At 41.8% G+C, this 57,671-nt stretch carries 46 protein-coding genes (1 of these 46 running past the window's edge); 22 read left to right on the plus strand and 24 right to left on the minus strand.

Translation table 11 applies throughout. The annotated features are described in order from the left end of the window. The first annotated feature begins 510 nt into the window (after positions 1–510). From AAHJ11_RS18630 to AAHJ11_RS18670, 9 genes are all read left to right on the plus strand, one after another. Positions 511–1,101 (plus strand): V-type ATP synthase subunit E family protein, encoded by a 591-nt coding sequence (locus AAHJ11_RS18630; RefSeq protein WP_008999644.1) that lies wholly within the window; start codon positions 511–513, stop codon positions 1,099–1,101. A gap of 11 nt (positions 1,102–1,112) precedes the next feature. Further along, positions 1,113–1,955, plus strand: a complete 843-nt coding sequence (locus AAHJ11_RS18635; protein WP_148367583.1) for a DUF2764 domain-containing protein — start codon at positions 1,113–1,115, stop codon at positions 1,953–1,955. A 17-nt stretch (positions 1,956–1,972) separates the two neighbouring features. Beyond that, positions 1,973–3,733: a V-type ATP synthase subunit A gene (locus tag AAHJ11_RS18640; protein ID WP_074559273.1), complete on the plus strand. Its 1,761-nt coding sequence runs from the start codon at positions 1,973–1,975 to the stop codon at positions 3,731–3,733. A gap of 31 nt (positions 3,734–3,764) precedes the next feature. Continuing rightward, a complete protein-coding gene (locus AAHJ11_RS18645; protein WP_004297639.1) occupies positions 3,765–5,093 on the plus strand; it encodes a V-type ATP synthase subunit B in 1,329 nt (442 codons plus the stop codon). A 106-nt stretch (positions 5,094–5,199) separates the two neighbouring features. Further along, complete coding sequence (locus AAHJ11_RS18650) at positions 5,200–5,805, plus strand: V-type ATP synthase subunit D (RefSeq protein WP_004297640.1); 606 nt, start codon at positions 5,200–5,202, stop codon at positions 5,803–5,805. Beyond that, positions 5,802–7,619: a V-type ATP synthase subunit I gene (locus tag AAHJ11_RS18655; RefSeq protein WP_320974776.1), complete on the plus strand. Its 1,818-nt coding sequence runs from the start codon at positions 5,802–5,804 to the stop codon at positions 7,617–7,619. The genes AAHJ11_RS18650 and AAHJ11_RS18655 overlap by 4 nt, the downstream gene beginning before the upstream one ends. Before the next feature lie 74 nt (positions 7,620–7,693). Further along, positions 7,694–8,158 carry a V-type ATP synthase subunit K gene (locus tag AAHJ11_RS18660; protein WP_004316776.1) on the plus strand — a complete coding sequence of 155 codons (465 nt, stop codon included), beginning with the start codon at positions 7,694–7,696 and terminating at the stop codon, positions 8,156–8,158. Between the two features lie 202 nt (positions 8,159–8,360). Beyond that, positions 8,361–10,022 (plus strand): glycogen/starch synthase, encoded by a 1,662-nt coding sequence (locus AAHJ11_RS18665; RefSeq protein WP_148367587.1) that lies wholly within the window; start codon positions 8,361–8,363, stop codon positions 10,020–10,022. A 37-nt stretch (positions 10,023–10,059) separates the two neighbouring features. After that, the gene (locus AAHJ11_RS18670) at positions 10,060–12,624 is read left to right on the plus strand and encodes a glycosyltransferase family 1 protein (RefSeq protein ID WP_217722460.1); all 2,565 of its coding nucleotides are present in this window, start codon (positions 10,060–10,062) and stop codon (positions 12,622–12,624) included. Positions 12,625–12,955: 331 nt separating this feature from the next. Here AAHJ11_RS18670 and AAHJ11_RS18675 read toward each other — a convergent pair whose 3' ends face one another. Next, positions 12,956–14,059, minus strand: a complete 1,104-nt coding sequence (locus tag AAHJ11_RS18675; protein ID WP_148367590.1) for a redoxin domain-containing protein — start codon at positions 14,057–14,059, stop codon at positions 12,956–12,958. Between the two features lie 138 nt (positions 14,060–14,197). On the opposite strand from AAHJ11_RS18675, the gene potA reads away from it, so the two are divergent. Genes potA through AAHJ11_RS18695 form a run of 4 tightly spaced genes read left to right on the plus strand, consistent with a single transcriptional unit; the run spans position 14,198 to position 18,553 of the window. Next, on the plus strand, positions 14,198–15,589 hold the full coding sequence (potA, locus tag AAHJ11_RS18680) for a polyamine ABC transporter ATP-binding protein (protein ID WP_099147245.1): 1,392 nt from the start codon (positions 14,198–14,200) through the stop codon (positions 15,587–15,589). A gap of 11 nt (positions 15,590–15,600) precedes the next feature. Next, positions 15,601–16,401, plus strand: coding sequence for an ABC transporter permease (locus AAHJ11_RS18685; protein ID WP_004308090.1), 801 nt, complete (start codon positions 15,601–15,603; stop codon positions 16,399–16,401). Then, positions 16,395–17,189 (plus strand): ABC transporter permease, encoded by a 795-nt coding sequence (locus tag AAHJ11_RS18690; RefSeq protein ID WP_148367591.1) that lies wholly within the window; start codon positions 16,395–16,397, stop codon positions 17,187–17,189. Before AAHJ11_RS18685 ends, AAHJ11_RS18690 begins: the two co-directional genes overlap by 7 nt. 32 nt (positions 17,190–17,221) lie before the next feature. Continuing rightward, a complete protein-coding gene (locus AAHJ11_RS18695) occupies positions 17,222–18,553 on the plus strand; it encodes an ABC transporter substrate-binding protein (protein ID WP_148367592.1) in 1,332 nt (443 codons plus the stop codon). 119 nt (positions 18,554–18,672) lie between these two features. On the opposite strand, the gene AAHJ11_RS18700 is transcribed toward AAHJ11_RS18695, so the two are convergent. The 14 genes from AAHJ11_RS18700 to AAHJ11_RS18765 all read right to left on the minus strand — a co-directional run bounded on the left by AAHJ11_RS18700 (position 18,673) and on the right by AAHJ11_RS18765 (position 37,768). Further along, a complete protein-coding gene (locus AAHJ11_RS18700) occupies positions 18,673–19,365 on the minus strand; it encodes a DNA alkylation repair protein (RefSeq protein WP_148367593.1) in 693 nt (230 codons plus the stop codon). A gap of 124 nt (positions 19,366–19,489) precedes the next feature. After that, the gene (locus AAHJ11_RS18705) at positions 19,490–20,149 is read right to left on the minus strand and encodes a DUF4840 domain-containing protein (protein WP_148367594.1); all 660 of its coding nucleotides are present in this window, start codon (positions 20,147–20,149) and stop codon (positions 19,490–19,492) included. A 175-nt stretch (positions 20,150–20,324) separates the two neighbouring features. After that, complete coding sequence (locus AAHJ11_RS18710) at positions 20,325–22,013, minus strand: response regulator transcription factor (protein WP_320974777.1); 1,689 nt, start codon at positions 22,011–22,013, stop codon at positions 20,325–20,327. 703 nt (positions 22,014–22,716) lie between these two features. After that, positions 22,717–24,027 carry an L-fucose:H+ symporter permease gene (fucP, locus tag AAHJ11_RS18715; protein ID WP_004303849.1) on the minus strand — a complete coding sequence of 437 codons (1,311 nt, stop codon included), beginning with the start codon at positions 24,025–24,027 and terminating at the stop codon, positions 22,717–22,719. Positions 24,028–24,046: 19 nt separating this feature from the next. Beyond that, entirely contained in the window at positions 24,047–24,439 is a 393-nt protein-coding gene (locus tag AAHJ11_RS18720) for an L-rhamnose mutarotase (protein ID WP_004303848.1), read from the minus strand. A gap of 6 nt (positions 24,440–24,445) precedes the next feature. Beyond that, complete coding sequence (locus tag AAHJ11_RS18725) at positions 24,446–25,876, minus strand: rhamnulokinase (protein ID WP_413579992.1); 1,431 nt, start codon at positions 25,874–25,876, stop codon at positions 24,446–24,448. A gap of 17 nt (positions 25,877–25,893) precedes the next feature. After that, a complete protein-coding gene (locus AAHJ11_RS18730) occupies positions 25,894–26,532 on the minus strand; it encodes a class II aldolase/adducin family protein (protein ID WP_148367598.1) in 639 nt (212 codons plus the stop codon). A 131-nt stretch (positions 26,533–26,663) separates the two neighbouring features. Further along, entirely contained in the window at positions 26,664–28,439 is a 1,776-nt protein-coding gene (fucI, locus tag AAHJ11_RS18735) for an L-fucose isomerase (protein ID WP_148367599.1), read from the minus strand. Positions 28,440–28,506: 67 nt separating this feature from the next. After that, complete coding sequence (locus tag AAHJ11_RS18740; RefSeq protein WP_195650483.1) at positions 28,507–29,502, minus strand: GntR family transcriptional regulator; 996 nt, start codon at positions 29,500–29,502, stop codon at positions 28,507–28,509. Positions 29,503–29,678: 176 nt separating this feature from the next. Continuing rightward, positions 29,679–30,230, minus strand: coding sequence for a 30S ribosomal protein S16 (locus tag AAHJ11_RS18745; protein ID WP_004325681.1), 552 nt, complete (start codon positions 30,228–30,230; stop codon positions 29,679–29,681). A gap of 106 nt (positions 30,231–30,336) precedes the next feature. Continuing rightward, on the minus strand, positions 30,337–31,638 hold the full coding sequence (locus tag AAHJ11_RS18750) for a Na+/H+ antiporter NhaC family protein (protein WP_148367602.1): 1,302 nt from the start codon (positions 31,636–31,638) through the stop codon (positions 30,337–30,339). 216 nt (positions 31,639–31,854) lie between these two features. Continuing rightward, entirely contained in the window at positions 31,855–35,010 is a 3,156-nt protein-coding gene (locus AAHJ11_RS18755) for an ATP-binding protein (RefSeq protein ID WP_413579995.1), read from the minus strand. A gap of 135 nt (positions 35,011–35,145) precedes the next feature. After that, positions 35,146–36,744, minus strand: coding sequence for a HAMP domain-containing sensor histidine kinase (locus AAHJ11_RS18760; RefSeq protein ID WP_320974779.1), 1,599 nt, complete (start codon positions 36,742–36,744; stop codon positions 35,146–35,148). A 496-nt stretch (positions 36,745–37,240) separates the two neighbouring features. After that, on the minus strand, positions 37,241–37,768 hold the full coding sequence (locus tag AAHJ11_RS18765) for a DJ-1/PfpI family protein (RefSeq protein ID WP_320974780.1): 528 nt from the start codon (positions 37,766–37,768) through the stop codon (positions 37,241–37,243). Positions 37,769–37,934: 166 nt separating this feature from the next. Between AAHJ11_RS18765 and AAHJ11_RS18770 the strand changes: the two genes are divergently transcribed. Together AAHJ11_RS18770 and AAHJ11_RS18775 are read left to right on the plus strand one after the other, a co-directional pair. Continuing rightward, complete coding sequence (locus tag AAHJ11_RS18770) at positions 37,935–38,291, plus strand: winged helix-turn-helix transcriptional regulator (RefSeq protein ID WP_148367606.1); 357 nt, start codon at positions 37,935–37,937, stop codon at positions 38,289–38,291. Positions 38,292–38,340: 49 nt separating this feature from the next. Further along, the gene (locus AAHJ11_RS18775; protein ID WP_148367607.1) at positions 38,341–38,784 is read left to right on the plus strand and encodes a GNAT family N-acetyltransferase; all 444 of its coding nucleotides are present in this window, start codon (positions 38,341–38,343) and stop codon (positions 38,782–38,784) included. Between the two features lie 453 nt (positions 38,785–39,237). On the opposite strand, the gene creD is transcribed toward AAHJ11_RS18775, so the two are convergent. From creD to AAHJ11_RS18790, 3 genes are read right to left on the minus strand one after another with little or no spacing between them, the layout of a single operon-like run. Next, positions 39,238–40,590 carry a cell envelope integrity protein CreD gene (creD, locus tag AAHJ11_RS18780; protein WP_148367608.1) on the minus strand — a complete coding sequence of 451 codons (1,353 nt, stop codon included), beginning with the start codon at positions 40,588–40,590 and terminating at the stop codon, positions 39,238–39,240. A 26-nt stretch (positions 40,591–40,616) separates the two neighbouring features. Continuing rightward, entirely contained in the window at positions 40,617–40,913 is a 297-nt protein-coding gene (locus tag AAHJ11_RS18785) for a winged helix-turn-helix domain-containing protein (protein WP_258981086.1), read from the minus strand. Next, entirely contained in the window at positions 40,914–41,513 is a 600-nt protein-coding gene (locus AAHJ11_RS18790) for a hypothetical protein (RefSeq protein WP_167511907.1), read from the minus strand. It lies immediately after the preceding gene. 253 nt (positions 41,514–41,766) lie between these two features. Between AAHJ11_RS18790 and AAHJ11_RS18795 the strand changes: the two genes are divergently transcribed. Genes AAHJ11_RS18795 through AAHJ11_RS18810 form a run of 4 tightly spaced genes read left to right on the plus strand, consistent with a single transcriptional unit; the run spans position 41,767 to position 46,193 of the window. Then, the gene (locus AAHJ11_RS18795; protein ID WP_148367610.1) at positions 41,767–42,207 is read left to right on the plus strand and encodes a MarR family winged helix-turn-helix transcriptional regulator; all 441 of its coding nucleotides are present in this window, start codon (positions 41,767–41,769) and stop codon (positions 42,205–42,207) included. Continuing rightward, positions 42,188–43,507, plus strand: a complete 1,320-nt coding sequence (locus AAHJ11_RS18800) for a TolC family protein (protein ID WP_259011527.1) — start codon at positions 42,188–42,190, stop codon at positions 43,505–43,507. Before AAHJ11_RS18795 ends, AAHJ11_RS18800 begins: the two co-directional genes overlap by 20 nt. Positions 43,508–43,521: 14 nt before the next feature. Continuing rightward, positions 43,522–44,592: an HlyD family secretion protein gene (locus AAHJ11_RS18805; protein WP_413579996.1), complete on the plus strand. Its 1,071-nt coding sequence runs from the start codon at positions 43,522–43,524 to the stop codon at positions 44,590–44,592. Further along, positions 44,589–46,193, plus strand: a complete 1,605-nt coding sequence (locus AAHJ11_RS18810; RefSeq protein WP_413579998.1) for an MFS transporter — start codon at positions 44,589–44,591, stop codon at positions 46,191–46,193. The genes AAHJ11_RS18805 and AAHJ11_RS18810 overlap by 4 nt, the downstream gene beginning before the upstream one ends. 117 nt (positions 46,194–46,310) lie before the next feature. Here the strand turns inward: AAHJ11_RS18810 and AAHJ11_RS18815 are convergent, their stop codons facing one another. Both AAHJ11_RS18815 and AAHJ11_RS18820 read right to left on the minus strand, forming a co-directional pair. After that, a complete protein-coding gene (locus AAHJ11_RS18815) occupies positions 46,311–47,801 on the minus strand; it encodes a UxaA family hydrolase (protein ID WP_148367613.1) in 1,491 nt (496 codons plus the stop codon). Positions 47,802–47,831: 30 nt separating this feature from the next. After that, positions 47,832–48,896: a LacI family DNA-binding transcriptional regulator gene (locus tag AAHJ11_RS18820; protein ID WP_004308063.1), complete on the minus strand. Its 1,065-nt coding sequence runs from the start codon at positions 48,894–48,896 to the stop codon at positions 47,832–47,834. 253 nt (positions 48,897–49,149) lie between these two features. Here AAHJ11_RS18820 and AAHJ11_RS18825 point away from each other — a divergent pair, with 253 nt between their 5' ends. From AAHJ11_RS18825 to AAHJ11_RS18835, 3 genes are read left to right on the plus strand one after another with little or no spacing between them, the layout of a single operon-like run. Then, positions 49,150–50,175 carry a sugar kinase gene (locus tag AAHJ11_RS18825; protein ID WP_007752090.1) on the plus strand — a complete coding sequence of 342 codons (1,026 nt, stop codon included), beginning with the start codon at positions 49,150–49,152 and terminating at the stop codon, positions 50,173–50,175. A 51-nt stretch (positions 50,176–50,226) separates the two neighbouring features. Beyond that, a complete protein-coding gene (locus AAHJ11_RS18830; RefSeq protein ID WP_148367614.1) occupies positions 50,227–50,589 on the plus strand; it encodes a four helix bundle protein in 363 nt (120 codons plus the stop codon). 49 nt (positions 50,590–50,638) lie between these two features. Then, positions 50,639–51,307 (plus strand): bifunctional 4-hydroxy-2-oxoglutarate aldolase/2-dehydro-3-deoxy-phosphogluconate aldolase, encoded by a 669-nt coding sequence (locus tag AAHJ11_RS18835; RefSeq protein WP_004300153.1) that lies wholly within the window; start codon positions 50,639–50,641, stop codon positions 51,305–51,307. A 578-nt stretch (positions 51,308–51,885) separates the two neighbouring features. On the opposite strand, the gene AAHJ11_RS18840 is transcribed toward AAHJ11_RS18835, so the two are convergent. The 4 genes in view from AAHJ11_RS18840 to AAHJ11_RS18855 are tightly spaced (at most 9 nt apart) and all read right to left on the minus strand, a layout consistent with a single transcriptional unit that may run on beyond the window. Further along, positions 51,886–52,224 carry a DUF2149 domain-containing protein gene (locus AAHJ11_RS18840; protein WP_004300151.1) on the minus strand — a complete coding sequence of 113 codons (339 nt, stop codon included), beginning with the start codon at positions 52,222–52,224 and terminating at the stop codon, positions 51,886–51,888. Then, entirely contained in the window at positions 52,211–52,819 is a 609-nt protein-coding gene (locus tag AAHJ11_RS18845) for a MotA/TolQ/ExbB proton channel family protein (RefSeq protein ID WP_148367616.1), read from the minus strand. Before AAHJ11_RS18845 ends, AAHJ11_RS18840 begins: the two co-directional genes overlap by 14 nt. Positions 52,820–52,828: 9 nt before the next feature. Beyond that, complete coding sequence (locus AAHJ11_RS18850; protein WP_195649948.1) at positions 52,829–53,542, minus strand: hypothetical protein; 714 nt, start codon at positions 53,540–53,542, stop codon at positions 52,829–52,831. Positions 53,543–53,548: 6 nt separating this feature from the next. Further along, positions 53,549–57,671: the 3' portion of a cobaltochelatase subunit CobN gene (locus AAHJ11_RS18855; protein WP_413580002.1), read on the minus strand. Its footprint extends 224 nt past the window's final position; only the last 4,123 of its 4,347 coding nucleotides appear in the window; its start codon lies beyond the right edge, outside the window — the gene reads right to left on this strand; it ends in the stop codon at positions 53,549–53,551.

Raw genomic sequence — 57,671 nt, forward strand, 5'->3', positions numbered from 1 at the left:
CATTCCGAACAGAGAAGTTAAGCCTCGTCACGCCGATGGTACTGCGTAACAGTGGGAGAGTAGGTAGCCGCCGTTTTAAAGAAGCCCCTTGATTCATTTTGAGTCAAGGGGCTTTCTGTGTTTTATTACTTCTGTTTTTATCAATATTCAACTTCCGTCAGCTTGGTTTTCTGTTTTTTAAGAATTTGGTGAAATACCGATAGCTTTTGTTATTTAATCTTGTATTAATATCCCATTTGCCGTTTTAAGTATCTACATGTTTCCAAATGTCTTTTGGATTTCTTATATTTGTTTTCCGGCTTGAAAAATCCGGTAAATGTGTCATTTAGTAATAAGAAAAGGGCTAAATCGGAACAAAATAGGTGTAGGACTGTAATTTTTTCGCAAATGGTTCTTTTTCTTTTCTTCTTTCTCTTTTTTATCAAATTGATTTTTGTAAATTTGGCGAGAATCTGATAAAGGACACACAGTTAAGTTAATATAGTAATAATACTAAATTCTCCTGTTAATATGGAAAACAAAATTCAAGAGTTGACCGATAAGATTTATCGTGAAGGCGTGGAAAAAGGAAACGAAGAAGCGCAGAGACTTATCGCGAATGCTCAGGAAGAAGCTAAGAAAATCATTGAGGATGCCCGCAAGGAGGCAGAATCAATTGTAAACTCCTCTCGTAAATCTGCTGATGAGTTAGCAGAGAATACTAAATCAGAGTTAAAACTATTTGCCGGTCAGGCTGTGAATGCACTCAAATCTGAGGTGGCTACAATGGTAACTGACAAGTTGATAACCGCTTCCGTGAAAGATTTCGCCCAGGATAAAGATTATCTGAATGCGTTTATCGTAGCATTGGCATCCAAATGGAGTGTAGACGAACCTATCGTTATCTCAACAGCCGATGCGGAATCACTGAAAAAGTATTTTGCAGCTCATGCAAAAGCCTTATTAGACAAGGGAGTGACTATCCAGCAAGTAAATGGTATCAAAACTCTGTTCACAGTTTCTCCGGCGGACGGTTCGTATAAGGTGAACTTCGGAGAAGAAGAATTCATGAATTACTTCAAAGCGTTCTTGCGTCCTCAATTAGTAGAAATGCTATTTTAAAAGAAGCGACTATGAGTAGTAAGTACTATTACTTGGTAGCAGGTTTGCCGGAACTTTCGCTGGAAGACAGCAAACTGAGCTATACAGTAGCCGATTTTAAAACTGAAATCTACAATGGATTGTCTGTTTCAGACCAGAAGTTGATTGACTTGTTTTATCTGAAGTTTGATAATGCAAATGTGCTGAAACTTCTCAAAGATAAAGAAGCGGAAATCGACAAACGGGGAAACTACTCTGCTGAAGAACTCTCTGAATATATTTCTATTCTGAGAGAAGGCGGAGAAATCAGTCCAAAAGAATTCCCAGTCTATCTATCCACTTTTATAACTGATTATTTGAATACTCCGGCTGAAAGTACGGTTTTGCACGAGGATCATCTGGCTGCTCTATATTATGAGTATGCGATGAACTGTGGGAATAAGTTTGTTGCTGCCTGGTTTGAATTCAACCTGAACATCAATAATATTCTTGTCGCATTTACTAGCCGTAAATTCAAATGGGATATTGCTTCCAACGTTGTGGGAAATACGGAAGTATGCGAAGCATTGCGTACATCGAGTGCCCGCGATTTCGGACTGTCCGGTGAAGTGGATGTGTTTGAATCGTTAGTGAAAATCAGTGAGATTACAGAATTGGTGGAGCGTGAGAAGAAGTTGGATGCCCTGCGGTGGAATTGGATGGAGGATGCTATTTTCTTCGACTATTTCACTATCGAACGTATTTTCGCTTTCCTGCTGAAGTTGGAAATGATTGAACGGTGGATTTCACTGGATAAGGAAAGAGGTAATCAGTTGTTCAGAAGCATTATCGAATCGCTGAAGAATGAAGTGCAGATTCCTGCAGAATTCAGATAATAAAATAAAAAAAATATATGGCAACAAAAGGAACTGTTAGTGGCGTTATTGCCAACATGGTGACCCTCGTCGTTGACGGACCGGTAGCTCAGAATGAGATTTGTTATATCTCGACCGGTGGCGATAAGTTGATGGCGGAGGTGATTAAGGTTGTAGGTTCACACGTATATGTCCAGGTGTTTGAAAGCACACGTGGACTGAAAGTGGGTGCTGAAGCCGAATTTACAGGACACATGCTTGAGGTGACATTAGGCCCGGGTATGTTATCGAAAAACTATGATGGTCTGCAAAATGACCTCGACAAGATGGATGGTGTCTTCCTGAAAAGAGGACAATATACATATCCGTTGGATAAAGAACGTGTATGGCACTTCATACCCTTGGCGAATGTAGGTGACAAAGTGCAGGCTTCTGCATGGTTGGGACAGGTGGATGAAAACTTCCAGCCACTTAAAATTATGGCTCCGTTCACTATGAAAGGAACGGCTACCGTAAAAACAATCATGCCGGAAGGTGATTATAAGATAGAAGATACAATTGCTATCCTGACAGACGAAGAAGGAAATGATATTCCTGTGACTATGATTCAGAGATGGCCTGTGAAACGTGCGATGACGAATTATAAGGAGAAACCGCGTCCTTTCAAATTGTTGGAAACTGGTGTACGTGTGATTGATACGCTGAATCCGATTGTGGAAGGTGGTACGGGATTTATCCCCGGTCCGTTCGGTACTGGTAAAACGGTGCTTCAGCACGCTATCTCTAAACAGGCGGAAGCGGATATCGTTATCATTGCGGCTTGTGGTGAACGTGCCAATGAGGTGGTGGAAATTTTTACCGAGTTCCCCGAACTGGTAGACCCGCATACGGGACGTAAGTTGATGGAACGTACTATCATCATTGCGAATACTTCCAACATGCCGGTAGCTGCCCGTGAAGCATCTGTATATACAGCAATGACACTGGCGGAATATTACCGTTCCATGGGATTGAAAGTCTTGTTGATGGCGGATTCTACTTCCCGTTGGGCACAGGCTTTGCGTGAGATGTCCAACCGTATGGAAGAATTGCCTGGGCCGGATGCTTTCCCGATGGATATTTCGGCTATTATCTCCAACTTTTACGGTCGTGCGGGATATGTAAAACTAAGTAATGACGAAACGGGGTCTATTACGTTTATCGGTACGGTATCCCCTGCGGGTGGTAACTTGAAGGAGCCGGTGACTGAAAATACGAAGAAAGTAGCCCGTTGTTTCTATGCTTTGGAGCAGGATCGTGCCGATAAGAAACGTTATCCGGCAGTGAATCCGATTGATTCTTACTCAAAATATATCGAATACCCGGAATTTGAGGAATATATCAAAAATCATATCAACAGTGAGTGGATTGGAAAGGTAAACGAACTGAAAACCCGTTTGCAGCGCGGTAAGGAAATTGCCGAACAGATCAATATCCTCGGTGATGATGGTGTACCGGTAGAATATCATGTGATCTTCTGGAAATCAGAATTAATTGACTTTGTTATTCTGCAACAGGATGCTTTTGATGAAATTGATGCGGTAACTCCGATGGAACGTCAGGAAGACATTCTGAATATGGTAATCGACATCTGTCATACGGAATTTGATTTTGATAATTTCAACGAAGTAATGGATTACTTCAAGAAGATGATTAATATCTGTAAGCAGATGAACTACTCGAAGTTCAAATCGGAACAGTATGAAGGATTCCAGCAGCAACTGAAGGAATTGATTGAAGAGAGGAAACTTCAATCGTAAATAGTAAATTGTTAAATCGTAAATAAGTAAGATGGCAACAAAAGCTTTTCAAAAGATATATACCAAGATTACTCAGATTACCAAGGCTACTTGTTCGCTGAAAGCGACAGGAGTAGGGTATGACGAGCTTGCCACCGTGGACGGTAAACTGGCACAGGTGGTTAAGATTGCCGGTGACGATGTCACTTTGCAGGTATTTGAAGGTACGGAGGGTATTCCGACTAATGCCGAAGTAGTATTCCTCGGCAAATCGCCTACATTGAAAGTGAGTGAGCAGCTGGCCGGACGTTTCTTCAACGCTTTCGGTGATCCGATTGATGGAGGTCCGGACATTGAAGGACAGGAAGTGGAAATTGGCGGTCCGTCTGTGAACCCGGTTCGACGTAAACAGCCGTCGGAACTGATTGCAACGGGTATTGCCGGTATCGACTTGAACAATACACTGGTATCGGGTCAGAAGATTCCGTTCTTTGCCGACCCCGACCAGCCTTTTAATCAGGTAATGGCAAACGTAGCTTTACGTGCTGAAACGGATAAGATTATCCTCGGAGGTATGGGTATGACGAATGATGACTACCTGTATTTTAAGAATGTGTTCTCTAATGCAGGTGCGCTCGACCGTATCGTGAGTTTCATGAATACAACCGAAAATCCTCCGGTAGAACGTTTGTTGATTCCGGACATGGCATTGACTGCTGCAGAGTATTTTGCAGTAAATAATAATGAGAAAGTGCTGGTACTATTGACGGATATGACGAGCTATGCGGATGCGCTGGCAATCGTATCTAACCGTATGGATCAGATTCCTTCGAAAGACTCTATGCCGGGATCGCTTTATTCGGATTTGGCAAAGATTTACGAAAAGGCGGTGCAGTTCCCTTCCGGCGGTTCAATCACTATTATTGCGGTGACTACTTTGTCTGGTGGAGATATTACGCACGCTGTACCTGATAATACGGGTTACATCACTGAAGGTCAGTTGTTCCTGCGTCGTGATAGTGATATCGGTAAGGTAATTGTTGACCCGTTCCGTTCATTGTCTCGTTTGAAACAGTTGGTAACCGGTAAGAAGACACGTAAGGACCATCCGCAAGTGATGAATGCCGCTGTACGTCTGTATGCCGATGCCGCTAACGCTAAGACGAAGATGGAAAATGGTTTCGACCTGACCAACTACGACGAACGTACGTTGGCTTTTGCGAAGGACTATTCCAATCAGTTATTGGCTATTGATGTCAATCTTGATACTACTGAAATGCTGGACGTTGCCTGGGGCTTGTTCGGTAAATATTTCCGTCCGGAAGAAGTGAATATCAAGAAAGACTTGGTGGATCAATACTGGCCAAAACAAAATAATTAGACGATTAGACGATTTACCATTTACGATTGAAGTTTGTTAATTGTAAATGGTCATAAAAGTAATTTCAGTCGTAAATCGTAAATAGTTAAATAGTAAATAGAACATCGTGGCTATAAAGTTTCAATATAACAAAACCTCTCTTCAGCAGCTCGAAAAGCAACTGAAAGTGCGGGTGCGTACGCTTCCTATTATTAAGAATAAGGAAAGCGCCCTCCGCATGGAAGTGAAACGCTGTAAAACGGAAGCTGCCGATCTGGAGGATAGGCTCGAACAACAAATTCAAGCCTATGAAGCCATGTTCGCCCTTTGGAATGAGTTTGACGCTTCATTAATAAAGGTGAATGATGTTCATCTTGGCGTGAAAAAGATTGCGGGTGTGCGCGTACCGTTGCTCGAAAATGTGGAATTCGAGATACGTCCGTACAGTATGTTTAATGCTCCCAAGTGGTATGCCGACGGTATCCATCTATTGGAAGAGCTGGCTCATACGGCAATTGAACGTGAATTTATGCTCGCCAAGCTGAACTTGTTAGAACATGCAAGGAAAAAGACCACTCAAAAGGTGAACCTTTTTGAGAAGGTACAGATACCGGGCTATCAGGATGCATTGCGAAAGATCAAACGATTCATGGAAGATGAAGAAAACCTGTCGAAATCTTCGCAAAAGATCATGAAGTCCCATCAAGAAAAAAGGAAGGAGGTAGAGGCATGATTACAAAAATGAAGAAACTCACATTCTTGGTTTATCACAAAGAGTATGAAGAATTCCTGAACAGTCTGCGTGAACTTGGGGTAGTCCATATTGTGGAGAAACAACAGGGGGCTGCTGATAACACGGAGTTGCAGGAGAATATTCGTCTTTCCAATCGCTTGGCGGCTACCTTGAAGTTGCTTCAGAATCAGAAGCATGAAAAGAATGCTGTGATTGCTACGGAAGGCGGAACGGCTGCCCGTGGTATGCAAGTGCTGGACGAAGTGGATGCCCTGCAAACAGAGCATGGAAAGCTGTCGCAGCAGTTGCAAAGCTATGCCAAAGAGAAAGAAGCGCTGGAAGCCTGGGGCAACTTTGAACCGGACAATGTTCAGAAGCTGAAAGATGCCGGTTATGTAATCGGTTTTTATAGCTGTTCGGAAGGAAATTACAAGGAAGAGTGGGAAACGGAATACGATGCAATGATTGTGAACCGCATCTCTTCTAAAGTATTCTTCGTGACTCTGACGAAAGGCGGGCAGGAAGTGGATTTGGATGTAGAACAGGCGAAATTACCTGCATACTCTTTGGCACACCTTGAAACGCTTTACAATACGACCGAACAGGCCGTTGAAGAGAATGAAAAGAAGCTGGTTGCACTTTCCGAAACGGAAATTCCTTCCTTGAAGGCTGCCCTGAAAGAGTTGCAAAGTCAGATTGAATTCTCTAAAGTCGTGTTAAGTACCGAGCAGACGGCCGGCGACAAACTGATGTTGATTGAAGGATGGGCACCTGCATTCAGTCAAGTGGAGATAGAGGCTTATCTGAATGACGCACATGTATATTATGAGATTACCGATCCGATGCCGGGTGATAATGTTCCTATTCGATTGAATAATAAGGGATTCTTTGCCTGGTTCGAACCGATCTGTAAGTTGTATATGCTTCCGAAGTATAATGAATTGGACTTGACACCGTTCTTTGCCCCGTTCTTCATGATCTTTTTCGGACTTTGTCTGGGAGATTCCGGATATGGTTTGTTCCTGTTCCTGGGAGCTACTGCCTATCGGTTGATGGCGAAGAAAGTGACCCCGTCGATGAAATCAATCATTTCATTGATACAGGTATTGGCGGTTTCAACATTCTTCTGCGGTTTGCTGACAGGTACGTTCTTCGGAGCGAACATCTACGATTTGAACTGGCCGATTGTTCAACGTCTGAAACATGCTGTCCTGATGGATAACAATGATATGTTCCAATTATCGTTGATATTGGGAGCTATCCAAATTCTATTCGGTATGGTATTGAAGGCGGTGAATCAGACCATTCAGTTTGGTTTCAAATATGCAGTGGCAACGATCGGATGGATCATCCTGCTGGTTTCCATGGCAGTTTCGGCTTTGTTGCCGGAGGTAATGCCGATGGGAAGCACTGTGCATTTGGTTATTCTGGGTGTTTCGGCTGCTATGATTTTCCTTTATAACAGTCCGGGAAAGAATGTTTTCCTGAATATCGGACTGGGATTGTGGGATTCATATAATATGGTTACCGGTTTGCTTGGCGATGTATTGTCTTACGTTCGTCTGTTTGCCCTCGGACTTTCCGGAGGTATTTTGGCGGGAGTATTCAACAGCCTGGCAGTAGGTATGAGTCCGGATAATGTAATAGCAGGTCCGATTGTTATGGTACTGATTTTCGTTATCGGTCATGCCATCAATATCTTTATGAATGTGCTGGGTGCAATGGTTCACCCGATGCGTCTGACGTTCGTTGAGTTCTTCAAGAACTCCGGATACGAAGGAGGCGGTAAAGAGTACAAACCGTTCAGAAATTGAAAATTTGAAGATTAAGAATTAGAAATTGAGAATTAATATTTTAAGAATTAAACAATAAAAAATAGAATAAGATTATGGAAATGAATTTGTTTATCGCCTACATTGGCATCGCGATTATGGTTGGTTTGTCGGGCATTGGTAGTGCTTACGGAGTAACTATTGCAGGTAATGCTGCTATCGGAGCATTGAAGAAGAATGATAGCGCATTCGGTAACTTCCTGGTATTGACAGCTCTTCCGGGTACACAAGGTCTTTATGGTTTTGCCGGTTATTTCATGTTTCAGACGATCTTCGGTATTTTGACTCCTGAAATTACAGCTATCCAAGCATCAGCAGTGCTTGGTGCAGGTATTGCTTTGGGATTGGTTGCTTTATTCTCTGCTATCCGTCAGGGACAAGTTTGTGCAAATGGTATCGCAGCAATCGGACAGGGACACAATGTATTTAGCAATACGTTGATTCTTGCCGTATTCCCAGAACTTTATGCAATCGTTGCTTTGGCTGCAACCTTCTTGATCGGTAGCGCACTCGTTGCATAATTTTTAGCAAGAATATTTCCTATAAAAGACTTTCAATCCCCTTGTACATGCAGCTTCGCATGTGCAAGGGGATATTCTTTTTTCATTGTAAGGCAACGTTTCTTTCTTCTTCTTAACTCATATTTTTTGTATAAAGTATTATTTTTCAAAGAATAATGTGTACTTTTGCACTCGCATACTAAAAAGAGTTTTAATATATTATATGGTAAAAGATTTATTAACCCCCGATTATATCTTCGAGTCCAGCTGGGAAGTATGTAATAAAGTGGGAGGTATATATACCGTCTTGTCGACACGGGCAAATACATTACAGGAAAAATTCCGCGACAGAATTTTTTTCATAGGTCCTGATGTGTGGCAAGGAAAGGAGAACCCTCTATTCATCGAGTCGGATAACCTATGTGCTGCCTGGAAAAAGCATGCGCTTGAGAAAGACGAACTTTGTGTCCGTGTGGGACGATGGAATATCCCCGGTGAGCCCATAGTCATTCTTGTTGATTTCCAACCTTTTTTTGAAAAGAGAGACGATATATACACAGAAATGTGGAATCGTTATCAAGTAGATTCGTTGCACGCCTATGGCGATTATGACGAGGCTTCTATGTTTTCCTATGCCGCAGGAAGAGTGGTGGAGAGTTTCTATCGCTACAACCTGACGGAAACGGATAAGGTGGTATATCAGGCACATGAATGGATGACTGGAATGGGAGCACTTTATGTACAGGAAGCTGTGCCGGAGGTTGCTACTATTTTTACGACCCATGCTACTTCTATCGGCCGTTCCATTGCCGGTAATCATAAGCCGTTATATGATTATCTGTTTGCTTACAATGGCGACCAGATGGCGCAGGAACTGAACATGCAATCGAAACACTCGATTGAGAAACAGACTGCACACTATGTAGACTGTTTTACTACGGTGAGTGAAATAACCAATAATGAATGCAAGGAATTACTGGATAAACCGGCAGATGTTGTTCTGATGAACGGTTTTGAAGATGATTTTGTGCCGAAAGGAAGCACATTTGCCGGCAAGCGTAAACGTGCACGTGCCTTGATGCTGAATGTAGCCAATAAGTTATTGGGAACAAATCTGGGTGATGATACGTTAATTGTCGGAACCAGTGGACGATACGAGTTCAAGAATAAAGGTATTGATGTTTTTCTGGAATCATTAAACCGTTTGAACAGAGATAAGAATTTGCATAAGAATGTTTTGGCATTCATTAATGTACCCGGTTGGGTGGGAGAGCCTCGCGAGGATTTGCAGGCACGTTTGAAGAGCAAAGAAAAGTTTGATACTCCGCTTGAGGTGCCGTTTATCACCCATTGGCTGCATAATATGACTCATGACCAGGTGCTGGATATGTTGAAATATCTGGGAATGGGCAATCGTCCTGAAGATAAGGTGAAGGTGATTTTTGTTCCTTGTTATCTGGATGGACGTGATGGTATCATGAATAAAGAATATTATGATATATTGCTGGGACAGGATTTGAGTGTCTATGCTTCTTATTACGAACCGTGGGGATATACTCCGCTGGAAAGTGTAGCATTCCATGTGCCGACAATCACTACGGATCTGGCTGGGTTCGGACTTTGGGTAAACAGCCTGAAGAACCAGCATGGCATTAATGATGGAGTAGAAGTGTTGCATCGTTCGGACTATAATGATTCGGAAGTGGCGGATGGTATCAAAGATACGATTACGTTATTTGCGGATAAGACAGAGAAAGAAGTGAAGGAAATCCGTAAGCGTGCTGCTGAAGTTGCAGAGCAGGCTTTATGGAAGCACTTTATACAATATTATTATGAAGCTTATGATATCGCTTTGCGTAAGGCAAGGATACGTCAGTTGAGTTAAGAAAGAAATTATTTATCAATAAGTAAACGAAAACATTATGAAAATCAAAGTTAGTAATGTGAATACTCCCAACTGGAAAGAGGTTACTGTGAAATCACGTATACCGGAAGAGTTGGAGAAGTTGTCTGAAATCGCACGCAACATTTGGTGGGCATGGAATTTTGAAGCGACTGAACTGTTTAGAGATCTAGATCCGGAACTTTGGAAAGAATGTGGACAGAATCCAGTACTGTTGTTGGAACGTATGAGCTATGAGAAGCTGGAAGCGCTGGCAAAAGACAAGGTGATTCTAAGAAGAATGAATGAAGTTTATACGAAATTCAGAGATTACATGGATGTGAAGCCGGATGAGCAACGCCCATCTATAGCTTATTTCAGCATGGAATATGGCTTGAGCAGCGTCCTGAAAATATATTCCGGTGGTCTGGGCGTATTGGCTGGTGACTATCTGAAAGAGGCTTCCGACAGCAATGTTGATTTGTGTGCGGTAGGTTTCTTGTATCGTTACGGCTACTTTACTCAAACGTTGTCTATGGATGGACAGCAGATTGCCAACTACGAGGCACAAAACTTCGGTCAACTTCCTATTGAACGCGTAATGGATGCCCACGGTCAGCCGTTGGTGGTAGATGTTCCTTATCTTGATTATTATGTTCATGCAAACGTGTGGCGTGTGAATGTTGGACGTATTTCTTTGTATCTGCTTGACACAGACAATGAAATGAACAGCGAATTCGACCGTCCTATCACTCACCAGCTTTATGGTGGCGACTGGGAAAACCGTTTGAAACAGGAAATCTTGTTGGGTATCGGTGGTATCCTGACTCTGAAAGCTCTGGGTATCAAGAAAGATGTTTATCACTGTAATGAAGGACATGCTGCATTGATTAATGTTCAGCGTATCTGCGACTATGTAGCTACTGGATTGACTTTCGATCAGGCTATTGAGTTGGTTCGCGCTTCTTCTCTTTATACTGTTCATACTCCGGTGCCCGCAGGTCACGATTATTTTGACGAAGGTTTGTTTGGCAAATATATGGGTGGTTATCCTTCCAAAATGGGTATCTCATGGGATGACTTGATGGACCTTGGACGTAACAATCCGGGCGACAAGGGCGAACGTTTCTGTATGTCTGTTTTTGCTTGCAACACTTCACAGGAAGTGAACGGTGTAAGCTGGTTGCACGGAAAAGTTTCTCAAGAAATGTTCTCTTCTATCTGGAAAGGTTATTTCCCGGAAGAAAGCCACGTAGGATATGTAACGAATGGTGTTCACTTCCCAACTTGGAGTGCAACAGAATGGAAAGAATTATACTTTAAATATTTCAACGAAAACTTCTGGTTCGATCAGTCTAATCCTAAGATTTGGGAAGCTATCTACAATGTGCCCGATGAAGAGATTTGGAAGACTCGTATGACTATGAAGAATAAGTTGGTTGACTATATCCGTAAGTCATTCCGCGATACATGGTTGAAGAACCAGGGAGATCCTTCTCGTATCGTTTCACTGATGGATAAGATCAATCCGAATGCATTGCTGATTGGTTTCGGTCGTCGTTTTGCTACTTACAAACGTGCACACTTGTTGTTCACCGACTTGGATCGTCTTTCTAAGATCGTGAACAATCCTGATTATCCGGTACAATTCCTGTTTACAGGGAAAGCTCACCCGCACGATGGAGCAGGTCAGGGCTTGATTAAGCGTATCATTGAAATCTCTCGCCGTCCGGAATTCCTGGGTAAGATTATCTTCCTCGAGAATTACGATATGCAACTGGCTCGTCGTCTGGTTTCCGGCGTTGATATCTGGTTGAATACTCCGACTCGTCCGTTGGAAGCATCCGGTACGTCTGGTGAAAAAGCTTTGATGAACGGTGTTGTCAACTTCTCTGTATTAGATGGATGGTGGCTGGAAGGTTATCGTGAAGGTGCAGGTTGGGCGTTGACCGAAAAACGTACTTACCAGAATCAGGAACATCAGGATCAGTTGGATGCTGCTACTATTTACAGTATTCTCGAAACTGAAATCATGCCTTTGTATTATGCACGTAATAAGAAAGGATATTCTGAAGGCTGGATCAAAGTGGTGAAGAATTCTATCGCACAGATTGCTCCTCATTATACCATGAAGCGTCAGCTGGATGATTACTATAGCAAGTTCTATTGCAAACTGGCAAAACGTTTCCAGACTTTGGCTGCTAACGATAATGCGAAAGCAAAAGAAATCGCAGCTTGGAAAGAAGAGGTTGTTGCTAAATGGGATTCTATTGAAATCGTGTCCTGCGATACTGTGGAAGAACTGAAGAATGGTGATATCGAGAGCGGAAAAGAATATACTATTACTTACGTTATCGATGAGAAAGGTTTGAATGATGCAGTGGGTCTTGAATTGGTTACTACCTATACAACGGCAGACGGAAAACAACATGTTTACTCTGTAGAACCGTTCAGTGTAATCAAGAAAGAAGGTGACTTGTATACATTCCAAGTTAAACACAGCTTGTCAAATGCAGGTAGTTTCAAGGTGTCTTACCGTATGTTCCCGAAAAATCCGGAACTTCCACACCGTCAGGACTTCTGCTACGTACGTTGGTTTATCTAATAGCTTAAATGGTGGAGGTAGGGAAGTGCTACTTCCTTACCTCTCTGTAGTATAATAAAGATAGCCCCTGCAATCGATCGAATTGCAGGGGCTATTTCATGATGTGCAGGATAAAATTAAGGAAGTTGTACTAGAAGCAGTTGGACTTATATCACAATCAACTACGTTAACGGAAATAGGATACGATTTTAAGAACTGTGCCACCTTATTGTCACAACTGTGCCATCAGTGTGGCACGATTGTGACAATAAGGTGGCACAACTGTGACAATGGAGTGTCACAACTATAACTACTCTGTCAAGTGCAGAACCTTCTCTTTAACCTTTGGGGCTTACTTTACAGCTTCTGCAATTTTAGCTTGAAGTTCTTCTCCGTGCAGACCGCGGGCAATAATCTTGCCGCTACCATCGATCAATACAGTGTGAGGAATGCTGTTTACAGCATAAAGCTGTGCACCTTCACTTTGCCAGAATTTCAGGTCGGACATTTGCGGCCAAGTCATGTCTAGCTTCTTGATTGCTTCTTTCCATGCAGCACCATCCTGATCGAGAGATACACCTACGATTTCGAAGTTTTTGCCTTTGTACTTAGCGTATGTTTCTACCAGGTTAGGCATTTCGCGACGGCAAGGACCGCACCAGCTAGCCCAGAAGTCAACCAATACCACTTTTCCCTTACCTACATAATCAGACAACTTCACGCTCTTTCCTTCCGGAGTCTGCATTTCGAAATCAACAAATTGAGTGCCTACAGCAGTCTTTTTCTGTTTGTCAGTCATCTCTTTGATTCTTACGATTGTTTCGTCATTCTGGAAATTTGCAGGAATTTGTTGCAACAAAGCTTCGTTTTCGTCCGTAGAGTTATTGTAGAAAGTTTGTTTAAACAAGAATACTCCAACCGGGTTGGTGATATTCTTCTGTACACCTTCTTTGATTGCTTTGTCGTATTGTTCTTCCAGCTGGGCACCTTCTTTTTGTTTGGCCTCTTTCTGCTCATCACTTAAAGATGTGTCGCCCATTGCTTCATAAATGGCATTCATTTTTTTGCTGATGTCATTGATTTGAGCTCTGATTTCCTGGTATGCATCGTTGTTGGGAGTACCGGTAACAGCATCATTGTCCTTGGTCAGGGCAACATTGATTTTTCCGTTTTCCAGGAAGAAGTCGATCATCAATGGCTCTCCGTTCACTTCACAAGTGACATAACGGCTAACCACAGAATCTTGTGTGCCTTCAAAGGTAAAAGTGCCTTTGGTGATAACAGCTGTATCTAGTTTGGTCAGATTTCTACCATTGGCTTCTTGAAGATAGACGGTGTCACCATCGCTTGCACCTTCTACTGTGCCTGTGATAGTATATCCGGCTTTGTTTCCGCCAGTACAAGCTATCATGCTTAACGCTGCCGTTGCGATAATTAAATAAGTAAACTTTTTCATGCTTTTGTAAAATTGGTGAATAAATATTTATGCAAAGATAGATTTTTTTTCTGTCGGGCATCGAAAAACACTGTTATATTAGATTAACACGTAGGTAGAAACCGCAGAAATGTGTACCTTTGCAGCCCAAACTTTAGTATGAATATGCAAGAAGATAAATCCATCATTGAGGTGAGCCATGTATCGAAGTACTTTGGCGATAAAACAGCATTGGATGATGTGACTCTGAACGTGAAAAAGGGCGAGTTTGTGACTATACTTGGTCCTTCCGGTTGCGGTAAAACCACGTTGTTGCGTCTCATTGCTGGTTTTCAGACAGCTTCGGAAGGCGAAATCCGAATTTCGGGGATGGAAATAACACAAACCCCTCCCCATAAGCGTCCGGTGAATACGGTATTCCAGAAATATGCCCTATTCCCGCATTTGAATGTGTATGATAACATCGCTTTCGGCCTGAAACTGAAGAAAACACCGAAACAGACCATTGAGAAGAAAGTGAAAGCTGCTTTGAAAATGGTAGGTATGACGGATTATGAATACCGTGATGTGGATTCTCTTTCCGGTGGTCAGCAACAACGTGTAGCCATTGCCCGCGCCATTGTGAATGAGCCGGAAGTATTGCTGTTGGATGAACCGCTGGCAGCACTCGACCTGAAAATGCGTAAGGATATGCAAATGGAGCTCAAAGAAATGCATAAATCTTTGGGAATTACGTTTGTTTATGTCACTCACGACCAGGAAGAGGCACTTACGCTAAGTGATACGATTGTCGTGATGAGTGAGGGAAAGATTCAGCAGATCGGTACGCCGATTGATATTTATAATGAACCTATCAATGCTTTTGTAGCAGACTTTATCGGAGAAAGTAATATCCTCAACGGTACCATGATTCATGATAAACTCGTACGTTTCTGCGGTACGGAGTTTGAATGTGTGGATGAAGGATTTGGCGAGAATGTTCCCGTAGACGTAGTCATCCGTCCGGAGGATCTTTATATTTTCCCTGTTTCGGAAATGGCACAGTTGGTAGGAGTGGTGGAGACTTCTATTTTTAAAGGGGTGCATTATGAAATGACGGTGATGTGCGGTGGATATGAATTTCTGGTGCAGGATTACCACCATTTTGAAGTAGGGGCGGAAGTCGGTCTGTTAGTAAAGCCTTTCGATATCCATATCATGAAGAAAGAGCGTGTTTGCAATACGTTCGAAGGAAAATTGCTGGATGCTACTCATGTGGAATTTCTGGGTTGTAACTTTGAATGTGTTCCGGTGGAAGGAATCGCTTTCGATACGAATGTCAAAGTGGAAGTAGACTTTGAAAAAGTGATTCTTCAGGATAATGAAGAAGACGGAACGCTGACGGGTGAGGTGAAATTCATCCTTTATAAGGGCGACCATTATCATCTGACTGTATTGTCAGACTGGGACGAGAATGTATTTGTAGATACGAACGATGTATGGGATGACGGTGACCGTGTAGGTATTACCATCCCTCCAGATGCTATTCGTATAGTTAAAATAACCGATTAACAGGAAAGGAAGTGAATAAGAGGTTTATAGTCTTTTTGTCATCACGTAAGAGTTGGACTCTCCCTTACATTATTTTTTCGGCGATCTTTGTGATCATACCGTTGTTCTTAATTGTCGTATATGCCTTTACTGATGATAGCGGTCATTTGACACTCGCCAATTTCCAGAAGTTCTTCGAACATCCCGAAGCAATCAATACCTTTGTCTATTCGATTGGTATTGCCATTATTACCACCCTTGTTTGTATTTTGCTGGGTTATCCTGCTGCCTGGATCTTGAGTAACAGCAAGCTGAACCGTTCTAAGACGATGGTTGTACTGTTTATTCTGCCGATGTGGGTGAATATTCTGGTGCGTACCCTTGCCACTGTTGCCTTATTCGACTTTTTCAGTGTGCCGTTGGGCGAGGGAGCCTTGATATTCGGTATGGTGTACAACTTTATTCCCTTTATGATTTATCCTATCTACAACACTTTGCAGAAGATGGATCATAGTTATATCGAGGCTGCGCAAGACTTGGGAGCCAATCCTGTGCAAGTCTTTCTGAAAGCAGTCCTTCCGCTTTCCATGCCGGGGGTGATGAGTGGTATCATGATGGTGTTCATGCCGACCATATCGACATTTGCCATTGCCGAGTTGCTGACGATGAATAACATCAAACTCTTTGGTACGACGATTCAGGAAAATATCAATAACAGTATGTGGAACTATGGAGCGGCACTTTCGCTCATTATGTTGCTATTGATAGCTGCTACTTCCCTGTTCAGCACCGATGATAAGGAAAACTCAAATGAAGGAGGCGGGCTATGGTAAAGAAGATATTTGCACAGACTTATTTGTGGATATTGCTGCTCTTGCTTTATTCTCCGATCGTGATTATTGTGATCTACTCATTTACAGAGGCGAAAGTGTTGGGTAACTGGACGGGATTTTCTACCAAACTTTATTCTTCGTTATTCACTACCGGTGCTCATCATTCTTTGATGAATGCATTGATTAATACAATCACTATCGCTCTATTGGCTGCAACGGCATCTACATTGTTAGGAAGCATCGCTGCTATCGGTATATTCAATCTGAAAGCCCGTTCCCGCAAAGCGGTCGGATTTGTGAATAGTATTCCTATTTTGAATGGTGATATTATCACTGGTATATCACTCTTTCTCTTGTTTGTATCATTGGGAATCACACAAGGCTACACAACCGTAGTGCTTGCTCATATTACTTTTTGTACCCCATACGTTGTTTTGAGTGTGTTGCCTCGTTTGAAGCAGATGAATCCGAATATTTATGAAGCTGCCCTTGACTTGGGAGCTACTCCTATGCAGGCCTTGTGGAAAGTCATTATTCCGGAGATTCGTCCGGGAATGATTAGCGGTTTTATGCTTGCACTGACATTATCCATTGATGATTTTGCCGTAACTGTCTTTACTATCGGTAATCAAGGTTTGGAAACGCTCTCTACCTATATCTACGCCGATGCCCGCAAGGGAGGTTTGACCCCGGAACTTCGTCCGCTTTCGGCTATCATTTTTGTCGTGGTACTGGCGTTATTGGTTGTAATCAATTACCGGGCAGGAAAAACGAAGAAAAAAGATTAATAGACTATCAAATGTGCTACTACGTAAATAATATGAAAAGAATAATTCCTGCTATCCTGCTCTTATTGGCTTTGACCGGGTGTTATAATTCCGGTGAACCTCGTGAGCGGGTTCTTAAAATCTACAACTGGGCGGATTACATCGGTGAAGGTGTACTTGAGGATTTCCAGGCATATTATAAAGAACAGACCGGTGAGAATATCCGTATCGTTTACCAGACATTTGATATCAACGAAATCATGTTGACGAAGATTGAAAAGGGGCATGAAGATTTTGATGTGGTTTGTCCTTCGGAATACATCATCGAGCGTATGCTGAAGAAGCATTTGTTGCTACCCATCGATACGAATTTTGCCCATTCTCCCAATTACATGAATAATGTGGCTCCATTTATTCGTAAGCAGATTAATAAATTGAGTCAGCCGGGTGAGAAGGCAAGCCGCTATGCTGTATGTTATATGTGGGGAACGGCTGGTATTTTGTATAACCGGGCTTATGTGCCCGATTCGGTAGCTTTATCCTGGGATTGCCTTTGGAATAAAAAGTATGCCGGAAAGATCCTGATGAAGGATAGTTATCGTGATGCTTACGGAACAGCTGTGATCTATGCACATGCAAAGGAACTGAAGGAGGGAACAGTGACAGTGGAAGAGCTGATGAATGACTACTCTCCACGTGCGATGGAGTTGGCTGAAAAATATTTGAAAGCTTTGAAACCGAATATTGCCGGTTGGGAAGCGGATTTCGGCAAGGAGATGATGACGAAAAATAAAGCCTGGCTGAATATGACTTGGAGCGGTGATGCGATTTGGGCGATTGAAGAGGCTGATGCGGTAGGAGTGGATCTGGATTATGAAGTTCCGGAGGAAGGAAGTAATATCTGGTATGACGGTTGGGTGATCCCGAAGTATGCCAAGAATCCGGAAGCAGCCAGTTATTTTATCAACTTTATGTGCCGTTCGGATATTGCCTTGAGGAATATGGATTTTTGCGGATATGTAAGTTCCATAGCCACTCCTGAAATACTGGAAGAAAAGGTAGACACTACGCTTCAATATTATTCCGATTTAAGTTACTTTTTCGGACCGGGTGCAGATAGCATACAAATTGACAAAATACAATATCCGGATCGCAAAGTGGTGGAACGATGCGCCATGATTCGCGATTTTGGCGATAAGACAAAAGAAGTTCTTGATATTTGGTCGCGTATTAAAGGAGATAATTTGGGAGTGGGTATCACTATTCTTATTTTTGTTGTCGTTGCGTTGATGAGTGGTTGGATGATTTATAAAAGATGGCAGCGTTATAGCCGTCAGAAACAACAGAGACGCAGAAGCAGAAGGAAAAAGGTCAGGAGGAATTAGTTTTTCTCCGGATTACAAACATAAATAAATGACGCAAAAATAAAAGCGGTATCTACAGAAAGGAATAAGAAGCACGGTGAACGGAATGCTGATGGCAGGATGTTTACCGTGCTTTGTTTTTATCGTCTTTTCATTTTCCGGAGAATGTCCTTGGTATCCTTATCTACCCGGAATGACTCGATTGTTTTTTGCAGTGCCTTGTTGTAAGTCCAGTTATCCAATGCGCTATGTTTCAGATACTCCATTGTCTTTTGGGAAAATTTGATAAAACACAGTGATATCATCCATGCCATAGCCATGCGTGCATAATAGGCATCGTGATTGAATGAGTCGGCATATTTCAGTAACGAATCAATATGTGCGTCATCTACATAATGGAAAAGCATCACAATTCCGAAACGTATTTCAAATTCTTTAGAGGATTTCAGATAGGGTTGGATAAATTGCCATACGTTTTCTTTTCCTTTTTTCACGGCAGTTTTCAGTTCACTGCAGAATATGTCGCATACAGCCCAATTATCTATGCGGGGAATGAACATCGTTACGTATTTCATTTGTTCTTCAAGTTCCATTTTTGCTAGTCCGATAATCATTCCCTGAAGCATTGTTTCTTCATAATAGTTAGTCTCGGTTGATTCGACAAATGTACGCCAGTCTTCTTTCTTTATAATTTCTTTGGCCATTGTTCGCAGTTGGGGGATGCGTACGCCGAGAATGTTGTTAGCTCCCGGGAGGAGGGAAGAGTGAAATTCCTGATATTGGGAATCTACTAACGCCTGTAATTCTTTCCGGATGTTTTCAGTTATAGTCATTTTTCATATCGTTGGTTATTTCACAAAGGTATAAAAAAAGAGTATGCGTACTGTGGCAGGCATACTCTTTTTTGAGACAATTCCCATCATAATGAAAATACTTTGGGAAAGCTTGTCCGATCGGTTACTTCTTGACCATGTCGAAACTGAATGTGGTAATCGGGAAGTCTTTCAACGGCACTCCTTCTACTTCCACTTGGGTTGCTTTGATCACAAAGGTAAGTTTTTTATCTTTATATGTATATTGACCCTGTTCTTCTGCTTCTATGGTTACTTTTACAGTAATTTGAGGATCTTCTTCTCCATCCGCTTTTACTTGGGTCGGGGGCGTATATTTTATTTCCAAAGGTTCAGGTTTCAATTGAAGTAGAATGGAGCCTTTGCTATCATCATTAAAGGCAGCAGTATAAGGAATGTTGTAATTGATATCGTCCAGATTCTCAATGATAACTTCGGCAGCTTCTTCACCGACGATACTTCTGATCAAATCGTCAACCGGAAGTTTTTTAATCATAATTTGATTGTCTTTTACTTCAGCGGTAACTGTGGCTCCTTGCGGTTGTTCTTCTTTGGAGGAGTAGTTTTGTGGATTGACGGATGGAGCGGTTTCTGTTAACATCTTACCGGAATAGTTTCCATCCACATCTTTAAGTGAATATACGGGAATATCTGAATCGTCATCATTGCTGCATGCAGTGAAAGTGCTTATCAGGCCTGGCAATACTACAAGGAGAACAAAGCGATTAAAACAACGAGTTTTTTTTATTTCAGTTAAAATTTTCATACTGTTTAAAATTAGATTATTAATTTTCAAAATTAAGGTGTACGTACATAGAGTAAATGCCGGTATTTGTGAAATACTGCGTATGGAAATAAAAACAAAATGTTTTTTTTGCAGGAATGCTGTTGCAGAGGTCCCATTCATCAGGACCTTTGCAACAGATAGCAGACTTCGTATACTATTGTTTTTTTATAATAGATTCGCTTGGTGTTATTCCGAAGTATTCTTTGTATTTATGTCGGAAGTTTTTTAGATTCTTTAATCCTATCATTTCCGGAACCACATTTACAGAGTATTTTCCGCTTTCTAATAGTTCACGGGCTTTTTCCATTCGGATTCGGAATATAAAAAATTTAGGTGCTTCTCCTGTCAGCGATTTCCATTTATTGAAGAAAGTAGTTCTACTCATATATAGTTCGGACGCGACTTCATCAATAGTCAGGTTTTCCTGATCTATATTTTTTAGAATATAGTCTTTCACACGATCGATGAATACGTAATTATCTTCATTCAGGTTTTCGTTCTCTTTTATCTTTAAGAATTGTTCCCCGAATATTTTTTGTAGGAATGATTTTCTAAGGAAACGACTATTTTTGATTAGAACGTTTATTTCTATTTTTAAATCTTCTACATGAAAAGGAGTATGTAAAAAGACATCGGCCAGCGAGGCCTCTCTTGTGTTTTGTTGTTTGCCGTCCAGATATGAACCGTAAAGGATAATAGGTATAATAGAGGTTTCTCCGGACGTTTTCAGTCTTGAAGAGAGTTCATTTCCATACATCCCATGCAACATCATGTCACAAATCACGATGTCCGGGTATTCTTCTCTGATGTATTTCAGGGCCTCCAGACCGTTGTCGAAGCTTTTTACAATGAAGTGTTCGGATAAGCGTGTTTCCAGATAAGACCTGAAGTCTGCATTACTGTCAGCAAGGAGTACTGTAGGCTTGGCTGACTTTCTTTTATGAGTCTCTTTACAGAACAGAGAGTCAATCTTTTTTTCTTCCTGATTGACTGTGAACTGTATGGGAGTATATTCGGACATATTTTTATGTGTATATTTTAATGGAAATCTTAGTAAAACACTCTGTTGGGAGTGATTGATGAGAATCTTGCCGTTGCACAGTCTTAACAGTTTCTTATAAAATATACTTTTATCGAAACTATATTCAAGTTCTTCTCCCCGTTTGAGTAATTGAAGCTTTTTGTATGTGTAACATTGGGTCAATCTCCTGCTTTTGTAACCGGTTATTCTAATTTGCCAGTGTTGAGGGTTTATAGAAATAGCCAAGATAATTGTTTGCTTTTGTCCGGCGTGGTCTATGGCGTTTCTTATGAATTTATCAATGATTGGAGATACCTTACTTTGGTCGAACCAAGTACTGGCATACTTGAATTCTGTCTTTATTTCCAGTTTTATTTGATTGTTGATGGCATGTTCTCTTAAAGAGTCGACTTTGTTCCTGATAAACTTTCCGAGTTCATATTCTGCAATATCCACACTTCCGGAATGGGTGAATAACTGTTTCAAATTCATCAGTCCGGTTAAATGTTCGTTGAGACAATCGATCTTTCGGATTGCCAGTAATAACTCCGTTTTGGCATTTTCGGGACAATGATTATTGTATATTGTTTTTAATGGAGTATGAATCGATGTGATCGGGGTACGAATATTCCCGAAGGAGTCCATTAAATATTGAATCCCTTCTTTTAATAAATTCTTTTCTTTTTGTATAAATATGAAAGACCAAATCCAATAAATTGAAATTCCGCCTGCAATAAGCAGTGGGACAAGGTATAATTGATAAATAAGAAGTATAGTTATGACAACGGGAACGAGAGGTGATGTTGTTATTGAGTATTTCATTTTAATTTGTTTTAATGGTGCCACTTAGATGGGATACACCTATTTCCTACGTTTGAGATAAAAGAGTAAATTCACTGTAACTATAATCTCACAGTTATGTATTCATAAACTCAAAATATAAATATTTATAGATTTATATTTTGAGAGGTGATAGTTGAAAGTAAAATTTATATGAGGAGCTTGAATCCTAACAATTTGAATCATTCTTTGAGAAATGGTGGATTTCCTCCTGGCAACAATGATAAATAGATCTATTTTTGTTTATTGAATGTTTTTATTTACCGTGTGGTAATACTGATGAGGGGGGGAACGTATTGCATATTCGGTACTATCGATACATATCCCGATAAGTACCACTTTGGATTTTCTCATATAAAGATAGAAAGGAAGTACGATTTATTCCTGCGAAGTAAAAATAATGATAAGTTGTAACAAGTGGATGATGATATGAATATTGGATGATAGTTTGTTTCCGTTTGGTATGATTATGGGGATGAACGGTAGGTGATAATTATGATTAGTTAGTAATGTTCTGTTGTGGCGTAACAAAAGGGTAAAAGAGATATAACGTTTTTCCATCACCTGAACATCTGCTTTATTGATTGGAGAGCATTGATATGATTTGGAGCAGGAGGAAAAATAAAAAAGTGACGCTATCCTTGGCAGATGGCGTCACTTTTGAAACTATTTTTAGATATGTATCCTACCAGTTTCTTTTCACTGTACGGTAACCATAACCGATAATTACAAGAAAACAGATGAAAGGAAGAATAAATGAAACATTGACAGCCGGTAGCCAGGCTATCTGTTCCATATCAATGATACTTGCCTGTAGCGGTGGAAGAATAGAGCCTCCCAAGATAGCCATAATGAGACCGGCAGCTCCGAACTTCGCATCATCTCCCATGCCTTTCAGGGCAATGCCGTATATGGTAGGGAACATTAATGACATACAAGCCGATATTGCTACCAGACAATATATGCCGTAGATGTTTTGTAGGAAGATGGCTCCTAATGTGAAAACACCTCCGAAGATAGCGAGGATCATCAATAATTTGCCTGCATTGAGATAGCGCAGAATGAACGTACAGATAAAGCGGCTGATACAAAAAATAACCATTGCCACGATATTATATTGTTGTGATAACACTTCTGCACTTTTTTCGTCCATGCCTTGTGACATAAACAGTCGTGTTCCATACTGAATGATGAACGTCCAGCACATGATTTGTGCTCCCACATAAAAGAACTGGGCTATCACACCTTCACGATAACGTGTTTCCTTGAAAATGCGTTTGAGTGTAGGGAAGAAGTCTATTTTGTGATTCTGATCTCCGTTTTTAGGCATTTTGACGAATCGTATCAATAGCAGCATGGCAACGATGACTAGTCCGATGATGAGATAAGGAGCGATCAGGACACTAAGGTCACTCTCTTTGATCGCCTGAAATTCGCTGTCGTTAAGCAATGCGCGGTCTTCGGTACACATCGGATGCAATTTCGCTTGAATGAACTGCATGGCTACATACATTCCGAGAAGCGACCCCATCGGGTTGAAAGACTGTGCAAGATTCAAACGCCGGGTAGCCGTTTCTTCCGTTCCCATGGAAAGAATATACGGATTACAGCTTGTTTCGAGGAAAGACAATCCGCAGGTCAGAATGAAATAAGCAATCAGAAACGGATAATACTCACCCGTCATTTTGGCGGGGAAGAATAAGAATGCTCCGAAAGCATACATACCCAGTCCTAACAAAACACCTGCTTTGTAGGAATATTTGCGGATGAAGATGGCAGCCGGAAAAGCCATTGCAAAGTACCCTCCATAGAAGGCAACTTGTACCAATGCTCCATCGGTGGCACTCATCCGGAAGATTTTAGAGAATGCCTTTACCATTGGATTGGTAATGTCATTGGCAAATCCCCATAACGCAAAACAGGAGGTAATGAGAATAAAAGGTATAAGATAACTGATGCCATCTTTCGAAAGGATGGACTGCTTGGTGTGTTTCATGGTTGTTTCTGGTATTTTTTTAAGTATTATACAAATGGAACATTCTTTCCATCGGTTTCCATTTCTCTGCGGAACTCATTCCGGGTGCGGCTTGTTGGAAGATAGCCATATATTCTTCCCACTCTTGTTGGCGGGGAAGGGTGTTCAGGCGTTCCATAGCCGTATCCCAGTCAAAATCAAGGGGAGTTTCGACAATCATAAACAGTCGTGTTCCCAGAATATAAATTTCCATTTCCAGGATGCCAACTTCCCGGATACCGGCAAGGATTTCCGGCCATGCTTCCGCTTGGCTATGTCTTTTCCGATATTCGGCGATTAGTTCCGGAGAATTGCGTAAATCAAGGGTTTGGCAATATCGTTTGACGGGAACGTCATAAGATTGAACCTGATAACCGGTTTTGGATGTTTCCATATACTTTTATTTTTTAGGGTAATATACTTGTGGTGTAACGCTGCGAGTGACAATTTCTCGCAATTCACGAAGATCGGCAATTTCTCCTTTAGCCATTGCCTGCGTCAGAATGTTTCCCATTGCAGTGGCTTCTATCGGACCTGCATAAACAGGAATGCCGAGTTCGTCAGCTGTCAGTTGGTTGAGTAACTTATTTTGTGACCCTCCGCCGATGATATTTAACTGACGGATCGGAGCGGGGAGACAACGGTTGAGCTGTTCCACAGCCTGACGATATTTGAAAGCTAATGACTGGAGTACACATCGTACAGTCTCTGCTTTGCTTTGGGGAACTTGCAAAGCATGACTCCGGCAATAATGAATAAGCGCGTTTTCCATATTTTCCGGATTCATGAATGTGGCGTCGTCTACAGGGATGATTGTATCAATTTTGGCTTCGGCAGCCTGCGGGATGATTATATTATAATCTTGTTCCTCACCACATACTTTCCACTCATTCATCAAGCGTTGCAGAATCCATAATCCTGTTATATTCTGGAGGAAACGGATCTTGCCGTCAACACCTCCTTCATTGGTGAATTGAGCTTTTCTTGCTTCTTCCGTCAGTATAGGTTCGTCCACTTCAACTCCCAGTAGCGACCAAGTGCCGGAACTAAGGAAAGCGATGGGGCTTTCTGTGGCAGGAACTGCGGCTACGGCACTGGCTGTATCGTGTGAACCTACGGCAATAACGTCTACGGCACCCAGTCCGGTTTCGCGTGCGATATCCTCTTTTAGTGTGCCCCTGATTGTTCTGGGAAGAATAATCTCGCCGAACAGATGTTCGGGAAGACCTAAGGCGTGTATGGTATTGAGTGACCAGTTCCGTGATTTGGCGTCCAGTAATTCGGAGGTGGAAGCGATGCAATATTCATTATTGGCTACTCCTGTCAGGAAGTAACTGAAGAGATCGGGCATGAATAGAAGTTGCCGGGCGACTTCCAACTGTATATCTTGATTCTGTTTCATGCTGTAAAGTTGAAACAGTGTATTGATAGGCATCACCTGGATACCGGTCTCGGCATAATGTCGGTGTTCATCTATAAACTTGAATACTTCTGCCGGCATTCCCTCTGTTCTCGCATCCCGGTAACAGACAGGATTTCCTAACAGGTTTCCATGCTTGTCAATCAGTCCAAAATCCACTCCCCAAGTATCAATACCAATACCTCTTACGGCATATCCTTTTTGTGCAGCCAGTTTTAGTCCGGTTTTCATATCTTCGAATAGAGACGGGAAGTCCCAGTAAACATGATTGCCAAGTTTGACCTGCCGGTTGGAGAAGCGGTATACCTCTTCCAATTCCAACTTACCGTTGAAAAGGAAGCCGGCGATGATCCGTCCGCTGCCGCCTCCGAAGTCTGCTGCTAAATAAGTGTGTTTGATGGTATCTTTCATGGTAATGTGCCCGGATGCTAGTTGCTTTTCTTTCCTAATACGTAAATTTCCAAATCTTCAATTTCTGCCGGTGTGAGCACAGAATAATCACCACCGGATTGGACGATGATGCGGCAAGCCATTTCGAAGAAGGTAGCCCGTTCGTATACTTGATCGAAATCTTTTCCGCATACCACTTGCCCGTGGTTAGTCAGTAAAACCGAGTTATGCTTTTGCATGGCTTCTACTACGGCTTTCGCCAGTTCCGGTGAGCCCGGACGATAATATGGAATCACCGGTATTTCCGAACCTACATGGCAAGGAATTTCTGCTGTTACGTTGAAATTTGCCGGCTTGTTTTTCATGCAGGAGACAGCAGTGGCATATTCCGATTGGAAATGGAGAACGACATTGACGTCCGGACGTTCGCGGAGAATACCTAAATGGAATGTGCTTTCCATAGAAGGTTTTACGCCATTGGAAGGAGTGCCGCTGGCAATATTGCAGATCGAAACTTTTTCTTTGCCAAGTGTGGGAACCCAAGAACCCGTACCGGAAATCAATGCTTCTTCACCGATTCTCCAAGAAAGGTTACCGCTGCTGCAAAGCATTAATTTTGCATCCCCGTAACGGTGTGCCTGTGCAATGAATTGTTCAATATGTTCGTTAGTAATCATAGTGTTCTTATTTAAGTCGTTGTAGGGGAGAGGCTGTTCCGATATTTATTGGGTATACCAGAAGAAGGTAGCCCGCCCCCTACGAACGGCAAAGTTAAAATATTTATTTATACAGGACGAAAAAAACTTGTTTATTTATAGATCGGGCCGTAAGTTGCACAAGCTCTGTAGTCTGCTCCTTCTTTGTCCATGCCGAAGGCATTCCAAGCGGCCGGGCGGAACATCCGGTCTTCTTCCACATTATGCATACATACCGGGATGCGGAGCATGGAAGCAAGCGTGATTAAGTCTTGACCGATATGGCCGTAGCTGATGGCTCCATGATTGGCTCCCCAGTTATTCATAACTGAATATACATCTTTGAAAGCCGGTTTATCGCACAGGCGGGGTACAAACCAAGTGGTAGGCCATGTCGGGTCTGTACGCATATTGAGTTTCTGATGGATTTCCGGATCGATTTCAACTGTCCATCCTTCTGCAATTTGCAGGACAGGGCCTAAGCCTTTAATCAGGTTCAGACGCATCATGGTTACAGGCATTCCACCTTTTGACAGGAAGTTGGACGAGAAACCACCACCACGGAAGTAATCACGGTCTGCCGGATACCAGGTTGTTGCTTTGAGACAGTTCTCTACATCAGCGTCCGTCAGGTTCCAGGGTTCTTTCATAACCGGATTACCTTCTGCGTCTACTGATTGGCCGGAACCGTCGAGAGTTGTTGCACCTGAATTGATAAGGTGGATGATACCATTGGCTGCCAGACCACTCAATTCTTTGCCGGTTACACGTTTTACAGCTTCAGGACTCCAGTATGTACGTACGTCGGAGAATATTTGTGCACGGTTGGTCAGCAGATGTCCGAACAGCATGGCTACACCGTTGCAAGCGTCATTTTCGGTAGCTACCACAAATGCTTCACGGATGCCGTTCCAGTCGAAAGAAGTATTGAGTAAAGCTTCCGGATAGTCACCGTTAGGATAAAAGTCTGTCCATTGGCGTTGTCCTTGGAAACCGGCTGCAATGGCATTGTGTCCCAAAGCTTCTTCCTTGAATCCCATTTCTTTCAGTTTGGGATTTCCGGTCATCAGGTCGCGCATGATAATTGTCATTTTTACGATGAACTCCCAGTCTGCATCTTTCTGCTCACGGGTTTTACGCTTTTCAGGACGGTTCTTGAAGTCTTCACCTTCGTTGGTCTTGCAATGTTTTTCAGTCCACTCCATTGCTTTGGCGTATTCTTCGTGGTCATAGATACCTTCATCCATCCGGCGGATGATTTCTGTGAGGTCTATTGATTCATTGCGCATTCCCAGATATTCCTGGAAGAAATCAGGATTAACGATAGAACCGGCGATACCCATGGATACACTACCCATTGACAGGTAAGATTTGCCTCTCATGGTAGCTACTGCCTGTGCAGCGCGTGCAAAACGAAGAATCTTTTCCGATACATCTTCAGGGATTGTATTATCGTCCAGATCCTGAACATCACGTCCGTAGATACCGAATGCAGGAAGTCCTTTTTGTGCATGTCCTGCCAATACCGCTGCCAAATATACAGCTCCCGGACGTTCTGTACCGTTAAATCCCCAAACAGCTTTCGGATAATGAGGATTCATGTCCATTGTTTCCGCACCATAGCACCAGCAGGAAGTGACGGTAATGGTAGAGCCTACTCCTTCTCTTTCAAACTTTTCCGCACAGGCGGCACTTTCGGCTACGCGTCCGATAGTGCTATCGGCAATAACACATTCTACCGGGCTGCCGTCGCCGTTTTTCAGATTACTGCTGATTAATTCGGCTACTGCCTTTGCCAGATTCATTGTTTTTTCTTCAAGACTTTCGCGAACGCCACCTTGGCGACCGTCGATTGTGGGACGAATCCCGATTTTCGGATACTTTTTCATGGTTTCTATCTATTAAAGGATTAATTAATATCTGTGCTGAACTGTGCTGATTGTATTGCAAAAAAAATTAAAGCGACTTTCGAAGTCTTACTTCTGTCGGCAAGAACTTTTGTACCGTTACATTATTAAGAACGAAATTAGCAGCTTCGTTTCCCATCATTTCCCAGTCAATACTCAATGAGGTTATTCCTTCGTCAATCACTTCGTAAGAAGGAATATCATTGTATGCCAACAAGCCGAAATCTTTTCCGCATTTCAGCCCTTCCAATCTGCCTTGTTTCACTACCTTTACCACATCTTGTTGCTTGATAGCAATGTAGGCAACTCCCTTGCATATTGTCAGATTCTCGATATCCTCCTGAACCTCACAGAGGAATCCCTGTTCCTGACAGAAACGGGTGAAATATTCCTTGCTGCTTTGAGGGTGCTTCAGGCTTTTCGGAAACAGAAAAACAAGTTGGTGATAGTTTTTCAGCCTTTCCCTGAGCAAATGCAATGCCTGATAGAAAGATTCGTCGAAATCTTGACAGATATATGAATACTTCTCTTTTTCGAATTTGCCGAAATCAAGAAGTAGCAATTTGGTGGGATTAATTTTATTGAGAGCTGTGCTGAATTTCTCGTTATCGAAATTCATCACGATGTATTTGTTGTATTTTCCTATGGATTCCCGGATGATGGTGTTAAATAACCGTTCGTTGTATTGATGAAACAATAAATCTACCTTATAATTAATAGGCAGATGCTTGACGAAACTATTGTATAATGCTTCTTTGAAAGGAGTGTATTGGTCGAGCAGTAATAAAACATTGGTTACCTGGCTCGTCACGTAATATCCTTTTCCGGGAGTGGAGTCGATCAACCCTCGTTCGCGTAAATCAAGGAAAGCTTTGAAAACGGTGTCGCGTGATACTCCGTATTGAGCACTCAACTGATTGATGGAAGGCAAAGAATCTCCTTCAAGAAATTCTTTCCTGGAGATTGCCTGGCTAAGTGCGTCCGCTAGTTGCGTAACCTTGCTCGACTGTTGTCCGAATGTTGCCTTTTTATCAGTTCGTTTCATGCTGTAAAAATAAGTAATACTGTGCTGAACTATGCTGATGCAAAGAAAGACATTTTATTCTGAAAGAGAATAATTATTTGCTATGTTTTATAGCATAAAGTAATAAAAAATCCCCTCCGGCGAACCGGAGAGGATTATAGCTTTTTCCTAATTTCTTATTCGGAATCTGCTGAAATTTATTCAGCAGCAGCTTCTGTTGCAGGAGCTTCTTCAGCCGGAGCTGCAGCTTCTTCTGCAGGTGCTTCAGCAGCAGCCTTTTCAGCAGCTTCAGCAGCTTTCTTTTCAGCGAGTGCTTTTGCTTTCACTTCGTTGATTTTCTTTTCTGCTTCCAGACGTGCTTTCGCTTCCGCTTTCTTAGCCTCGTCCTGTTTAGCTTTCAAAGTAGCCAAACCTGACTGTTTGTTGTTTTTCCAAGCTTCGAATTTAGCTTCAGCTTCTGCTTCTCCGAATGCGCCTTTTGCTACACCGCCCAGAAGATGTTTCTTCATGTAAACTCCTTCACGAGAAAGGATGTTACGTACAGTGTCACTTGGTTGTGCACCTTTCAGTACCCATGCCAATGCAGCGTCGAAATTCAAATCTACTGTAGCAGGATTGGTATTTGGGTTGTAAGTACCAATCTTCTCAATAAATTTACCATCACGTGGTGCTCTGCTGTCTGCAATTACAATTGAATAGAACGCGTAACTTTTACGTCCGTGTCTCTGCAATCTGATTCTAGTTGCCATTTTTAATAATTGTTTTTAATGATTGATTTGAATTATGCTATTATCTCGTAATAGCGGGCACAAAGATACGGCTTTTCTTTTGATTGACAAACATTTCGCCTCTTTTTTACGAATACCGTTTCGGATAGCGGAACAAGATTGCGAGCAGGGCGCATGCTCCCATTGTAAATGGATAATAGAGATTGCCGATGATACTGATAGGGGAGATGCTGGCAAGTCCTGCTGCAATCAGCATCTGTGCTCCATAAGGGATAATTCCTTGTATCAGGCAGGAGAAAGTATCGAGGATACTGGCTGTTTTTCTCCGGTCGAGATGGAATTTTATGGCAATATCTTTGGCAATCGGTCCGGTTGTGATAATGGCAATCGTGTTGTTGGCAGTGCATAAATTGGCAATGCTCACCAAGGCGGCAATGCTTAGTTCGGCACCCCTCTTGCCATTGACATGGCGGGTGAGTTTCCGGATGATGAAATCAATACCACCGTTATAACGGATGGTTTCGAGCATACCTCCGGCCAGCAGAGTGATGATAATCAATTCTCCCATGCCTGTAATTCCTGTCCCCATGGCGCCAAACCAGTCGAATATACCGAAGCTACTGGTAGCGATGCCGATGATACCAGTAGTCAATATACCTATTATAAGTACGAGCATTACATTAATTCCGGCAATGGCTGTTCCTAATACTATTATATAAGGTATCACTTTGAGCCATTCAATGGTTTGTGTTTGAGTGGGAGCGGTAATGGACAATCCTTGGAATATATAAATACCCAGCACGATGATGGCTGCCGGCACCACTATCATCGAGTTTACCCGGAATTTGTCGCGCATTACACATTCCTGGGTTTTGGTAGAGGCAATGGTGGTGTCTGAAATAAACGACAGATTATCTCCGAAAAAAGAACCACCGACTACGACAGCCACCATAAAAGGGAGTGCTATCTCCGTCTTTTCTGCCAGTCCTACAGCAACGGGAGTGAGGGCGACAATAGTTCCCACGCTGGTTCCGATGGATAAAGAGATGAAACAGGCAGCAATAAAGATGCCGGCCAGCAGCAGATTATCCGGGAGAATATGTAGTGTCAGATTGACGGTGGCATCGATTGCGCCCATTTGCTTGGCGCTTTGTGCAAAAGCTCCGGCAAGAATGAATATCCATATCATCAGGAGGATGTTCTTATTGGCAGCTCCTACTGAGAATTGGTAGATACGCTGGTCCAGTTTCAAGCCGGGGGTAATGGCGATGGCATAACAAGAAGAGACGAGAAAGGCCACAGTGATAGGCACTTTATAAAAGTCGTTGACGAGGATGGACGTCACCAGATAGAGGCAGAGGAATACGAGTAACGGACTCAATGCCCACCAGTTTCCGGGACGGTTTTTATGTATTTTTTCTTCAGTCATAAATGGACGTTGTGGTATTTATTTTATTCTAAATATTTGAAATAGCGGTGCAAAAGTAGTGTTTTTCGCAGGAAGTGGCAAAAAAGAATAGCTAAAGTAACATATTTATAACAAGCCCGAATATGTTATTGTTTCTAAAGAGAGTGGCTTGAATATATCATCTCCTATTTCATGGTTTTCACGGTCTTAAATAAAATAGGAGATGATATATTTCTTTTACAGTAAGATGATGCGCTTTTGTACGATGTCTATTAATTGGGCTTTTAACTGTTGTGCATTAATAGGCTTAGGCATATAACCGTCGAACCCACTTTCTATCACCTTCTGCTCATCTGAAGCATAGGCAAAGGCGGTAATGGCAATAATTGGCACTTTAGCCGAGTATTTCCGGATTTCTTTGGTTGCTTCGTAGCCGTCCATAACAGGCATATTGATGTCCATTAGTATGATTTGCGGATTATACTTATTGAACATTTCTACTGCTTCTTGTCCATCCCAAGCATGAATCAATTGGTATTCTCCCTTTAATATGGATGCAAATAATTTGTAGTTGCTGTCATTATCTTCTGCAATCAGAATGCTAAGTTTGTTTTTCTCTATGGTTATTGGTTGGAGCTCTGTCTTTGCAGTGTCTTCATCTACAGCCACTGCGGCTTTATATGGTAGTGTAAACCAGAATGTGGAACCTTTTCCTTCTTCCGAATTTACTCCGATAGATCCTCCCATGTGCTCTACTAATGTCTGGCAAATAGAAAGTCCTAACCCTGTACCTTGTTCAAAGCTGTTTAGTTTGACAAAACGTCCGAAAATGCTCTTCTGTTTGTCTTTGGGTATACCGCAACCTGTATCGCTGACATAAAAATAAATTTCTTTGTCGCGAAGTTCATAGCCAAAACGAATATACCCCTCGGTTGTAAATTTGATAGCATTGCTTATCAAATTGATGAGTAACTGCGATAGACGGTTCTTTTCAGTATGGATAAAGCAGGTTTCCATTGTCGGATGACAGCTTAGCTGTACTTTATCCGATTTAATTTTTAGCTGTAATGAGCTTGTTAACTCATTCATCACCTTATTCAAATCAATGTTGGAATACTGAAATTCCAATGTTCCGGCTTCAATCTTTGATAAATCCAGAATATCGCTGATTAATTGTAATAACAGCGTGTTATTATTTTCAATGATGCTCACATACTCCTGCTTTTCTTCTTTTTCGTCTGTTGATGCTAATATACTGGAGAAACCGACAATAGCATTGAGAGGAGTACGGATTTCATGACTCATGTTTGCGAGGAAAGCTGATTTGAGACGATTGGATTCTTCTGCCCGGTCTCTGGCTGTCATCAATTCCATTTCCATCTTTTTTCGTTTGGTGATGATTAAAGAGGAGCCGACCAGAGACAGTGGCTTTCCGTTTTTATCACGAGTCTCTACAGCAGCTTGCGCTTCTACCCATTCTATTCGATGGATGTGATTCTGTATGTTGACTACCCGATATTCTTCCCTAACCTTATCCGAACGTCCTTTTAGCAGATCTTCGTAGGCTTTTTCTACACGTTTGCGGTCTTCTTTGAATATTTTAGAGAAATATTGAGAGTCGGGTACTGCTAATTGTTCTTCACTTATATCTTTTTCATTTGTACTGAGTTCGATGGGTTTGTTGATGTCGCAAAGTATAGTTTTGCTTAATAAATCCCATTTCCAGGGCACAATATTGGCTACGTCCAGTGCCATTGCAAGCTTGTTGTTGGTAGCACTCAATTTTTGTTGGGCTTTGTATAGTTCTGTACTGTCCAGACAGAAAATATCGACAATGTTATTGTGGTGAGTACCTTTCAGGACTATATCATAGAATGCATCTATCTGTTTAAAGTAATATGGGAAAGTGATGGCTTTGTTTTCAGTAAGTGATATTTTGGTGAAATGCAGAAACTCTGGCATGGATTCAGGGAATAACTCACTGGCCTTTTTGCCTATTACGTCTTCTTTGCGGAAGAAGTTTTTTTCAAAGTGAGAGTTTACATTCCGATATATTAATTCTATTGGCGTGCCTTCTTCGTTCATTATTAACTCTTCTTGCATATAAAGTATAGGCATATTGTTAATCAGATTCTTGTAGGAAGTCATCGTGTCAATATCTTTCTGTTGTAACTTCTTTAATTTATTCAGATGATTGATACGGTATTGAAAGAGTAGAGCAAGCAGTATGAAACAAACGACTGATCCTAAAATGAAATATCCGTATTGTTCCCAAAAAGTAGGTGGCTTGTTAAAGAAAATTGTGTTGGAAGGACATAGATTCGGCGATAATCCTTTACGGAGCAATACACTGTAATTGATTGTAGGGGCGGCATTCGAAGGTTCGTAAAAAGGAATTTCGGCTGCTTGTTTCCCATCTAATATTGCTTGGATTGTTTCTACTATTTTTTTGTTGTATGTATCTTGGTCGTAGACGTATCCTCCTATCGCTCCTCCTGTATTGTCTTTGATTGTCAACATGCCAAGACTGAATAAAGGAGCGGATGTTGTGGGGATTAGCCGGTGAGAATTTATAACCAACGAAGTGTTACCGGCAAATGTGTGTTTGTAGAACCAGGAAGAAAAGAGTATTCCTGTTGTTTGGGGGTCAATAGAATAAAGAGTGTCTAACAAATGGTTAATCCGCATCTTTCGAGGAGATATGAATTGATAATTGATATCCGGATGATCCTTTGCTAATTCTTGCTCAATAACTGTGTTGTAAGTCTGGTTGTTTTGCCGTTCATCACCGATAAATATGAAATTCTTTATATGGGGAGTCATTCGGCAAATTAGTTCTATATTCTCTTTAATATAGAAATTAGAATGTAAGAAAGTTAGATTATAAGGTTTGGCTATGTCCGCTATTGGGATTCTTGCAGTTACGTCAATCGGTTTCTTTTGGAGATAAAACTCTTTCGGTCCGATATAATCTTCTTCGGCGCATAGTATAATCGGAACATTCCCCCACATCTTCCTGAAGTCATCCCGTAATATCATACTGGAATTTCCTATCAATATCAGCATTCGTGGAGAATGTTGTCTGTATTTTTCCAGGATCGTTTGTTTGAACTCTTTTAAAGTAGAGTCTGCATCCATCATTAGCATATTCATATGTTCGGTATAGAGTGCTAGTTGAGGAAGAGTTTGAGTGTATTCGGTTATCGCGGAAATCATTCTAAAACTCCAGGGAGCTGCTTCTGTATATGAATTAATAATTAGAAGATAATTGGAAGAGTTTACTGAATCTTTTTGAGCTAGACTCGGAGTGGTGAAAGAAAACAATAAACAGAACGACAAAAAAAGTTTTATAAGATAAGAGGTATTTGCTTTTATTTGATTGTGTGTTGTCATTAAATTTTAATGTTTTTTGATGGTTTATTAAGTTTATGTGATTACAAAGGTATTAATAATAAATGGATTAAACTAAACTTTGGTCATGAAAAGTAAATAAAAGAGAGAAATTTATACGCTTTTTAGACGGGCTTCTTATTTGACTTTATAAGGGTGCGTGAACCAGAAACGGGAACCGGTCCCTAACTTGGATTCAACACCGATAGTCCCCCCGAGGTGCTCGATAATACTTCTGCAAATAGACAGGCCTAACCCTGTGCCTTTTGAAAAAGAATTGAGTTTTACAAAACGTTCGAAGACCCGACTTGCTTTATCCGGAGCAATCCCCATACCCGTATCTGTGACGGAGAACTCTATTTCATCTGTTTCTTTTTTATGATGATATTCAAGGAGAATTTGGCCTTCTTTGGTAAATTTGAGAGCGTTATTTATGAAATTGGTGATTACCTGCATTAAACGCTTTTTATCTGTATAAATATAATATTGAGGTAAGTCCGGAGTCTGCAAAACGGGGACGGGCTTATCTTCTTTTATATCATAATTGCGCATTATATCTTCACAGAAGCTCTTGATGTCCAGATGATCCATGGTGAAGTCGAGTGTTCCGGCCTCTATTTTGGATAAATCGAGAATATCGGATATCAGTTGTAAGAGAAGTTCTGTGTTTTCCTGCATGATATCGACATAATCCTGGCGGTCCTTTTTGTCATCCGATTCGACCAGTAAACTGGCAAAGCCGACAATCGCATTTAACGGAGTGCGGATTTCATGACTCATATTGGCAAGAAAGGCCGATTTTAAACGATCCAGGTTTTCCGCTTTTTCTTTGGCTATTCTTAGTTCTTCCTCTATTGTTTTTTGATGGTTAATATCGACACTGGTGATTACGTGTGCCATCTGTCCGTCTATCCAGTCAAATGCGGCACTGAATACACGAAACCAACATTTGTCAAATGGACGTTGATAATCCCAGGAGTAAACTTTAGTTGGCAACCCGTTTTCATCTATCAAATGTTTCTTCGGGCAAAACTCACATTCTCCGGTTTTATCTTTATATAGAGCCTGCCAGCATTTTTTTCCTTCAAAATGTTCAATTCCTCCGTATGGAGCAGCCATGGATTCATTGGCATATAGCATATCATGAGAGTCGAAAGAGTTTACATAGATGTCAACTCCCATGTTGTTCATGATACTACTTAAAGTCTTGCTTGCCCGTACTTCCCTTTCTTTATATTCACGCACTGCTATTTCCTTGGAGAGTGATCCTAAAATGAGATGAATTATTTGCAGTTCCTCATCGGTGAAAGATATTGCATGCTCCCTGTCTGCAAATCCGATGAATCCGATGATTTTTCCTTCGGAGTCTTGAATTTGCCGGATCAGCAAAGAATTGACTCTATAAAAATCAATGATGTCTACATCATCCCAGGAAGCGTTTTGGGTTCTGCAGGCATAAAAAGGTTTGCTTTTGCCATTTGCGTGGGCAACGTGTTGATTGCTCATTTCACTGATTTCAAAACGCTGGCGCAGGATATTGTCGTTATTTCCAATTGTTTCCTTTAAATAAAAGTAGCGAAATCCGTCCGTTTGATAAATGAATGCTCTTTTAAAACCATAGTATTCGCAAATATCCGTAAGTGATTCTGTGATTTTTTTCTCAATAGAGTCACAGCTATTCAGTCTTTCTAAGAAATGAAGTAAAAATGCATGGTAATTCTCTCTTTCTCTGATCATATTGTTTTAGGCATCTTGTTTGGTTATTTAAACTCGAAAGGAGTATGCTGTTTATCTCTTTCAAATCTTCAAGCTGCTAATATACGGACTTTAAAAAAATGATGAATGCTGTTTCAGATTTTTGTAATGTTCCGTTTTTCTTTTTCTTGGTACGAAAAGAGAATGTAATGAATGATATTTCCCTTGGATTTTAGTTAACTAACAACGATCTTTTAAGAAATAAATAGGTGAACTTGTACGGATTTGTTGAATTAAACGCTGTTGGGGGAAGTTAGTCGGTATTTGAATTTTTCGAATCTGTAAGTGATTGATTATTAATGCGTAATAAATGTGCGTTTTTCCTTTAAAACCAACGGGTCGTTCCTTTTAAAGGAACGACCCGTTGCACACCGAGAAACACACCGTTCCTTTAAAAGGAACGTGCTTTTTCATCTTTAGATGCGTAGATTGATATAATAATGTTTATATTTATTGTTTCATATCTGCGCTGCGAACATTATTTTAGTGCTTCGATTACCTGCGGCATCATTGTCCAAATGGTGTTTTCATCTTGAGCAGTGAAAAAGTTACCATCTATCTCTGATTTCTCATCAGTAGCTGTTCCGTTTTGAATGGCTGGTTTGGCTAATGGGTGAACTGCTAGTTTTTTCCCTTTGGTTATACCTGTAAAGTCAAACATCATTGCACCGGCGCAATGTCCGATCATCATTTTCCCTTTATCTCCGAAAGTTTTAATGACTTGCATCAAATCTACATTATAGGGCTTATCGGCATTCTGCTGAAATACAGGCACTGCATCGCCACATGAGAAAACGAGTGCATCGAATTTATCTTCGTGTCCTTTCAAATTAGCGATCACGTCATCTACTGTCAGGCTGATTCCCGAATTTGTTTTAATATCCTTCGTATCCGATACGGCAAATACTTTATATGAAATACCATTTTCGAAAAATGCTTCCAAATATTGGAATAGTCCACAACCATTTACCGGATTCACTGCTAAAACTGCAACTTTCTTTGCCATAATCATAATTATTTAAATGAAACAATAGTTATTATTAGTAAGTTTATTACTTTTGTGATGCAAATGTATCTTTCTTGTTTGAAAAATGCAAGAACGTACTTGAAAATAAGGAAGTTACATGAAGGTAACTATTGCTGAATTTCAATAAAATACAAAACGTTAAAGAATGAAAAACTTTCATCCGACAGGAAATTGTCCGGTAAGAGATGTGCTTAGCCGCTTGGGAGACAAGTGGTCGATGCTGGTACTTATTACATTGAATGCCAATGGAACGATGCGTTTTAGTGATATTCATAAAACGATAGAAGATGTTTCTCAAAGAATGTTGACCGTTACCCTACGTACTTTAGAATCAGACGGATTGGTGGAACGGAAAGTGTACGCCGAAGTGCCTCCCCGTGTGGAGTATTGCCTGACAGATACGGGTGGCACTTTGATCCCTCATATTGAAGGGCTGGTAGGATGGGCCTTGGAGAATATGGATACCATTTTGGATCATAGGCAAATGAATCAGCAGCATTAATAAATGACAATGGTAGAAATGAATAAGGTAGAATTCAATATTTTAAAATATGGAGATAAAGTTAGTAGCTTCGGATAAAAAAGAATTCCTCGATTTATTACTTCTGGCTGATGAACAAGAAAGTATGATTGACCGGTATTTGGAGCGCGGCGATATGTTTGTTCTTTATGATAACGGATTGAAAGCTCTTTGTGTAGTGACTCGTGAAGGGGAAGGTATTTATGAAATCAAGAATATTGCTACCGTTCCTTTCTTTCAACGGCAGGGGTACGGAAAACGTTTAATCGAATTCTTATTTGAATATTATCGGGGAAAGTGTTCTGAAATGTTGGTGGGTACAGGCGATGTGCCTTCTTCCAGATCTTTCTATGAACACTGTGGTTTCACTGTTTCTCACCGGATAAAGAATTTTTTTACTGACAACTATGACCATCTGATCTATGAGGATGGCGAGCAACTGGTGGATATGATTTATTTGAAGAAAACTTTTTAGCGTGTAGTGATGGAAACTCAATCATTTGGATGAAATAAAGAGTTTTGTTCGTTTATGTTACTGCATGAGCAAACAGGCTATTTATATCCTTTTATTGTATGAAAGTGCATTTCTCTATTTTTACATTTGAAGAAGACATTCTTAATAAACGCGATTTCTGTTTATAATAAACTTTTGGGTAGTTTATTATAAACGGTATCAGAGTTTATTAAAAACTATTTTGGGCGTTTGGGAAGATTATACAAAAAGAAAAGTGTATAAATATAAACAAAATAGGGCAATGATCGTCAAATCATTGCCCTATGATATATCTTTGCTAATCCTAAATTAGATCAGCTTGAAAGCTTGTTATGTATCTATTTTTCTTATTATATTCATGTCGTTTATAGATTCTGTTTTCTCAAAGATACAAAATAAAAAACCGTTTGTCAAGTGTTTCTGAAGAAAAGCCGGTTATTCATTGAACCAGTCTATTTTCTTTGAGAAATACATCACTATTGCCAGTATTATAAACAGTCCTAAGCTGCCTGCCAATAATGCGAAAGTCTCTAGCTGAATAAGAACAAATATATAAATATAGAGTATAGCCAACAATCCGGACATGATTAATGACGGTTTCTTTTTTCTGGTGATTCCGAACATATATCCGCCTACCAGTGTGATGGTCAGTGCAGAAGATAATAAATAGGCAGGGTTGAATCCGATGTGTTCGGAGAAGGAGAGGAGCAAACTGTAAAATAGACAGAGTGCCAGTCCTACCAATAAATACTGCAAGGCATGAATACGGGTCTTATTCATAATTTCGGTGAAGAAAATCACTCCGAAAGTCAGTAAGATAATCAGGATTGCATATTTTGCAGAACGCATGGACTGTTGATACTGTTCCACCGGGATTTTGAAGTTAACACCGAAACTGGAGTTCTCAATGTCCTTGATGTTCGAGTGGTTGTAGTCAACCATCACCTGTGAGTAATTCCGGTTCAAATTTAAAACCTGCCATTGTGCGGAGAATTCTTTCTCCGTAATGTTGCGGTTATTGGGCAGATAGTTACCGGTGAAGCTAGGCGTATTCCAGTTGGCTTTCAGATCTACACGGGTTGTTTTACCCAATGGAATAAAGTTGAGTGACTGCGAACCTTTCAGTTTGATTTTTATTTCATAAGGCAGTTTTTTATTCTGTTTCAACTCCGATAAGTTTGCGATCGCATGAACTCCGGTGTTATCTATTCCTCTGTTGTCCATACCCGGTTCGAATATATAAACAGAATCTCCCAGAGTGATGCTGATTTGCTCGCTGATACCCCGCATATCGGTCAGATTCAGACAAATAGCCGCCCTGTCAAATTGCAACTGTTCCATATCTATTCTGCTCTTCTGCAGTTCTTCCGAACTGAATGACCCTTTCAGTGTCAGTTCCGATTGATATACATTGACCTCGTAGATACTTCTTTTCAGAATTTCAGTCTTTAGTTGCCCGCTGACCATAAGCTCGTCGGGAAAAAGTATCAGGTCCTTCATAGAGACCTTTTTCTCGTCCTTATTTTCAGTGACGACCGGATACTGGAGATTCAGGTAGGGGCCTGTAATGGTCTGTGCCAGACTCCATTTTTCACTTACCTCGTCGATAGCTTCTTCCTGGGTTCGTCCCCGTTCGGAAATAAGATTTTCAATCATGAACATCGGTATCATCAGGAGAAGAATTAATAATCCGATGATGACAACCTTGATTGTTTTGGAGAAACGGTGGAGACATCCCATAGGTTGCTGCGCCTGTTGCTCATTTGAATTTTCATTGAAACCGTCCATAAGTCAGTAGTGTTTTGATGAATTATTTATTTTGATTTTAGAAATTTCTCTAAGGCTTCAATATGAGATTTGAAAGCTTCTCTGCCTTGCGGGGTTGCTTGAAAAACAGTTCGTGGCTTTCGTCCGACAAAACTTTTGTTGCATATGATATATCCCAGTTCTTCCAGGGCACGGGTGTGGCTGGCAAGATTACCGTCTGTCAGAGAGAGCTGCTCTTTCAGAAAATTGAAGTCAGCTTCCTCATTTACCATCAGAACAGCCATGATACCGAGCCGGACCTTGCTTTCGAATGCTTTATTAATATATTGGAATGCTTCTATCATTTATGATCTCTTTCTTTCGTAGTGTAAATAGAACAATATGCCATAAAGAATATGGAAACCGCCGAAACCGATGGTCCAGAACAGCAGTGAATGACCTTCCCAAAAACAATCTGCGACGCCCAGGCAAATGAAAGCATATCCTAACCATACGATGCTGGAGTAAGTAAACTTGGATACGTTGACCAGTGCCAGTCCGTAAAATAAAAGCATGACGGAGGCCAGGATGTCATAATACTCATGCATTATGATGGAAATACATAAAACACCTCCGGTCAGCATCGGAAGAGAAAAGTTCCACAATGCCCGGTAAGTGAGGCGGCTGAAAAATTTCTGTCCTGTCTTCTTGGATTTATAATAGGACAGGATGCAGGCGGTGACCGCAGCTGCTACCAATACGAGCGAGGCTATGATAGCCATCAGTTCGAGAGCAACAATTAAATGTGTGCCCGGTGTAATAACTTGTGTGGCGATGTATGCGCCAGCTAATGCGTAAATGCCCGCCATGATTGCAGCGAGACCACTGAGAGAGATAAACTTGGAGGACTTTTCCATCAACTCTTTTATCTCATTTACCGATTCTAATGCTTTATCTTTATTCATATAAAAAGTACTTTGTGATGCAAAGTAAAATAAAAGATTTCAGATGAACAAACTTTTTGCCTGAATATTTTGATGATAAAGATTTGAATGGTATGATAAAACGTTAATATATAGTTGTTTAATGGATAAATGAACGGATAATCGGGAATTATATAAAAATAGTTTGAAAATGAAATTAGTCAAACGTTTGACTAATTCAGGGGAAATACCTAACTTTGCCGCCGAAACGAAACAAGTAAAAAGAGTATAGAAAATGAGAGAAGGAGCAGAGTTTAGAGAACTCATGTTGCAGATTGTTCGTACCCGTATGGCTTTCCGCCGGTCTATGCAACGGACATTGAGAAAAAATAATGCGGGTATTACGTTTGAGATGCTTCAGGTATTGAGTAGCTTATGGCATGAGCAGGGAATTAGTCAGCAGATATTGGCGGAACGCATAGCAAAAGATAAGGCATGTCTCACCAATTTGATGAATAATCTGGAAAAGAAAGGGTATGTTTACCGGAGAGAAGATCCTGCCGACCGTCGTAATAAACTGGTGTTCCTGACCCCCGAAGGGGAAGAATTTAAAGAACAGATTCGTCCGATTCTCGATCAGGTCTATGTATACGCAGAAAAGATTATTGGTATAGAAAGCATTGAGACTATGTTGTCTGAATTAAAGAGTGTATACGATGTACTTGAAAATGTATAAGAAGTATGGGGCTGTTTTATCTTGCCTGTTTTTGGCTACTCAATCCATAAATGCACAAACAGATTCTTTGTTTCTCACTATCGATCAGCTTTTTGGACGGGGAGTACGGCATAGTCTGCAACTTCAGGCGGATGTAATGAAAGAATCCATGGCACAGGAGCGGATACGGACCGCACGGTCTGCGCAGTTACCGGAACTGCAGATCGGGCTGAAAGGGGGATTTGTAGGGCAGCCTGTTGTTTGGGAACGGGGATTATCCGATCCTTCATATCCGGAAGCACCGGACTGGTCACAAAATTATGCGATTGATCTGGCACAGCCTCTCTATCAGGGTGGTAAAATCCGAAGTGCTATTCATAAGGCGGATATAGAAAAACAAGTTGCCGAACTACAAACGTTAACTGATGAGGCAGAAATAAAGTTACGGTTACTCAATCAGTATATGAACCTGTTTAGTCTATTCAAGCAGCATGAAATATTGATGCGGAATATTGAGGAGTCGGAACTCCGGTTACGCGATATCCGACGGATGAAAAAAGAGGGGCTGATAACCAATAATGATGTATTACGGAGCGAAATGCAGTTGACTAATGACCGCCTGTCTTTGGAGGAAGTGGAAAATAGCATTGCGCTTGTATCACAGCAACTCAATATCTTGTTGGGGCAGGATGAGAACTTGTTATTACAACCGGATACAACCATTCTCTATCAGGCAGTTGCTTTGCAATCCTATGATGACTATATTGTTCAGGCGTATGAAAATGATCCGGCGATGAGGCTGCTTCGCGCACAGACAGAATTGGCAAGGAATGAAATCCGTTCTGCCCAATCCTTTTCTCTTCCCAGTGTGTCACTATATGCATCGAATACATTGGCACGTCCCGTTTCACGTACATTGGCGGATATGTATAACAATAACTGGAATGTGGGCGTATCGGTTTCCTATCCTTTATCTTCACTGTACAAGAACAATCATAAAGTAAAAGAGAGTAAACTGATGGTGTCTTTGCGGAAGAATGAAGAAGAACAGAAAATGCAGGGAATCCGCATGGATGTACGCTCTGCATTTCTACGCCACAGGGAAGCATTGCAGAGGGTAGAGGCTCTAAAACTGTCTGTCCGGCAAGCGGAAGAGAATTACCGTATTATGCAGAATCGTTATCTGAATCAACTGGCTATCCTGACTGATTTACTTGATGCGAATTCCGTCCGTTTGAATGTGGAATTGCAGCTGGTCACTGCACGCACTCGTGTGATTTATACTTATTATCAACTTCAGAAGGCTAGTGGACGTCTTTAATAAACAGAACAGATATGGCAATTGAATGGAAAGAAAAACAGAGGAAACTGAAAAAAGTAAGAGTTCGTAATATCGTTTTAAATTTAGTATGTATCTGTTTGGCCGTCTCCGGACTTTGGTGGACTGCTAATTACTTCTGGCGCTATGTGAATTACGAAGTGACTAATGATGCTTTTGTAGATCAATATGTAGCTCCTTTGAATGTCCGGGCTTCGGGTTATATCAAGGAGGTTCGTTTTAAGGAACATCAATATGTCCATCAGGGAGATACTCTGCTGGTGCTTGACAATCGTGAATATCAGATTAAGGTAAAGGAAGCGGAAGCTGCATTGTTGGATGCACATGGCTCGCAGGATGTACTTCATTCGGGTATTGAAACTTCCCATACGAATATTGCCGTGCAGGATGCCAACATTGCTGAAGCAAAAGCGAAACTCTGGCAATTGGAACAGGATTATCATCGTTTTGGACGTTTGTTGGAAGAAGAATCTGTTCCGGAACAGCAGTATGAACAAGCGAAAGCTGCTTATGAGGCAGCAAAGGCACGTTATCAGGCATTGGTTGCACAGAGACAGGCGGCATTATCACAATATGCGGAGACAAGTAAGAAAACAACCGGCACAGAGGCTGCCATTTTGCGTAAAGAAGCAGACCTGGATTTGGCTAAGCTGAATCTGTCTTATACGGTTCTCACTGCCCCTTATGATGGATATATGGGCAGGCGTACGCTTGAATCCGGTCAATATGTGCAGACCGGACAGACTATTTCTTATCTGGTGCGCAACAAGGATAAATGGATTACCGCTAATTATAAAGAAACGCAGATTGCTAATATCCATATTGGGCAGCAGGTACGTATTAAAGTAGATGCAGTGCCCGGAAAGATTTTTCACGGGGAAGTCACTGCGATTTCCGAGGCAACCGGGTCTAAATATTCCCTGGTTCCTACAGATAATTCGGCCGGCAATTTTGTAAAGGTGCAGCAGCGAATTCCCGTGCGTATCGACTTGGAAGATGTTTCTCCGGAAGAAATGGCACAGTTGAGAGCCGGGATGATGGTGGAAACAGAAGCTTTACGCAAATGATTACCATGAAGGAATTGGAGGCACCTGTTCGTCAATGGGTGCCCGATTGGCTTGGGCTTATCAGCATTTTCATCGTGATTCTTCCGGTCACTATGCTCAATGGCTCGTATACAGGCAGTATGTTGGAAGTGTCGAACACGCTGGGTACTAATTCGGAAGATATTACGATGGGGTATTACGCTGCTTCGGCGGGTATGGCTATCGCATACCCGATTATTCCTAAGGTGTTGGCAGCCTTTTCCGTGAAATCTCTGTTATTGATTGATTTAGTACTGCAATTCTTCTTGAGTTGGGTTTGTGCACGTACGCAAAACGCGGATATTTTGATTGTCTGTAGTTTTGCTGTCGGTTTCCTGAAAGGATTTCTCATGTTGTGGTTTATTCGTTATGCCCAGAAGATTTTCAGTCCGAAGAATGTGCGTAGCGAGTTCTATTCTTATTTTTATCCGTTGGTTTACGGTGGGGGACAAGTTTCGATGCTGGTAACGGCTTTACTGGCGTATCATTATAACTGGAAGTATATGTACTACTTTATGATGGTATTGATCTTGATTTCCATTCTGTTTGTTATCATCTGTTTCCGGCACAACCGTCCCAACAAAGTTGTCGCATGGTCTGATCTGCATATCCGTGAGATGTTTGTTATTTCAGCCGGGTTGCTGATGTTGATGTACGTTATCAATTATGGAAAAGTGCTCGATTGGATGGCTTCCGGCAAGATATGTATTTATATTGTAATAGCACCTATGCTGATTGCACTGTTCATCTGGTATCAGAGCCATTCGGAGAATCCTTATGTAAGTCTGGCTCCTTTATTCCAGCCCAAAGCGATTGTGGGTTATTTTTATATGATGTTCGTGATGTTTTTCAGTACATCGACCACTTTGCTGACTAACTATCTAACTGTTATTCTGAAAGTAGATACTACGCATACCTATTCTCTTTATATTTATTTGCTTCCGGGATATGTAGTCGGTGCCTTTATCTGTTTTTGGTGGTTTCGCTGGCAACGGTGGCGTTTTCGTTTTCTGATAGCGGGAGGAATGAGTTGCTTTGTGATTTTCTTTGCCATTTTGTATTTTGGCATTTCTCCGGATAGTACGTATGAGATGCTCTACCTGCCTATCTTCTTTCGCGGTTTGGGTATGTTGACTTTGATTATTGCTTTTGCCCTGTTTGCCGTGGAAGACTTGAATCCGAAATACTTGTTGTCGAATGCTTTCTTCCTGATTATTTTCCGTTCCGTGTTGGCACCTATCATGGCGACTTCTTTTTATAGTAATGTACTGTACCGACTGCAACAAAAATATATGTATTCGTTGTCGGAAACTATAACCGCTGCTGTTCCATTGTCGTCAGCACGCTATAGCCAGTCGCTGAACAATGCGATGACACAGGGGCATCCGTATGATGAGGCTGCGCAGTTGGCAACCAACTCTTTATATAATACCCTGCAACAACAAAGCCTGTTGCTGGCATTGAAAGAGATTTTGGGTTATTTGTTGGTGATATCTGTTGTCATAGCTGTGATTTCTCGTTTTATTCCTTTCCATAAAACAATCCGCGTTACGTTTAAGAAAACAGGCGATGATATGGTATAACAAAAAAAAGAGTTGCTATCCTTCACTCAATGATAAGTTGAACGGGATAGCAACTCTATTGTTTTAACAATGTATCTTTTATCTTCGATATATTTGTTGTATCAGATAGCGACCTGTTTACAAGGTTACCCCTGTTTTAAAGATAGCAATTTCGCGATAGCCTTTCTTTTCGTTGTTTACGAATTCACCGCTTGCCACTTTGATGATATAATCAATGAAGCGTTCACAAGTCTTTTCCATCGGTTCGTTTTCTACGATCACACCGGCGTTGAAGTCAATCCATCCCGGTTTGTTTTTAGCCAAGGTTGAATTGGTGGAAATCTTCATGGTCGGAACAAAAGTGCCGAAAGGAGTACCGCGTCCGGTGGTGAAAAGTACCATGTGGCATCCACTTGCTGCAAGAGTAGTGGCTGCAACCAGGTCATTGCCCGGAGCAGAAAGCAGGTTGAGTCCTTTTTTCTGTAAACGTTCGCCGTAAGGCATTACGCCGGATACATAACTCTTTCCACATTTTTGGGTACATCCCAGTGCTTTTTCTTCCAGAGTAGAGATACCACCGGCTTTGTTGCCCGGAGAGGGATTTTCACCTACAGGCTCTCCGTGTGACAGGAAGTATTCTTTGAAGTCATTAATCAGATGGACAGTCTGTTCAAACAGCTCTTCGTTTTTACAACGGTTCATCAGGATTGTTTCTGCACCGAACATTTCCGGAACTTCAGTCAATACGCTTGTGCCTCCCTGTGCAATCAGGAAATCGGAGAACATACCCAATAATGGGTTTGCCGTAATGCCGGAAAAACCGTCAGAACCACCGCACTTCAATCCCACACGAAGTTCGGACAAAGGCACATCGGTGCGTTCGTCTTTAGAAGCTTTTGCATACAAATCACGCAGGATTTCCATTCCTTCTTCATATTCGTCGCCTACCTTTTGGGTAACCATGAATTTGACGCGGTCTTCATCAAATTCGCCCAGGAATTCACGGAATACATCCGGCTGGTTATTCTCACATCCCAAGCCTACTACCAATACAGCGCCTGCATTGGGATGAAGCACCATGTCACGAAGAATCTTTTTCGTATTCTCATGGTCGTCACCAAGTTGCGAGCAACCGTAGTTGTGTGGGAAAGCGACAATGGCATCCACTCCCTTACCTTCGGTTTCGCGACGCAGTCCCTCGGCCAGTTGTCCGATGATACCGTTTACGCAACCTACAGTCGGGATAATCCATATCTCGTTTCTTACACCTACATCACCGTTTTTGCGACGGTAACCTTTGAAAGTAAGATCTTTATGAGGAATATCCAAAGAAACCTGAATCGGGTTGTACGTGTAGTCCAACAATCCGGCAAGGTTGGTTTTGATGTTCGTTTCGTTCATCCAGTCACCCTGTTTCTTTGCCATTCGTGCATGTCCGATCGGGTAACCGTACTTGATTACATTTTCACCTTCCGCAAAATTCTTTAGTGCGAATTTATGTCCGGCAGGAATATCCTCGTTCAATGTAATCTCAATGCCATCTATAGAAAGATGCTCTCCTGCCGGGAGGTTAACAATGGCAACGGCAACGTTGTCGGCAGGATTAATTCTTAAATACTTTGTTTCCATGTAATGTACTTGTAAAGTTGTACTTTGTTGTTATTTGCTATGGTAATAGTCTATTGTCTCTACTGTTAACAGATCAATGGGCATATAGTTGATACGAGTCACTTCTTTCTTGAAAATAAGATGATCGCATAGAGCTTTGATGCCATTGGCTCCTTGCAGTTCCGGCTGCTGGGCGATGAGGAAGGAGATACTTCCTTCTTTCAGGCAGGTGACATTCCGTTCCAGAAGGTCATAGCCTATCAGATTGAAGTCTTTCTTTCCACGGCTTTGCAGGTACTCGCCAACGATGTAGGCTTTAGAGTTGAAAGTGATTCCATTCTTAACCATCGGATAGGTACGGAAGAATTCGTCCAGCATCTCGTTGTCCTCGTCGTTGCGTTCGGCATGCAAGTCAAGTTCCAGTATAGTACAAGACGGATGATGTTCTTTCATGTACTGCCTAAAACCGATTTCTCTGTTCTCCTGCTGATTGGATCCTACAATTCCTTCATGTATTTTACGGAAAATCACAATTTCCTTTTCCTCCCGTGCCAGTAACATCATCATTCGAGCAGCGAAATATCCGCTTTGACGTGAATTCTGACCAAAGAAGGCGAGGGGAGGAACCTCTTTAATGTTGGAATCTATATATATATAAGGTATATCTAGTGCCTGCAACTGATCGGTGAATCCTTTCGTATATTGCGGAGCGGTAGGAGCTACCATCACTCCGTCCGGCTGCAGGGCCAGGATGGCTTCGCTGGCGTTGACGAATGAATGATAATCGTATGGATCGTAATAGTTGATTTTCACCGAAGTATTGAAATCCGAATAGGTTGCAATCGCTTCGTGAATACCGATTTCTACAGCCGTCCAGTATTCGCCTTCCAGATGTTCCGGCAGAAGGCAGATAAACGTATATTTCTTGTTGGAAGCCAGAGCGCTGGCGTACATATTGGGCTGGTAGTCAAGCTGCTTCAGAATTTCTTCTACGCGTTTTTTACTGGCCTCTGATACTCCACTACGTCCGTGAATAACGCGGTCTACTGTTCCCACTGATACATCTGCTAGACGGGCGATGTCTTTGATTCTGATCCTTTCGGGCAATTTATTCATACGATAACCTTTATTTATATAGGTTTTTGTGCTCGCACACAATAATAATCTTAATATTTTCGATACAAATATATAACAATTTTTGTAATTACGAAAATTGTTGTATCTTTGTGCCCGCACACGAAAGGTATGTGATGTTGGTTGTTTTATAGATTAATGCTCATGTAGTCAGTGTGTTAACCCCTAAAATAGGGCTGAAATGATAAATTGAAAGTTCATAATATTAATAACTTAGAATTTAAAACATAAGATTATGGGAAAGAAAGTCGTTACATTAGGCGAAATCATGCTTAGATTATCAACTCCGGGTAATACTCGTTTTGTTCAATCTGATTCTTTTGATGTAGTATATGGTGGTGGTGAAGCTAACGTTGCAGTAAGCTGTGCCAACTACGGACATGACGCTTATTTCGTAACCAAATTACCGAAACACGAAATCGGACAGTCTGCTGTTAACGCATTGCGTAAATATGGCGTAAAGACAGACTTTATTGCTCGTGGTGGCGACCGTGTAGGTATCTACTACTTGGAAACAGGTGCTTCTATGCGTCCTAGCAAGGTTATTTATGACCGTGCTCACTCTGCCATTGCTGAAGCTGACGCTGCTGATTTCGACTTTGATGCAATCATGGAAGGTGCTGACTGGTTCCACTGGTCTGGTATCACTCCGGCTATTTCTGACAAGGCTGCCGAGTTGACTCGTCTGGCTTGTGAAGCTGCAAAACGTCACGGTGTAACTGTTTCTGTTGACTTGAATTTCCGTAAGAAACTGTGGACTAAAGAAAAAGCACAGTCTATCATGAAACCGTTGATGCAGTTTGTAGACGTATGTATCGGTAACGAAGAAGATGCGGAACTTTGTCTGGGCTTCAAACCGGATGCTGACGTTGAAGCTGGTCACACAGATGCTGAAGGTTACAAAGGTATCTTCCAGCAAATGATGAAAGAATTCGGATTCAAATATGTAGTTTCTACTTTGCGCGAATCTTTCTCTGCTACTCACAACGGCTGGAAAGCTATGATCTACAACGGTGAAGAGTTCTATACTTCAAAACGTTATGATATTGATCCGATCATCGACCGTGTAGGTGGTGGTGACTCTTTCTCCGGTGGTATTATCCATGGTTTGATGACTAAACCTAATCAGGGTGCTGCTCTTGAATTTGCAGTTGCTGCATCTGCTTTGAAACATACTATCAATGGTGACTTCAACCTTGTTTCTGTAGAAGAAGTAGAAGCATTGGCTGGTGGTGACGCAAGCGGTCGCGTACAGAGATAAGGATATTTACTATTGGACAATTTACTATTTACTATTTAATACTTTTGCCTGATGACAACGGTTGAACTTAAAAATAGGCTGAAGGTATTAGCAATACGTATTATTAGATTGGTAGATAAATTGCCCAATACTCCTGCCGGTAGAGCTATCGGCAATCAGATTATTCGTTCGGGTACATCTCCTGCTGCAAATTATAGGGCAGCGTGTTTGGGAAAGTCAGATAAGGATTTTCTTAATAAATTGAAGATGGTGGAAGAAGAACTGGATGAGACTTTATATTGGCTGGAATTATTAATGGAAGTTCAATTGGTTAAACCAGAATTGATGGCTGACCTATATAAAGAAAATGAGGAGCTTTTAAAAATAATTGTTAGTTCAATAACTACTATGAAAAGTAGGATAAATGATAAATAGCAAAAGTATCAAATAGTAAATTGTAAATAATAAAATAGTAAATAATAAGATGGCAAAATTCGATAAAATAGCCGTATTAAATAAGATCGGCTCTACAGGAATGGTTCCTGTATTCTATCACAAAGACGCAGAAGTTGCAAAGAAAGTAGTAAAGGCTTGTTATGACGGTGGTGTTCGTGCTTTCGAATTCACAAACCGTGGTGACTTTGCGCAGGAAGTATTTGCTGAAATCGTTAAGTTCGCAGCAAAAGAATGTCCTGAAATGGCAATTGGTATCGGTTCTATCGTTGATCCGGCTACTGCTGCTATGTACTTGCAACTGGGCGCTAACTTCGTAGTAGGTCCGTTGTTCAACCCTGAAATAGCTAAGGTATGTAACCGTCGTTCGGTTGCTTACACTCCGGGATGCGGTTCTGTATCGGAAGTTGGTTTTGCACAGGAAGTAGGTTGCGATCTTTGCAAAGTATTCCCGGGTGATGTTTATGGAACTAACTTTGTAAAAGGCTTGATGGCTCCGATGCCATGGTCTAAGCTGATGGTAACAGGTGGGGTAGAACCTACTAAGGAAAACCTGACTGCATGGATCAAAGCCGGTGTATTCTGTGTAGGTATGGGCTCTAAACTGTTCCCGAAAGATAAGGTGGCAGCAGAAGACTGGGCTTATGTAACTGCCAAATGTGAAGAAGCTCTTGGTTATATCGCTGAAGCTCGTAAATAAGATTAGAGAGCGAAAGCTTATCTATGATAAAAAGAGGTTGATGCGACAGCCTCTTTAAAATATGCCTCGAGGGTTAGTTAGTTTAGTTAGTATATGAGGCATATTTTCATTTTGTTTAAAGGTGTTTAAAGGGGATAGGCCATCGGAATGAGTGACTCATTTCGGTGGCTTGTTTTTTTATTTCCTTTTTATATGCTGTCGATGTTCGAATATATAAATGGGCAGGAATATTAATAAGAAGCATAGAACACTGATGAGGGGCAGATAACGGTTGTAGAGATACTCTCCCTCTTGGGGAGGAGCACTTAACAAGCATCTTAAGCAATCGCAGTCCATATCCTGACTGTCATGCTGGCAAAACAAAAAGCAGAAAGTAAAGAGGACGATGCCTAATAACAGGCAGATGATTAGTAGATTTCTGCGATAATGTGCATGTCTTTTGTCGGGGTTTGATAAAGAAACCATGTTTTGTTCTGATAGTTATCAATGTAAAATGAAAGAAATAAAGGGCAGACAATGCCTGAATAGGATTGTCCTGCCCGATACTATTGATTGGTGGGAAATGTATTTTTTAATGCTTATTCCGGAACATAAATAATCTCACCGTTATCCAGTTCGTAGGCTATCCCCACTTTTCTTCCTCTTTTTCCTGAATCCTCCTCTTTCTGACCGGAAGGCTTGTAAGTATTGATTTTCTTTCCTTCCTTGGAGATGATTTCCATATTTTCCTTACCAGGGTTCTTCACGATGGTGAAATCTTCCTGTCCGAAAACTTCCGTCATATTCATGTGCATCACCATTGCTACCATCAATGCTACGGCAAATACCATCGCCACGTCGAACAGGTTTACTACTACACTTAGCGGGTCGGTATCCTCTTCTTTGAGGAATTTGCTGACTCTTCTATTTCTTTTCATTATTGGACTCTCCGGTTGTTTCGTTTAATACTCTTGATACATAATCGAGGTTGTTGACATCTTTGGCATACCAACGTTGTTTGAACTGCATGGATATCAATCCTACAGCACTAATAACCAAACCCACAACAGTCGTCGCAAATACTACCTGCATATTATATGCCATTCCGGAGATGTCTCCTGTAGAAAGTCCCACAAGTGCCGGACTCATGGAAATCAATGTTCCTATCAATCCGAGAACCGGACCTATCTTAGCCATCATTTTAGAAAGAGACACATCTTTCTCTGCTTCATTCTCGAATTTTGTTATCAGGAAGTCAGAGTAATCTGCACTGGCCGGATGGTAGAGCAGGTCGCGGAGATAGCCCATATATAGTGAATTGTCTTTGTCGGGTAAAGCTGCTTTCAAATCGTCTATCCGTGCATCTTTAATGAGTTGGTCCAGTGCTTTGTCATTTTTACGTTTGGTCATGTACATGTTGTAGGTGCCTCCGATCAAAATAAGTGAGCGAACGAACAGGCACAGCAAAATAATGATATCGGGTATAAGTAAACTGTTTGCTACCCAGAATAATAATTTAGAAATGAGTTCCATATATATTTTTTATTGATTGATTTTACTTCTTTTTTTTAATTCTCTACGTTGTAATAAAGGCCATTTCAGCTTGTTCCAGGCAAATCCGATAAGAAACAGGACAACGAACAGACCGATGGACAAGATAATAGCTTTCCAGTTGAGCGCCTCTTCGGTGGCAGCATAGGTCGTTTTCCCATTGACAGTGGTCAGTAGTCCGAGGATGCAGATGAATAAGCTGACAAGGAAATGAACTTCCAACCGGAGATCGTCTTCGGGTACAAGATACTTCATCAACCGGCTTAACAATGGGATGGCGATAACCACTGTCCCTGCTAGTGACCAGGCTGTCACTGAAAAGTCTACGCCAGGTAACCGGAAGATAGCTTCTGTGAGATAGTAGAATAATACGGGGAAAAGCAACAAGCTGGGATACCAGCGAAGTAATTCCGCCCACCATACATTTTTCTTGCCATAAAGTCCGCGTAGGAAAGCCACGCAATAGCCGAAGCAGAGTGCTGACTCAAGCGTTATGATAATAGCCATGTTTTGCAATGCTTCCGTGTTCTGCAGATAATCAGCAATCTGTGTCTTTGACTGGAGAATAGCATACTGCCAGGTGCCGGCCACAAAAAGACCGGCAATCAGGCTGTATATTACGGTTTGCCAAAGTTTCCAGAAACTGAGTTTGAAACTGCAGTTAATCACGATAAACAGCATTAATATGTGAATGATTAACTCCATATTACATTACTTTTTCCGTTTCTTTTTAAGTATTAGCAACATGACAACAAATGCTACCAGAACAATACCTGCGATAAGGCCTCCATTCAAAGAGTTTTGCTCTTCCTGTGCCCCTTGTACGGCATCGCTCGATTGTTTCTTCAATACCATGCCTCCTTTGGTCGCTTCTCCGTCCAAGGTGGCTTGTTTCATTTGTTTCAGTTCCTTGTTGTAGTTGGCTGCGGTTTGCGCATCTACTTGAGAGGCGATGAACTGCTGTAATTTGGCATTGTCTCCGGTAAATCCGCTGCCCGAAGGACCGAACTGTCTGACAAGGTCTGTATGCAGCTTGGCAATATTGGAGAGTTGCTCCGGAGAGGCTTTCCAATATCCTTTGCGGGCAGTTTCCATCATAACGGCGGTCACTTCCTGTAAAGCTGCGGGATTCTGTTTTTCAAAGAAGTCTTTTACATTCAGTTTGTATTTGTCTTTGACATATACATCATATATGTTATCCCAAAGTTCCTTGTCGATAGCAGTAGGTTTCATCACATTCCAGCCATACGTATTCGTTACAGTCTGGGCAACCTCGCTTGCAGCAGAAGAACCGCCTTTCATTTTCTCTTTGATATAGGTAGGATTCAGAATCGTTGTACGGCTTTCTACACCGACTGCTTCTTTAAGTTCCTGCATTTTCATGTTGTTGCGGTTCCGGTAGTCGCTAAGATAAGCGTCCGGGTCTTTACCGGTAACATTGCGTACGGCAAGATTCATACCTCCCATAAATTCATATACGTGGTCGAGGCTCAATGCTCCCCAAGTGTTGCTTTGGCGGGGCTGAACGACCACATCAGTACTGTTCAATGCTGCTTCAAAAGCAAATTTCTGAAAGACTTCCCAGTGTTTTTCGTCACCGTAGAAGGCTCCCATATTGTTGAGGTAAGTATCTGCAATTTCCGATTCACTTTCCCAACGGTCGCCGGATTCCACCATTCCTTGAATTCCTGTACCATACATGCCATTAGCACCTCCGAATACTCGGAAAGAAGCCATTTCGCGTGCATCTTTCGGACTGACACCCTTTTCGGTCAACACTCTTTCAGCTTCTACCACACTGGCGGCTACCTGATTTTCAAACTTGTCATCTTTCGCTGCCGCAGCCATTTCTACTGCGCGGTTAATCAGGAAGAGGCGGGAAGCAGCGATATCACGGAGTTGTCCGGAAGTCTGGACTACTACGTCGATACGCGGACGTCCCAGTTCGGCTGAAGGAATCAGTTTTAGATCACTGACACGACCGAATGCGTCACGAACAGGTTCTACTCCCAGCATATACAGTACTTGAGCAATAGTAGCCCCACCGGTTTCTATAAATTCGGAAGACCAAAGAGTATAACTCACTTTACGTGGGATTGAATCATTGTGACGTTGCTTGTAAGTATCAATCGTTTGTTTGGCTAAAGCGATACCTTTTTCCCAAGCGGATTCTGTAGGAGTTGCTTCGGCATTGATAGCATACATATTACGTCCGGTTGGTAAAGCATTCGGATTAGCAATCGGATCACCTCCGGGAGTAGGAGCGGTGTATCCACCTTCCAATGCATTCATCAGACTGCTTAACTCTTTTTCGGGACTTGTCAGAAGTGCGTTCTTGTAGTTGCCTACATTCTTGATTGTACGTTCTACTTCAGCGATGGCAAGTGCCAGCTCGATTTCTTCTTTATTGTATTCTTTCGGAGCTTTTCCCATAGCGGCCATCATGGCAGCCATACCTTGAGGTTTTTCTTTATTAGCTTTCATTCCGGCTTCCATTTTCTTCAATGCTTCCGGACTTGCTCCCATAGACTTAGCCATTTTCATAGCTTTTTCAGGATCCATGTTGGCGCCCATTTTCTTCATAGCCTCTTTCATGCTTTCGGGCATTTGACCATGAGGAGAACCCTCTTTAGAGACAGATGCCGGATGTCCTTTACCAGCTTTCTTTTCATCGGATTGTTCACTCTTTGCCGATGCAGCCATCATCATTGCCATCATACCTTTCGGAGCATTGCGGTCTGCCTCTATTTGACGAGCCTTGGCTAGTTCCTGTGCGGTGATACCGGCTGTACGACAAATCAGTTCATCTGTGGCCAGTGCAGGATTAGCGAGCAACTTTTCTACCAGATGGCGAGCAGGAGTCAAGTACTGTTGTGTAAAGAGGCTGCGATGCTTGCTAACAGCATCTGTCGCTTTACCACGTTGCTTGTCAAGAGCCAGCAGACTGTATGCGATAGGTTCTGTAGCCATTGCATAAACGGAAGAAGTGATCCGTTCCGTTTCATAAGGAACTCCCATAGTGTAGAGTTGTCCGGTGATTTTTTCGGTAGCCAGTTCTTCTGCGAAGTTTTCTACACGGGCGATTTCATCTTCCGTATATGGCTTGTTAGCAATGCTATCCAAACCTAAATCACGGTGAATTCCCATTTTCACAGTCAGCGTTTTGACAGCTAATGATTCCTGATCTTTATTCTCTTTGTGAGAGTTATTGTAAATCTTGATTTTTTCCATCAGCTCCCGATAAATGCCGCGTACACTGCTTTCAAGGAAAGGCGGAGTGAGGTACGACTGTATGGTGGCATACGAACGGCGTTTAGCCATCATTCCTTCACCAACATTACCAATAGAGTAGATATAGAAGTGCGGAACTGCTCCAACTAGGCGATCCGGCCAGTCGTTGCTGCACAATGCCACTTGTTTTCTGGGAGTAAATTCAAGACTTCCGTGTGTACCGAAATGGATCAGTGCGTCAGCCTTGAAACCATGTTGCATCCACAGATAGGAAGCAATATAAGTATGAGGAGGAGCCATATTAGTGCCATGAATCACTTGGAAGGAGTTGTCTCCGCTTCCGGCTGCATTTTGTGGCATTAAGACTACATTCCCGAATTGCAGACGGGCAATACCCAGTTTGCCGTCGTTGGTCGCCATATAATTGCCGGGGAATTCGCCGAAAGCATCCACCACTTCCTGATATTTTTCAGGGCGGAGTGACTCTTTCACCCAACTTTCATATTGATCTTTGGTGATAAGTTCGGGATGCCCTTTTTGCATAAAGTCATTAAAGGCTCCCTCTGCGTAAGAGTTGAACACAGAGCCTTGAGCCTGTATCATTTTACCCAGTTCTTCTGCATTTGCAGGCAGGCCGGATATGTTGTAACCTTCCTGTTTCATGCGGACTAGAAGATTGTATAGGGAAGGAACCACCTCCATACCGGCAGCGGTCAATGCATTTTGCCCCGGACCTTTATAATAGTAGATAGCTACCTTCTTCTCGCTGTTCGGCTTAGTATTCAGATTCAAATAATTGTTGATTGTGGATACGAAAGTTTTCAAGCGCTCGGGTACTGCATACGAATGGCGCAATCCTTCTTCATCCTCATATTGTGCAAAGAGAGCGAAAGGACGGATGGCACCGTCAATTTCCGGAGTCACGATACTTTGTGACATAAATCCTCCTACCATTCCCATCGGATCTTTCTCCCATTCATCTACCAGACTGTTGATGGTGAGTGGAGCAAACAAGAGGATGTTCTTAGTTTTCAGATAATCCACCATTTTGTCTCCCATGCGTCCGTGTGCCATGTTGATGATTGCGTCGGGCTGCACTTCGTCAATGAACGACATAAATTTCGTCATTGACTGAACCGGATAAACATTGTAACCTTCTTTTTCAAGAGCCTCAATAAGTCCGGTGGCATCAGCCATTTGTCCGGTTATCATGATTTTACGTGCTCCTTCTTTATAAAGACGGTTGTCCTTCATGAATTTCTCATAATCTGCCACGGTGAGGAACTCCAGTTCATCATCCGGGTTGGTGAGTCCGGCGTGATAGAGCATGTCGCTGGGTCTTTCTGCCGGGTCTTCCACTTCCGGTATGGAAGAGATTTTACCGTCAATAGCTTTACGGATATAATTCAGCATATTCCGGTAGTTGGTCTTTCCTCCGTTGGTCAGATAACCTCGTATCAGATTTTGTTGTACACTGTCCAGATTACAAATGTTATTGGCGGGGTTGGTAGCCATGGAAGTATATACAGGAATACCTTTGTCGGCAGCCTGTTGTATCTGTTGACGTTGTTCCTCGACGATACGCAGACCCATTCCGTTGATG

This window comes from Bacteroides sp. 90-K9/2, assembly GCF_047310725.1.
Taxonomy (GTDB): Bacteria; Bacteroidota; Bacteroidia; order Bacteroidales; family Bacteroidaceae; genus Bacteroides; species Bacteroides vicugnae.

What these genes read in the sequence shown, in the direction of transcription:
- AAHJ11_RS18630 (WP_008999644.1), top strand. Translation starts at nt 511, where the DNA reads ATGGAAAACAAAATTCAAGAGTTGACCGATAAGATTTATCGTGAAGGC.
- AAHJ11_RS18635 (WP_148367583.1), top strand. Translation starts at nt 1,113, where the DNA reads ATGAGTAGTAAGTACTATTACTTGGTAGCAGGTTTGCCGGAACTTTCG.
- AAHJ11_RS18640 (WP_074559273.1), top strand. Translation starts at nt 1,973, where the DNA reads ATGGCAACAAAAGGAACTGTTAGTGGCGTTATTGCCAACATGGTGACC.
- AAHJ11_RS18645 (WP_004297639.1), top strand. Translation starts at nt 3,765, where the DNA reads ATGGCAACAAAAGCTTTTCAAAAGATATATACCAAGATTACTCAGATT.
- AAHJ11_RS18655 (WP_320974776.1), top strand. Translation starts at nt 5,802, where the DNA reads ATGATTACAAAAATGAAGAAACTCACATTCTTGGTTTATCACAAAGAG.
- AAHJ11_RS18660 (WP_004316776.1), top strand. Translation starts at nt 7,694, where the DNA reads ATGGAAATGAATTTGTTTATCGCCTACATTGGCATCGCGATTATGGTT.
- AAHJ11_RS18665 (WP_148367587.1), top strand. Translation starts at nt 8,361, where the DNA reads ATGGTAAAAGATTTATTAACCCCCGATTATATCTTCGAGTCCAGCTGG.
- AAHJ11_RS18670 (WP_217722460.1), top strand. Translation starts at nt 10,060, where the DNA reads ATGAAAATCAAAGTTAGTAATGTGAATACTCCCAACTGGAAAGAGGTT.
- AAHJ11_RS18675 (WP_148367590.1), bottom strand. Translation starts at nt 14,059, where the DNA reads ATGAAAAAGTTTACTTATTTAATTATCGCAACGGCAGCGTTAAGCATG.
- potA (WP_099147245.1), top strand. Translation starts at nt 14,198, where the DNA reads ATGAATATGCAAGAAGATAAATCCATCATTGAGGTGAGCCATGTATCG.
- AAHJ11_RS18690 (WP_148367591.1), top strand. Translation starts at nt 16,395, where the DNA reads ATGGTAAAGAAGATATTTGCACAGACTTATTTGTGGATATTGCTGCTC.
- AAHJ11_RS18695 (WP_148367592.1), top strand. Translation starts at nt 17,222, where the DNA reads ATGAAAAGAATAATTCCTGCTATCCTGCTCTTATTGGCTTTGACCGGG.
- AAHJ11_RS18700 (WP_148367593.1), bottom strand. Translation starts at nt 19,365, where the DNA reads ATGACTATAACTGAAAACATCCGGAAAGAATTACAGGCGTTAGTAGAT.
- AAHJ11_RS18705 (WP_148367594.1), bottom strand. Translation starts at nt 20,149, where the DNA reads ATGAAAATTTTAACTGAAATAAAAAAAACTCGTTGTTTTAATCGCTTT.
- AAHJ11_RS18710 (WP_320974777.1), bottom strand. Translation starts at nt 22,013, where the DNA reads ATGAAATACTCAATAACAACATCACCTCTCGTTCCCGTTGTCATAACT.
- fucP (WP_004303849.1), bottom strand. Translation starts at nt 24,027, where the DNA reads ATGAAACACACCAAGCAGTCCATCCTTTCGAAAGATGGCATCAGTTAT.
- AAHJ11_RS18720 (WP_004303848.1), bottom strand. Translation starts at nt 24,439, where the DNA reads ATGGAAACATCCAAAACCGGTTATCAGGTTCAATCTTATGACGTTCCC.
- AAHJ11_RS18725 (WP_413579992.1), bottom strand. Translation starts at nt 25,876, where the DNA reads ATGAAAGATACCATCAAACACACTTATTTAGCAGCAGACTTCGGAGGC.
- AAHJ11_RS18730 (WP_148367598.1), bottom strand. Translation starts at nt 26,532, where the DNA reads ATGATTACTAACGAACATATTGAACAATTCATTGCACAGGCACACCGT.
- fucI (WP_148367599.1), bottom strand. Translation starts at nt 28,439, where the DNA reads ATGAAAAAGTATCCGAAAATCGGGATTCGTCCCACAATCGACGGTCGC.
- AAHJ11_RS18740 (WP_195650483.1), bottom strand. Translation starts at nt 29,502, where the DNA reads ATGAAACGAACTGATAAAAAGGCAACATTCGGACAACAGTCGAGCAAG.
- AAHJ11_RS18745 (WP_004325681.1), bottom strand. Translation starts at nt 30,230, where the DNA reads ATGGCAACTAGAATCAGATTGCAGAGACACGGACGTAAAAGTTACGCG.
- AAHJ11_RS18750 (WP_148367602.1), bottom strand. Translation starts at nt 31,638, where the DNA reads ATGACTGAAGAAAAAATACATAAAAACCGTCCCGGAAACTGGTGGGCA.
- AAHJ11_RS18755 (WP_413579995.1), bottom strand. Translation starts at nt 35,010, where the DNA reads ATGACAACACACAATCAAATAAAAGCAAATACCTCTTATCTTATAAAA.
- AAHJ11_RS18760 (WP_320974779.1), bottom strand. Translation starts at nt 36,744, where the DNA reads ATGATCAGAGAAAGAGAGAATTACCATGCATTTTTACTTCATTTCTTA.
- AAHJ11_RS18765 (WP_320974780.1), bottom strand. Translation starts at nt 37,768, where the DNA reads ATGGCAAAGAAAGTTGCAGTTTTAGCAGTGAATCCGGTAAATGGTTGT.
- AAHJ11_RS18770 (WP_148367606.1), top strand. Translation starts at nt 37,935, where the DNA reads ATGAAAAACTTTCATCCGACAGGAAATTGTCCGGTAAGAGATGTGCTT.
- AAHJ11_RS18775 (WP_148367607.1), top strand. Translation starts at nt 38,341, where the DNA reads ATGGAGATAAAGTTAGTAGCTTCGGATAAAAAAGAATTCCTCGATTTA.
- creD (WP_148367608.1), bottom strand. Translation starts at nt 40,590, where the DNA reads ATGGACGGTTTCAATGAAAATTCAAATGAGCAACAGGCGCAGCAACCT.
- AAHJ11_RS18785 (WP_258981086.1), bottom strand. Translation starts at nt 40,913, where the DNA reads ATGATAGAAGCATTCCAATATATTAATAAAGCATTCGAAAGCAAGGTC.
- AAHJ11_RS18790 (WP_167511907.1), bottom strand. Translation starts at nt 41,513, where the DNA reads ATGAATAAAGATAAAGCATTAGAATCGGTAAATGAGATAAAAGAGTTG.
- AAHJ11_RS18795 (WP_148367610.1), top strand. Translation starts at nt 41,767, where the DNA reads ATGAGAGAAGGAGCAGAGTTTAGAGAACTCATGTTGCAGATTGTTCGT.
- AAHJ11_RS18800 (WP_259011527.1), top strand. Translation starts at nt 42,188, where the DNA reads ATGTACTTGAAAATGTATAAGAAGTATGGGGCTGTTTTATCTTGCCTG.
- AAHJ11_RS18805 (WP_413579996.1), top strand. Translation starts at nt 43,522, where the DNA reads ATGGCAATTGAATGGAAAGAAAAACAGAGGAAACTGAAAAAAGTAAGA.
- AAHJ11_RS18810 (WP_413579998.1), top strand. Translation starts at nt 44,589, where the DNA reads ATGATTACCATGAAGGAATTGGAGGCACCTGTTCGTCAATGGGTGCCC.
- AAHJ11_RS18815 (WP_148367613.1), bottom strand. Translation starts at nt 47,801, where the DNA reads ATGGAAACAAAGTATTTAAGAATTAATCCTGCCGACAACGTTGCCGTT.
- AAHJ11_RS18820 (WP_004308063.1), bottom strand. Translation starts at nt 48,896, where the DNA reads ATGAATAAATTGCCCGAAAGGATCAGAATCAAAGACATCGCCCGTCTA.
- AAHJ11_RS18825 (WP_007752090.1), top strand. Translation starts at nt 49,150, where the DNA reads ATGGGAAAGAAAGTCGTTACATTAGGCGAAATCATGCTTAGATTATCA.
- AAHJ11_RS18830 (WP_148367614.1), top strand. Translation starts at nt 50,227, where the DNA reads ATGACAACGGTTGAACTTAAAAATAGGCTGAAGGTATTAGCAATACGT.
- AAHJ11_RS18835 (WP_004300153.1), top strand. Translation starts at nt 50,639, where the DNA reads ATGGCAAAATTCGATAAAATAGCCGTATTAAATAAGATCGGCTCTACA.
- AAHJ11_RS18840 (WP_004300151.1), bottom strand. Translation starts at nt 52,224, where the DNA reads ATGAAAAGAAATAGAAGAGTCAGCAAATTCCTCAAAGAAGAGGATACC.
- AAHJ11_RS18845 (WP_148367616.1), bottom strand. Translation starts at nt 52,819, where the DNA reads ATGGAACTCATTTCTAAATTATTATTCTGGGTAGCAAACAGTTTACTT.
- AAHJ11_RS18850 (WP_195649948.1), bottom strand. Translation starts at nt 53,542, where the DNA reads ATGGAGTTAATCATTCACATATTAATGCTGTTTATCGTGATTAACTGC.